The sequence below is a fragment of the Methylophaga sp. genome (assembly GCF_048266885.1).
Classification (GTDB): Bacteria; Pseudomonadota; Gammaproteobacteria; order Nitrosococcales; family Methylophagaceae; genus Methylophaga.
The window spans coordinates 1-57671 of sequence record NZ_JBLWYR010000005.1 but is presented as its reverse complement, the minus strand read 5'-3'; the positions used below and the strand labels follow the sequence as shown (position 1 = coordinate 57671).

Genomic DNA, 57671 nt, shown 5'->3' with positions numbered 1-57671 from the left:
TGCGAAACCATTGCCGCCATTCAACGTGACTTTGGTGACCGCAGTATCAGGGCGCATGCACGATTTAAATACACCATCGATAATCATGGTATTGACTGGTTTAACGAAAAATTCACCGAATATCATGGTGAAGCAATGACCGCTGCCAGACCCTTTGAGTTATTACGTAATGGTGATCGATTTGGCTGGATCCAAGGTGAAGACGGGCAATGGCATCTGACCCTATATATCTACAGTGGTCGAGTTGCGGATACTGAAGTACTGCAATTGCGAACGGCATTGCGTGAAATCGCTAAAGTCCATACCGGTGAATTTCGCATGACCTGTAATCAGAATCTGATTATTGCCAATATCAGTCCTGAGCAAAAACCGGTAATTGAACAACTGGTCGACCAATATCAACTTGATATCGGTGAGCGCCGTCCGGCATTACGTTTAAATGCGATGGCCTGTGTTGCCTTACCTACTTGTGCTTTGGCGATGGCCGAGTCAGAACGTTATTTACCAACGTTTCTCAGTAAGCTAGAGCAGATCATGAGTGATGTTGGTTTGCCGGAAAAACTGATTAATATCCGTATTACTGGTTGTCCCAATGGTTGTGCCAGACCATATCTGGGTGAAATTGCCTTAACCGGTAAAGCCGTGGGGCGTTATAACCTGAACCTGGGAGCGGATTTCAGTGGTCAGCGATTAAATCGTTTGTATCTGGAAAATGTGGATGAAACCACCATTCTGAATACGCTGAAACCCATGCTTGAACAATTTGCTGCTGAACGTGAGCAAGATGAGCATTTTGGAGATTTTCTGATCCGTGTGGGTATTCTCGGCGCCGAACGGTCCCCGGAAATGATGCATAAGGCATTGGTAGATTGAAATCTAACCGTAGAGGACACAGAGGTTTTATACGGATTTTGTCGGGTTACGCTGCGCTAACCCGACCTACCCATTAAAAACAAATTTCTCTGTGTTCTCGGTGGTTAATAATTCAAAACCTAACGATTAATTCATCCGACGGTATTTGATACGTTCCGGCTGATGATCCTTGCCGAAGCGTTTACGGTAATCTTCGGCATAATCGCTGTAATTACCTTCAAAAAATACCACGCTGGAATCGCCTTCATAGGCAATCATATGGGTACATACCCGATCTAAAAACCAGCGATCATGCGAAATGACTACGGCTGAACCCGGGAAGGCTAATATGGCTTCTTCCAACGCCCGCAAGGTTTCAACGTCCAGATCATTGGTCGGTTCATCGAGCAATAAAACGTTGCCACCTTCTTTAAGCAGTTTGGCCATATGCAGACGGTTTCGCTCACCACCGGATAAATCTTTCACAAACTTCTGCTGATCTGAACCTTTAAAGTTAAACCTTCCACAGTAGGCACGAGAAGGGGTCTGATAATTTCCGACAGTAATCATATCCGCACCATCAGCAATTTCTTCAAATACGGTTTTCTTGCCATCCAATTCACGTGATTGGTTCACATAAGCCAGATGTACGGTACTACCGATTTCGATTTCACCTGAATCAGGCTTTTCCTCACCAGTAATCATACGGAACAAGGTAGATTTACCTGCACCATTCGGCCCGATAATGCCGACAATTGCACCGGGGGGAATCGTCAGACTGAGATCTTCAAACAACAGTTTGTCGCCATAGGATTTAGTGACGTTATGTAATTCAATTACTTTGTCACCTAAACGTGGACCAGGTGGAATATAGATTTCCTGCGTTTCATTACGTTTTTGGAACTCTTTTGAATTCATTTCTTCAAACTGTTTCAAACGCGCTTTGGATTTTGCCTGACGCCCTTTGGCACCTTGCCGAACCCACTCAAGTTCAGCCTGAATGGCTTTGTTATGTGAAGCTTCCTGTTTGGATTCCTGAGCCAGACGTTGATCTTTCTGTTCCAGCCATGAAGAGTAATTGCCTTCATAAGGAATACCACGACCACGATCCAGTTCCAGAATCCAGCCAGCCGCGTTATCAAGGAAATAACGATCATGGGTAATGGCAACAACCGTACCTGGGTATTCCTGTAAGAAGCGTTCGATCCAGGCAATGGATTCGGCATCCAAATGGTTCGTCGGTTCATCGAGAAGTAGCATATCCGGGTTATCAAGTAACAAACGACATAAGGCAACCCGACGACGTTCACCACCTGATAACACTGCTACATTGGCATCCCAAGGTGGCAGTCGTAATGCATCAGCTGCACGTTCCAAAGCATTTTCCAGATTATGACCATCTTTGGCGGTGATCAGATTTTCCAGTTCTGCTTGTTTTTTGGCTAAAGCATCAAAGTCTGCATCGGGTTCAGCATAAGCTGCATAAATTGCATCCAGTTCATCTAAAGCAGCTTTAACATCCGAAACCGATTCTTCAATGATTTCACGAACGGTTTTGCTATCATCCAGCTCAGGTTCCTGAGGCAAATATCCCACCTTCATATTAGGCATCGGTCTGGCTTCGCCAATATAGTCTTTATCCTCACCGGCCATGATGCGGAGCAGTGTGGATTTACCAGAGCCATTTAAACCCAATACACCGATTTTGGCGCCGGGGAAAAATGACAGGGAAATATCTTTTAAGATTTCGCGTTTTGGCGGCACGATTTTACCAACGCGGTTCATGCTGTATACGTATTGAGCCATTATAAAATCCAATAAAACAGGAGTTCAGTAGAAGCGGTGATTCTACCTGAAATTACTTTTGGATTCGCGGGCTGAACGAAAATCTTTTACCTAGATCCTGAAATATCAACAGACCCTAAAATCAATCGTCAATTAAAATCAGCTTTCCAGTTTGTGGATCTCGATATACCTGGCCAACGGCTTCATAGCCACTGCCGTCCTGCATCTGTTGCTGCATATTGTCGGGCATTTTTGGCAGTTCTTTACCGAGAGTGATTTCCTGCGGCTGAACTTCAAAGTGATCCTGTAAATCAGTGCTGAACGCGACCAGTGCAGCGATTAGACCACATGCAAATACCAGTACAATATCAATCAGATTGGCCAGTGGACCTAACGGATCTTCATCAGTATCGAGAAATGAACTGCGACGCCATTTATCCATTTTGCTGTTCCAGCTGGGTAAGTGCTGCATCGTACCAACGCCTACGCATCCGGCCAATGACAAAACCAATCATGCCAGCCAATAAGCCAATAACTGTCGTATCAAACGCCACTGTCATCGCCGTTGTCAGAATGCTTAGCTGTCCTTCGCCTAATGCGGCAAGACCCGGTCCCAATGGAATTAAGGTACCCATCAAGCCGAGCATTGGTGCCAGTCTGGTAATAAAATCAGCCCGTTCAATCCGACGTTTGCCCAAAGCCATCAAGGACTGAGTGTCTGCCTGACGCGATAAGCGGGCAATTCCCCAAAAACGCTCGCCAATGGCAATACCTGTTTCATATACAGCTAACCCGACAAAAAATAATAACGCCCAAACCACCGGAGTTAATAACAATCCGGTCAGCTGGTGCATCAATTCCAATGAAAAATGGGGATACATTACAAAGCTCCTTTACGACCGCGCCATAATCCTGCAGCAACGATTACTGATAATGCCAGCAACGTCCACAGCCAAAGCATTTTGCTATCGGTAGCGCTGGTTTCTGTGGTGTCTTCTGCAGCTTGATTGCTATTCTCCATTTGCTGGCTATCATGCTGATTCAGCTGCAATTCCTGTATATGACTTGGAGAGGAGGCCGTTTCTGGAGTTTGCATTCGACTCCGCGCCAGAACAGCTTCTAATGCTTCAGCTGTATCCGCATCAAGTTGTGATTTTACAAAATCATACATCGGATGATTGGCATGGGTATGACCACTGCCGGGGATGCCTTTTTTAATGATATTGGCGGCAAACTGTTCGGCTAATTGTTTTTGTGTCGCCGCATCGGCATCCCAAAAGCCTTTATCAATAGCGACCAACATGACTGCCAGAATATTGGTTTGAACATGCTGTTGATGACTTTCACTGAGAAACTCATCCAATCCCAATTGCAGGCTGTCATCCACATACACCTCTTTGACTTCTTCCCAGACCTGATCAGTAATAATCTCAGGACTGGTCACCTGCCATCCCCACAGATATTCAATAAACTCACTGCCCATGGTGCGGGCACCGGCATAACCTTCATTCATTAAAGGCTTAATCCATTGTGGATTCAAATAGCGAGCGCGCAGTTCACCCAGCAAGGCTTGTGGAAGATTATCGATCCGCAGATTCTCATCGTTACTGTGATTAATCACGGCGCTGCCCGGTTGCTGACCAGTGATGGTTTCCACCGCCAGATTAAAACCGCCGAGATAATCAAACGCATCATTATTATCTATCAGGCCATATAGATTACTGGCCCGGCCCAGAAAGGTTTGTGACACGCCGGCAAGTTGCTGTTTAAACAAATCCGTTTGTGATTCTCCCTGCAAACCACTGCCATAAGCATGTGCCATACGTTTGATAAATACATCGGCCAGTTCACTGCGGTCATCCCAGGCAGACGAACGTTCAACCAGACGATTAATACCTGCACCGTATGAACCTGGTGCAATACCAAATACGCGAAGACTGGTTTCACGACCTAATTGTGCCGGATCGATATCTGATTGTTGGGCAAGTCGATGTCTGGCTTCATTCACCCAATTCGATGCCACCAGATTTTTATCCAAAGCTTCTTCGCCACCTTGCTGCCATTCGCCTAACGGTTGCAAAGCTGCTTTAAGTGCGACTGCCAGAGCGGGGTAGTCCCGGATGATCAGATCGCGGCTGGCATCAAGGGCTAATAAGCTGGCTTTATCCAATAACACCAAATGCTCACCATATAAATCCCTGAATAAACCCGAAGTGGTAAACAGCACATCAAGCCGCTGCGGTTGATCCTCGTTTAATGGAAGACGCTCGAGACCTTTGATGATGCCTCGGCTATTCCAGATAGGGCGTACACCCAACAATTTCATGCCAAAGGCAATCATTGCACCTTCATCACGAACCGAATCAGAGGCCCATAAAATCAACCCTTGTTTATTACGATCGCCAACTTCATGACCTTCAATATTGCCTTTTTCGCCGGACAATACAGGTGCAGCTAGTTGCTGACCAATATCAAAACCCACACGGGTAGGCAGCAAACTGCCATCCAACGCATAAAAATTACGTCCAGTAGGCAGGGCATCCGGTGTGCGGATTGGATCATTGCCTTTCCCTGGAGAAATAAAACGACCATCCAAACCATTCAAAAGCGCTTCCATTTCAGCCGCTGGAGAAACTTGCAATTTTTGATAGATATCTTTGCGTTGATCCTCGCTGTAATCTGTGCTGTCCAGAATTGAATTCATCATAGTATCAAGTCCATCCGCGGACCAATCGCGGCCAAATACATGCAGTCCAAGCGGCATAAAGGTTTCCTGAAAGTTGGTTAGATAATGGCCGACTTCATGCAGCAGAAAATCATCATCAATTTCGTCAAAACCGGCGCCACGAACTTGCAGCTCTTCATCCATGCTGGCAATTAATTCATCACGTAGTCCCATGGTTTCGATTTGTTCACGCAGGCTGCGAATAGCCCGATCCCGTGTGGCTTTATCTGAAGCCGCTTCGGCGCTTTCAATCAACTGACGTAGTTGCAGCAAATCGTCATACAGTTCTGTGACGGCGAGCGGGGGAGTCAAATGATCGATAATTACCGCCTGACCACGACGTTTAGCCTGGATGCCTTCACCAACACCATCGACTATATATGGATAAAGGCCAGGCACATCACCGGCGATAATAGTGGGGTAATCATCCTCGCCCAGACCGACACTGCGTTTAGGTAAAAACTCATAGGTTGAATGTCGACCAACATGCACCATGGCATCAGCCTTAAATTGCGACTGAATATAGTGATAAAACGCCAGGTATTGATGCGGTGGCGGAAAGGACATATTGGCATGCAACAGTTCTTCATGGATCTCCCAACCACGCGGTGGTTGCGGGCCGATAAACACATTGCCAAATTGCACGCCGGGAATCAGTAATTGATTATCCCAGACCATTACTTTGCCGGGGATTTTGCCCCAGCCGCGAATTCCCTCAATTTGCATTTCCAACAGGGCATCATTCAATGAATCGCTATGTTGCCAGTCTGGCTGATGACCTTGAGAAGCTGCATCGATTATCTGCTGATAATCCTGTTCCAGCTGGGTTAATAAATCCAATGCCCGACTTCGGCCAGGATGACGCAAACCATCCAGCGCGTGATGAATATCCGTAGAGGTCTGCTGCATAAATGCGGACAGTAGCTTCAGTTGAGATTGCCGAACGGTTAAATTTTCCGATGCCAGCGCCTGCTCAATGGCATCACGCATTCGCTGCTGTAATGCTGCTAAAGGACCATCAATCATTTCAGCCTGAACAGTTGCCGGTAACTGTTTGAACCAGCGTTGATAATCATCCGCTGTCATGGTGTTGGCGACCTTGGACATCGCAGATAAAGCTTCTGCGTCTTCAGGTAAATTCACCCCTTGAAGTTGCAGCATATCCAATAAGGATTCCGCATCTTTTGGCAGCTCACCGGTCTGATAACCTGCGTTTTTCAGACCATTCAATATTTCCAGCAGACTCTCAGGTACATTCAGATTATCAGCACCGATATTATGTCTACCGGGGGGATGGTTGTAATACACAATGGCAACACGCTTATCGGCGTTGTCTTTTTGTTGCAGCTCCAGCCAGCGTTGCATGCGCTGCGCATGACGGGTTATTTGTTTAGTAATAGGCAGGCTTTGAGTAAGCTGAGCCCCGGTTTGTTGATCAATCTTTGCAGGCTCAGTTAACGCTAGGATCAGTGGCTGACTGACACCTTGCAACTCCGGCATGGCAATCCGGTAATGAATTGAATCGCGCGGAATGCCTTGTGCAGAAAGGGCATAGTCAGCTTCATTCAACTCATTCAGCCGAACGCCTTTTAATACTGGAACATTCAGTTTAGTAAATAATTGTTCAACCTGCTCACGACCATCACCGCCACCAATCACAAAATCCTGTAAAGAAACGATTCCCCATGGTGTGTTTGGCGAAGACTCACTCATTACCTTTTTGATGGTCTCAATCGCCTCAACACTGGGTTCACCCCAGGCTGCCAATACTGATACACATTGGCTATTCAACGCCTGACAATATTGTTGGTGCAATTGCCATTCACCTGTTAGATCGCCGGTATCATGATCGATCAACCAGACCACAGGCTGTGAGGCATCGAGTTGTTTCGCTATTTCATCAGGACTTAACCATTGAGTTTTATCGTCGTTATGCAAAGCAAATCTCAAAGTGCCGACAGGTTGCAGTTCGGCTTTTTCTTGTCCATCAGTTAATAACATCTCCAGCAGACTGCGTGAGTTTTCTGTAGAGCGATTTACCCAATAGGCGCGTGCTTGCAACCAGTTAGCATACTCTGGGTAGTTAGCTTGTTTGGTCTTTAAGTCATCTATTGAACTTAATGATATTTTATCGCTAAGTAATTGTTCAGGAATGGATTGTGTAACTGGGTCGCTATTTAACGGCGTGAGTCGCTGGTCGCTATGCAACACATAACGTTTTTGATCGTTGTTATATTGTCGAGCCAGTAAACGCTCAACGGGATCACCAAATACACCAACGATTAATAAGCTGCCACTGTCGTTAATGAGTTGCTGCAATTCGTCGTCTTTTAACAGGTTAAGCTGACTGACAGTGCGTATTTGAATATCCACATCAGGCTTATCTTGTATTAATTGATGTGCTCCAGATACCAACGTTGGGGCCGAGCGGTCAGACACAATAATCGTCACATTATTATCACTGGCAAAAACACTAATCGCCGGAGCCGAAAACAACAAAGCAAACAAAACGGGCCTGAATAGACACAAGAGAGAATTAAAAATATAAGACATTAGACATCCTGCCGCAGCAAAAGCAGCTACCAGTGAGGTAAATATCGGGCAGGGGATAGTGAATGATGTAATCACGGAAACGTTCAGGCACCCCGCCACGACTCCTTAGTAAGCTTCGGGCCGGTCTCCGGACTTACAGCTTAGCCATGGCTGGCTTCATGTCTCGTCTTCCCATACTGTTAAAGTACAGTGACTGTCGATCTATCAGGCAGATAGCGACCAGAGTAATGAAATAACTGTTTACCGTTGCGGGGGCAGTACAGGAATAGCCAAATCATTGGGGCACCTGTTTCCCGTTTAACCTTAATCACATGTAGCAATAAAGGCACCTGAAACTGCCAGCGATAATACAGACAAATGGTATTCAGTCAAACCAGACGATCCGTGTCAGCTTGCAAGTTTTGGTTGATTTGGGTCAAAAGAAGTCCGGAAATGATATTGAATTACCATTTCGAGAACATTAATGGCCCTTAGCTTTCATAGTCAGTAAGTTGTTTAATACAGTGGGTACTAATCCTACAATCAATCAAAACATTCGATTCAACATAAGGAGAGCAAATATGGAATGGGTTTTACTAGGGATTGTCGGCTTACTGATTTTATATGTGATTATTGAATACAATAAATTGGTGCGGCATCGCAATATTTTTCAGAATGCATTCAAACAGATTGACGTTACCCTAAAACAGCGTCATGACATGATTCCACAACTTGTCAGCACCGTTAAAGGCTATGCCAAACATGAGCAGGAAACGCTTAATGGGGTAATTGAAGCTCGCAATCAAGCTGAAAAAATGCGTGATCAAACTGACTCGGGCGATGCAAAGTCAATGTTAGCTCTTGGACAGGCTGAAGGTGTGTTAGGTAAAGCAATGGGCGGTATCTTTGCGTTATCAGAAGCCTATCCGGATCTGAAAGCAGATGGTGCTTTCCGTGATCTAATGGAGCAGCTGACGAGCATTGAAAACAAAGTGGCCGCCTCGCGCCGTGGTTACAACAATACGGTGCTTGAATATAACAATGTTCTGGAAACCTTTCCAACTAATATTCTAGGAAACATGTTCAGCTTCAGCCGCGCCTCAGAGCTTGAGTTTGATGATCGTGAGGCCATTCAAGACGCGCCTAAGGTTGAGTTTTAACGATGGCTGCAATGAGCAGCTATCAACTTGGTGCAAATGCCCGAAAACAAAGTCGGCTGATGATGACTTTGTTTATTTTTTCTGTGGCGTTGATTGCAGCTGTGATTGCCGCGCTGGCTTCTGTCAGAATAACCGGCGATAGCATTAATCAGACTGAACAGATAATGGTTAACTGGCCATTATTTTGGCTGGTTGCTGCTGGCGTTGCGACGGTGATTGTTCTGACCTCTGTCTGGAAAATAGTCACCATGGGCGATGACGGTGCAAAGGTTGCGCAGGCTTTGGGTGCGACTGATGTTAACGAGATAACCGGTGATCCCTTGGTTACCCGTTATCAAAATATCGTTGAGGAAGTAGCACTGGGGGCCAGCATCCAGACACCACATATTTTCATCATTGAAAACGAACCGGGAATTAACGCCTTCGCAGCGGGCAGCGCACCTGATAATGCCGCAATTGCCGTGACTCGTGGCGCGTTAACGTTATTGAATCGCGATGAACTGACTGCGGTAGTCGCTCATGAATTTGCGCATATCCGTAACCTCGATATGCGGCTCAACCTACGGGTAATTGGCTTGATTCACGGCTTGATGGCACTTTATGTTGTCGGACGGATTCTGATGCATTCAGGTGGAGGCAGCAGAAAAAGCGGTGCTCAGGTATTGCTAATCGGTATTGCTCTGATTCTGCTGGGATTACTGGGGGCTTTTATGGGCAAAATTATGCAGGCAGCTATATCTCGTCAACGTGAATATCTTGCTGATGCCGATGCCACACGCTATACCGGTGATCCTATTGCGTTAGCGGGCGCGTTAAAAAAAATAGGTGCCCTAAGTCAACAAGGTGCCAATAAAGTCAGACATGATGAACTTGAAGAGGCGAGGCATATGTTGTTTGCTGAGCTTTCCAACAAAATGTCTGGAATGTTGTCAACCCATCCACCTTTGGTAAAACGAATTCAGGCATTGGAACCCGGTTTTGACCCAGAGATAAATGGCTGGCCTGAATTAGAGAAAAACTAGGTTTCTCTCACAACAAACATCCTGCGTTTGAAGTGAGAGATTACTAATTACCATCATGCCAAACCGTCATTTAGCGTTACTTATAGCGTCTACGCAATATATCGTTTACCAGGCAAAGTAATACATAAAAGCCTACCAACGGTGCCAAACCAAAAACCAACACGTTCTGTAGTTGTGTCAGATACGGTAATGACAGGGCCATTGCGATAGTAAACCAGACGTATGCAACATAAAGAACCAGGAATAAAAAGCCTTCAAACCGATTTAAGGTGCCCCCTAAAAAGAATAATGGCAAGCATAAAACCGCCACACCTAACATCACCGGCACGTCTATTTGCATCAGCTGTTCGCTAGCCAGTAACGGGGTGGGGGAGAACAATCCCGACAAACCCAAAACAGCCAGAATATTAAAAATATTACTGCCCACCACATTCCCTATGGCGATATCGCGTTCACCTTTTATGGTGGCAACAATGGAAGTCATGACCTCCGGTAAAGAAGTCCCCGCCGCGATAATGGTTAAGCCAATTACGGCTTCACTCACACCAAATGAGGAAGCAATGGTGACCGCACTTTGCACCAACCAACGAGCTCCCACGATAAGTAATGCTAGTCCTATGATAATGAGCAACACATTTTGCCAAGTAGGGGATGGCTTTTCAGTTTCCACACTGGCATCAATTCCGGTTTTTTTACCTTGATAAAATAGAAAAACCGTATATAAAACGACTCCTGCGAACAGAATAGCTGCCTCAAGTTTGCCAATCATGCCATCCTGAATCATCCACAATGCCAGCACACTAATACCAATCATGATGGGTACATCCTGACGAATGAGTTGCTGAGAAACTATCAATGGCATGATTAAGGCGGCCAGTCCGAGAATAAACAGAATGTTAAAAATATTACTGCCCACCACATTGGCGATGGCCAGTTCAGCTTGGCCTGAAAAAGCGGCTTTGACACTGACCGCCATCTCTGGGGCACTGGTGCCAAATGCCACAACGGTTAATCCCACAACCAACGCTGGAATACCAAAACTGGTTGCTAACCGAGATGCGCCTTTGACTAATAACTCAGCACCGACAATTAGCAAAATTAATCCTGCAACCAACATCAACCACGTCATCATTTTTCCTTTAAATGCTTTATGGTGAGTTGCCTCACCATAAAGTCATAATTATTAATTCGTTACAAACTGATTCTCGATTTTTCTACATAATGGCATCCAGTTTCTTTTGCATTTCTTCAGCAGATGGACGTAGCTGTGACAGGCCTTTACGCATGCGATGTTGCCCCATCCAGAACACAATGGGGGCCGCGATAAATACCGATGAACTGGTGCCAATCACGATGCCAAACAACATTGGCAAAGCAAAGCTGGCGACAGCACTTCCCCCGGCAACAGCCATCGGGATCAATGCCAGAAAAGTGGTCACTGAGGTAAATACCGTACGGGTTAATGTGGACGTGATACTTTCATTCAATAACTCCAACATTGGTTTATCAGGTGTCAGCCGTAGATTTTCCCGGACCCTGTCAAACACCACTACTTTGTCATTGACTGAGTATCCGATCAACGCTAATAACGCAGCGACCGCTGTGAGATTAAACTCCACGCCGGCTAATACAAAAAAACCGATGGTTTTGGTCAAGTCCAAACCAATCGTTAATGTAGCTGCCAGGGCAAAATGGTACTCAAAGCGGATCCACAAATAAGCCAGCATGCCAAAACCGGCAAAGACAATCGCCAGAATAGTTGCATCGCGAAAATCACCACTGACCTTTGGTCCAACCAGTTCAACCCGTGGGAAACTGGCATCAGCAGAAATTTCTGTCACTGCAGATTTGATTTCTTCTACCGTTTTTCCACTGGCTACCTGCTCAGCCCCTTCCATTGGCAGACGTACTAAATAGTAATCGTCATCACCAAACTCCTGAATTGAGGCTTGCGAAAAGCCCTTGTCTTGCAAGGCCTGACGAACCTGCTCTACATCAGTATTTGGCGCCGCTACCTCCATTACCGTACCACCGCTAAAGTCGATGCCATAATGCAATCCCGGCTGGAAGAATAAGCCGATGGAGGCTAGTGACAAAATAGCAGAAGCGGTAATCCCAACAAATCGACCTCGCATAAAATCGATCTTGCTGATGCTGAGTCGATCCAGACTTTTAATACCGGAAATTTCCAATAAAGCCTGTTTCGGCATTTTGCTGACTCGCCATTCCATCAGTAAACGAGTAAATGAAATGGAGGTAAACATAGACGTAATCAGACCAATGGCCATTGCCACCGCAAAGCCTCTAACCGGACCACTGCCAAACATAAACAGCAAACTGATTGCGATCAATGAGGTGATATTGGAATCCAGAATCGTGCTGTAAGCACGTCTGAAACCAGCATCAAGTGCCATAAACGCTCGTTTTCCACGACGGGTTTCTTCACGGATCCGTTCATTTATCAGAATATTGGCATCCACGGCCATACCGATACTCAGAATAATCCCGGCAATCCCAGGTAGCGTCAACGTAGCACCTAATAAGCTCAGCACACCAAATATCAAACCAATATTGAGTGTCAGACTTAGACTGGCGATCAAGCCCCAGCTGCCATAGATTGCTAGCATAAACAACAGCACTAGCATGGCACCGATTATCCCAGTGGTAATGCCCATCGAGATCGAATCACTGCCTAAATCAGGCCCCACGGTACGTTCTTCAATCACATTAAGTGGTGCTGGTAAGGCACCAGCACGCAGCAGCAAGGCAAGTTCATTGGCTTCGGCTACAGTGAATGCGCCACTGATCTCGCCACGTCCCCCGGCAATTACACTGCGGATAACAGGCGCAGTGATAACCTCATCATCCAATACAATTGCCAGAGAGCGGCCAATATTGTTTTTGGTCATTTCCGTAAACAGCCGGGCACCTTCTTTATCCAAAACAAAACTGACGACCGGCTGACCGGACTCCTGACTAAAGACCAGATTGGCATCCTGAATATGTTTTCCCTCAAGTACAACGCGTGCCTCTAAGTCATATACTTCATCTTTATCAATGCCTTTTGCTTGAATGACTTCCTTGGAATCGCCATTGGCGGCCCAGTGAAAGGTCATTTTTGCTGTCGTGCCCAGCAAGGAACGGATATAACTTGGATCATCTACACCGGGTAATTGCACCAGGATGCCATCACTACCTTGTTTGGTAATGGTAGGGTCTACCAACCCGCTTTCATTCAGACGTTGGCGAACCACTTTTAAACTATGCTCAACGGCATCTTTAGTGAGTTTTTCACTATGTAGCTTGGTTGGAGTGATAGTAAGTTTATTCGCCTCATCATCAAGCGAAAACAAAGCCAAACCACCTTTGGGATCTTTAATAAAGGTCCGGACAAGTTGTTTGATATCCGCCATCCGAGCAGGATCTTTCGGCGCGATGACCAGGTGGTTTTTCGATACAGAAATAGGCTGAATAAAAATCCGTTTTTCTCGTAATGCATCGGTGATCTGTTCGGCTAACTGCTGATGATCGTTGAGTTGCAAATCATTGGTATCCACTTGCATGAGCAAATGAGAACCACCACTTAAATCAAGACCTAATTTAAAGGTATTGTCAGTAAACCATGAAGGTAAATGTTGTGTCGTCGACGTTGGCAACACATTAGGCAATGCACTAAACAGGCCCATAATGATAATCAGGCTGAATAAAACAGCCCTTGAATAGAAGGAACGCATACATAATCCTCGAAGATAGCTTCGTTTTTAAACAAAAAAGGTTTAGCAGTGGGATTAGTAGGAGTTCGGTGGTGCGCGATTGAGTGGTAAATAATATTTGGCATTGCTGGGGATCAGCAATGTTAGATAACCTAAGGCATCCTTCTGCAGCAGTATCGCGACAGGAAGAGACAATAAGCTGGAAAACACTAACCAATGGTGTTCGTTATCACCATCAAACGTGTTTGGTGCTGGCAGATTTTTGAGATCCAGCAGTGAACGGAAATGATCTCGATGATTTGCTAAGGTAAGCTGATTAAAATCAGCAACAAAACCCGAATCACCTGAAAGGTTTGCCTGACGAAAATCAATCCAGCTGGTAAACGCCAGACTATTCAGCAACAACAGCAATACACACAACTGCCAGAAATTGGCAGGGCGCTGGTCAAAGTGCTGTGTGTGGGGATGTTTCATGAACTTATTCGCAATGAAGTGCACAAATTGTGAGCTTCGCCAATAAAACAGTCAATATTATTTAAGGAAAGTTATCTATGGGTTTATTAATGGAAGGCCAGTGGGTCGATCGCTGGTATGACACTGATTCCAATCAAGGAAAATTTATTCGCAGCAAATCACAGTTCCGCAACTGGGTGACCGCTGATGGCAGTCCTGGCCCGTCAGGGAAAGATGGTTTTAAAGCGGAAGCAGGGCGTTATCATTTATATGTTTCTCTGGCTTGTCCATGGGCACACAGAACCTTAATCTTTCGTAAGCTTAAAGGACTGGAAGATATGATTTCGTTGTCGGTAGTCAATCCATTGATGCTAGAACATGGCTGGACATTTGATCATGCTGAAGGTGTGATTCAGGATCCGCTGCATCAGGCGAAATTTTTACACCAGATTTATACTCATGCTGATCAGCAATATAGCGGTCGCGTAACGGTTCCAGTGTTATGGGACAAACAACAGAACACGATGGTTAGTAATGAATCGGCCGAAATCATTCGTATGTTTAACAGTGCGTTTGATGAGATTGGTGCCAAAGCGGGTGACTACTATCCTGCTGAATTGAGAAACGATATTGATGCCATCAATGATGAAGTCTATGACAACATTAATAATGGTGTGTACAAAGCAGGTTTTGCCACCACACAACAGGCTTATGAAGATGCCGTTTTTCCATTATTTGATGCATTGGATAACGTTGAAGAGCGTCTGAGTAAAAATCGCTATTTAGTTGGTAATGATCTTACCGAAGCAGACTGGCGTTTGTTTACCACACTGATTCGCTTCGATGCCGTGTATCACGGCCATTTCAAATGCAACCTGAAACGGATTGACGATTATCCGAATCTTTCTGAATATGTTCGTGAGTTATACCAGTGGCCTGGTGTTGCAGAAACGGTAAACATGCAGCACATCAAAGAGCATTATTACCGGAGTCATAAAACCATTAATCCCACTGGTGTGGTACCAGCCGGGCCAATTCTAAATCTTAATCGGCCACATACCCGACGCTGATATCAATGCATGGTGGCAAGATAAAACATGACGCCCGCGTCAATAAAACCAAATGCAATAATGCCCATCACCAGATAGTGCCAGAAGGTTAGTTTGGATTTCATAAAAACTCCTTATTATGGATGCCGTTTACATCTAGACAAGCTTAAAAACAAAAAGACTGACCAATCAAGCAAAATTCAATCCCGTAAGGTTTAGTTAAGTATTGGCGTCGTAGCATTAGCCTCATTTTGAGTAATGGGGCAATTTTGTGGAAAAACACACTGGATGCAAACGGCTGCTTTATGCTTTTGGTTATTCGATGCAGGGGCTTTTCGACGCACTGCGTTATGAAACCGCTTTTCGACAGGCCTTTCTGCTTCTATTAACTGCAGGCATTGGCAGTTTCTTTCTCGATGTATCACCAGTTGAACGACTGACCATGATCACAGTTTTATTGCTTGTGGTGATGGTTGAAGCACTGAACTCAGCGATTGAATGCGTTGTTGATCGTATTAGCACCGAACCTCATCTGCTATCGGGACGAGCCAAAGACTATGGTTCCCTGGCGGTGCTTATTGCCATCATTATCGCTCTGTCCACCTGGCTGACCATCTTGTGGCCTTTAACAGGGCGGGGCTGATAATGACCAAATTACAGTCATTTTTTGGCCCTTACCTGATATTAATCAAGCTGCTTCTCACTGGCTTGGTCATTCTGAGTTTATCGCGTCTTGGCTTAGTAGTGTGGCAGTGGGATAGGGTGATTGCTGCCACATCACTCCCCACCATTTTCTGGCAAGGACTTCGTGCAGATTTGATTATGATGGGTATGCTGCTTGTGCCATTAGCGCTGGCCATGCCATTACTGGCCAATCGCTTTGGATGGAAGATTTGGCAAAATCTAGTGCTGATTTGGGGTGTGCTGGTTATTGTCCTTATCAGTTTTATGGAAGCCTCAACGCCCGCTTTTATCAGTCAGTACGACCTGCGTCCTAACCGCTTATTTGTTGAATATCTGCGTTATCCGAAAGAGGTCTTTGCCACACTTTGGCAGGGATTTCGCTGGCCGTTATTGATAGGCCTGACACTCACTGTTATCTCCGGCGGAATGGCCGTAAAACTTTTGCGGCGCTGGTTGAACAATCATCAGAAACCCTGGCCAGTATGGAAGATTTGGCTTACCTTGCCATTGTTGCTGCTAATACTTGCTTTAATGATTCGATCGTCTATTGGTCATCGACCTGCCAATCCGTCCAGCTTTGCGCTGACATCGGATGCCATGGTTAATAGTCTTATGCTGGACTCTGCTTGGTCAGTGTATTTTGCGATTTACAATATGCAACATGAATCAAATGCTGCTGACGTCTATGGCACGATGACGAGTGAAGCAATTTTGGCGCAACTACATGAAAATTATCCGTGGATTGGTTTAGATACTCAGCAAAAATTTCCTACCTTGAATATCCGTCAAGCAACTGTTAAGCGAGATAAACCACTTAATTTAGTGATTATCCTGCAAGAAAGTATGGGCGCCACCTTTGTTGAATCCCTTGGCGGAGAATATTCGGTCACTCCTGAGCTTGAACGCCTTAAGAAACAAGGTTGGTGGTTTGAACAGCTCTATGCCACCGGCACTCGCTCGGTTAGGGGCATAGAGGCGATAGTCAGTGGTTATTTGCCTACACCGGCACGCAGTGTGGTGAAGCTTTCTTTGTCACAACAAAACTTTTTCACCATTGCCGATTTACTTAAACAGCGCGGCTACTTCACTGAATTTATCTATGGCGGTGAATCACATTTTGACAATATGGCAAGTTTCTTTATTGGCAATGGCTTTGAATCGGTTATTGATCAGCACGATTATGACAATCCGGTTTTTACCGGCAGCTGGGGCGTATCTGACGAAGATCTATTAAATAAAGCGCATCAGCAGCTGCAACAAAAGCATGCTGAAGGAAAACCCTATTTCAGTCTGGTATTCAGCTCAAGTAATCATTCTCCCTATGAGTTCCCGGATGGTCGTATTGAATTGGATAACCCTATTAAACAAAGTAATACCAACACAGTGAAATACGCTGATTATGCGTTAGGCCAGTTTTTTGATAGGGCTATGCAAAGTGATTATTGGGAAGATACCTTATTCCTGGTGATTGCGGATCATGACTTGAATGTGTTTGGTGATGCATTAGTGCCGATTGAGCGCTTTCAGATCCCAGGGTTAATTTTAGGAGCAGATATCAAACCACGCAGCATACCCACTGTTGCCAGTCAGGTTGATATGGCGCCGACCTTGTTATCCTTAATGGGAATAAGTGCGGAAACGCCGATGATTGGACGTGATTTAAGCCTTGAAAGCGAACAACAGTCCAAAGGACGAGCCATGATGCAATTCGCTGACAATTATGCCTTGATGCAGGGAGATAAAGTTACCGTTCTTAGGCCTCATAATACGGCACTTGAAGGGCAATATTCACTGAGCACTCGACAATTAAAAATTGTTGGATCAGCATCGATTGAAGATGAGCATAAAGCACTGGCCCATGTGTTATTACCCTCATGGCTGTATCGGGAGCAACGCTATGATATGCCGCTGGGCCGAGCAGATTTAAAACCTTAAAAAACGTGAGGCAATAACAGGCCTGAAAACCATCTGCAAAGTGGTTTCCGGGCTTTTTTTTATCACATTAAAAACAGCTTAAGTTTTTCTTAAGTATCCAACTCTATTCTGGGCAACCATAAACATCAGGAGATGATTTATGGAAGCAACGACCCTACAAAATTTGATCCAACCAAATGTCCAACATTGGCAGCAACGTTTGTTGTTTCCACATAAATCACTGTCATTAATTGATAGCCAATCCGGTGAAAAACCCGCGGTTCAAGACTTTATCAGTAAGCGGTTTAATGACGCTTTTGGCGCTGAAATTCAGCATTTCCTGCCATATTTTCTTGCCAGTGAGATGGATGGCTTGATTGATTCGGCCATTGGATTTCAACCGGTTCAGCCGCAACCACTGTTTCTTGAACAATACCTTTCACATCCTATTGAACACTCCTTGAAAGCACATGGGATCCACATTAGCCGTTCCGAATTAGTAGAAATAGGGAATCTGGCTGCCAGTTTTAATAGTGGTAGCCCTTTACTGTTTATCTTGCTGGCAGCGGTATTGCATCAAGCCAATTATCAATGGGTGGTTTTTACGGCCACCCGGCAAGTCAGACATCTCATTGGCAAATTACAGCTTTCTACCATCAGCTTAGGAATTGCTGATCCACAACGGCTTTTAGATAAAAGCCAGGAGTGGGGAAGTTATTATCAGCATCAACCCATAGTTTTGGCTGGTCACTTAGCCACTGCCATCGCACATCTGCGTCAGCATCAAGTCATACAATCTTTATTTGATATTTATCAGGACTTTATCGACCAAACAGCCAGGATGATTAAGCGATGAATCAGACCCTTTTATTATCTCTGGAGAAACTGGCTGCTGAACAGCCCGATAAAATAAGCGTTAGCGATGACGTACAGCAACTGACACGCCAGCAGTTGATACAACACGTTGAAACTGTTGCTCATGAATTGATGGAGTATCAACACCAAGTCATTGGTTTATTCGCTGATAATAGTGTGCAATGGTTAATCATGGATCTGGCTGCTCAGCGTGCGGAGGTCGTTCTATTACCATTGCCATTATTTTTCACCCCTGAACAGCTCCAACATGCTTTAAAAAGCTCCGGCGCTGTCGGTCTTATTCATGATCGACCTCTGACTTTAGAAGCCAACTTTTTAGCTGAAAGTTACTTGCTGAGCAGTTTGTCGATGCACTTTACTGTTTGTCGACAGTTAACAGATATCACTCTTCCTGCAGGCACAGCTAAGATCACCTTTACCTCGGGATCGACTGCTGATCCAAAAGGGGTATGTCTTAGTAACCACAACCAGTATCAGGTCAGCCAAAGTATATTAACCGTTTTGCAAATGCAAAATGTACGGCATCTGGCCTTATTGCCATTAAGCACATTGCTGGAAAACATTGCCGGGCTTTACACACCCCTATTAAGTGGTGGTGAGGTGATATTACTGAGCATGCAGCAAACCGGCTTTACCGGCAGCCTTGCAGGCAATTTACAGCCATTACTGAACACACTTTCACATTATCAACCTGAAAGTTTGATCCTGGTACCGGAATTATTATCAGCTTTAGTTATGGCTGCAGAAAAAGGCTGGCAACCTCCGCAGTCTTTACGATTTATTGCTGTCGGTGGCAGCCGGGTAGCCAGCGAACTGATTGAACGGGCTCGCCGCTATGGACTGCCTGTTTATGAAGGATATGGTTTATCGGAATGCAGTTCCGTGGTCAGCCTGAATACGCCAAATCATGACAAACCGGGAACCGCAGGCAAGCTATTGCCACATGTCGACATCCAGATGGAAGCGGGTGAAATCAACGTAACTGGTAATAGTTTTCTAGGGTATATCGGCAAAGAAACTCCCCCCGAGAATACTGTTGCAACAGGAGATATGGGCTATCTGGATCCAGATGGTTTTTTAGTCATTCAGGGACGTAAAAAGCAGCTACTGATTTCAAGTTATGGCCGGAATATCAACCCCGAATGGGTTGAAAGTGAGGTGCTGGCGAACCCTGAAATTTTCCAATGCATTCTGTTTGGTGATGCAAAACCGTTTTGCAGTGCCTTTATCTACAGTGGGTTAAGTGATGCCTTGGTGGAAAACTGGCTCTCACAAGTCAATCAAAAGCTGCCGAGTTATGCCCAAATCATCAAATGGCGACGTCTGGAATCTCCATTAACGGTGAAAGAAGGGTTATTAACCACTAATGGTCGTCCCAGACGCGATCGTATTTTTACGTTATTTCAAAATGAATTAGAAGCCATCTATCAGGAGTCACAGTATGGGATTTTTTGACACACTCAGTCATGACACAGAAATTGACAGACAACATTTATTGTCTGCCCCGATAATCAACCAGACAATGCGGGGAGAGGTGACGCTAGATCTCTATATCGCTTTTCTGTCACAGGCCTATCACCATGTAAAACATACTGTCCCCTTAATGATGGCGGTTGGATCGCAATTGCCAGAGCAATACGAGTGGTTAAGGGAGGCGGTTGCGGAATATATCGAGGAAGAGTTGGGGCATCAGGAGTGGATTCTGAATGATATCGCCGCCTGCGGTCACGATAAAGAGTCGGTACGAAACAGTCGTCCAAACCCTGCCACTGAACTGATGGTGGCCTATGCATACGATACGGTTTTTCGCGTCAATCCACTGGGATTTTTTGGCATGGTTCATGTTCTGGAGGGTACCAGTATTGCGACTGCGGATAACGCCGCGACAGCGATTCAAAATGCGTTGTTTTTACCTGACAAAGCATTTAGTTATCTGCGCTCACATGGTGCGTTGGATCAGGACCATGTGAAATTTTTTGAGGGTTTAATGAACCGCATAGATGATCCTTTGGCACAGCAACAGATAATCCACAGTAGCAAAATGTTTTATCGCTTGTATGGCGATATTTTTCGGAGTCTCACAGTATGACTACTCTGATGAACTCACCGCCCATTACTGTAGTGCTAACGGGTGCAACTGGTGGTCTTGGATCCGCATTGGCAAAAGTGTTGTCTGCACAAGGATTCTTATTAGTATTGTGTGGACGAAATCATAACCAACTGGAACAGCTAAATCGCACATTAGGTGGACAACACCATTATGTCGTCAGTGATTTAACCACCAGTGAGGGGCGTCAGGCAGTGCTTTCGTATTGCCAACAGTTCCCGAGAGGTATTGATGCATTAATTAATAATGCCGCCAGTAATTATTTCGGTCCGCTCAAACAGATGAATGAAACCAGTGTTGAGAAGATGATCCTTACCAACTTAATGGTACCGATCGAATTAACGCGATTATTACTACCGATACTGGCAAAAGCCGATAAAGCACAGATCATCAATATCGGCTCGGCATTCAGCCGCCTTGGATTTCCTGGGTTTAGTGTTTATAGCGCCTGCAAGTTTGGTCTACGTGGCTTTACCGAAGCGATGCGACGTGAATTGGCGGATACCAGAATTTCGGTGCGTTTGTTTGCACCTCGCACTATTACTACGGCAATGAACAATGACAACGTAACAGCGATGAATAAAGCACTGAGAAATCATAGTGATAGTGTAGAAACAGTCGCAAATCAATTTATCGATTTTTTTCAACAGTCTCATCGTAGTGAGCAGTTTTTAGGCTGGCCAGAAAGATTTTTTGGTTGGCTTAATTCAATTAATAGTCGATGGATAGACCAAGGTCTCGCCAAAAAACTCCCCGTAATTCAGCGTTATTGGACAGGAGCAACCAAATGAAAAAAATATATGTGACTTTTTACAGCTTAGTATTTGGGATTTTTAGTTTATCGGCCCAGGCAATCTCACCAGAAGCATTGCCGTTACAATCCGCCTGGGAACATGCCAATTATGAGTTAGCTGACAAACAACAGATTGAAGCTTTTGAAGTATTAACATCCAAAGCGGATGAGATAAAAAAAGACTCACCCAAGCAACCGGATGTATTAATCTGGCGGGGAATTATCTATGCCAGTTATGCCGGTATTAAAGGCGGCCTGACTGCTTTATCCATGGCCAAAACAGCCAAAGCTGATTTGGAAAAAGCCATTGAAATTGATGAACAGGCATTGAATGGTTCGGCCTATACTACGTTAGGGACTTTGTACTATAAAGTGCCTGGTTGGCCACTAGGTTTCGGGGATAAGGGGACAGCAGAAAAGTTACTAAAAAATGCATTGAGATTAAATCCGCAAGGCATTGATAGTAATTACTTTTATGCGTTGTTTTTAATGGATAAAAAACAATATAAACAAGCTGAGTCTTATCTGTTATTTGCTAAAAAAGCGGCTCCCAGAGCAGATAGACCACTGGCAGATAAAGGCCGTTTAATGGAAATAGACAAGGCGTTGGCTGAAGTGAACAAACAGATGAATGACCAAACCGATGCAAATACTGCTAATTGAAGACGATCTGTCATTGGCGCAGGGACTTATGCGTTCGCTGCGCCATGATCGATTTACCGTTAATCATTTAAGCTTGGGCCGTCAGGCGATTAACAGTATTAAAACCGCTGCGCCTGATATCGTGATCCTCGATCTGGGCTTACCGGACATGGATGGCACAGCCGTGTTGGCAGAGATCCGTAAGGTGAATGCAAGCTTACCGATATTGGTATTAACGGCTCGAGGCAGCATCAATGATCGTGTCATTGGCTTGGATGCTGGTGCTGATGATTATCTGGCCAAACCATTTGATATCGACGAACTGCTGGCCAGGTTAAGAGTATTCGAACGGCGTCTAAGCAGTCAGCAACATACCGCATTACAGATTGGTCCCGTCAGTCTTGATAACAAAACCATGCAGTTAACAGTCGATGATGTTTTAGTTGAGTTACCACGTCGCGAATTTATGTTGCTGAAAATTCTGATGGAGAATGTTGGACGGGTGCAAACTCGAGACAGCCTTGAATCCAAGCTTTACAGTTGGGGAGAAGAGGTGGCAAGTAATGCTGTAGAGGTACATGTGCATCATTTACGCAAAAAACTTCCGGAAGGGTTTATCAAAACCATTCGCGGTGTGGGCTATCAAATCAGTAATCAATGAAATCTATCCGACTGTATTTATTGCTGATATTGGTCGCCACGTTGATATTGGTGATGTTTGTGTCCCTGCTGAAAGGCTACCAGTCCAGTATTGAAACCGCAAAAGGCTTATTTGATGAGCGGTTGGTTAATACCGCTGAATTAATTGCATCAGCCCATGTTGCTCAAACCACTTCTGATTCAGCTCAAAGACCCACCAGTGATTATCTGTTTTTTCAAATATGGGATGCCCAAGGACAACTGCTAACGCGTTCCGATACAGCACCCCATATCGCACTGAGCCGTTTTGAAAAAGGCTTTTATGATGTCAACTTTAATGGCTTTCGCTGGCATAACTATGTTTATCCCGATCCCCAATTCAAACGTTGGATTGTTGTTGGTGAGCGTAGTGATGTTCGCAGCTCTATGGCGGAGGATATTGTTTTAGCAACAATTCTGCCGGCATTTTTTGGCATCGTCATCGCCGCTATTTTAATCTGGTGGCTTATCGGAACGGGTTTAAAACCGTTAAAAAATCTTTCCATACAACTCGCCAGTAAACAGGCTGATGATTTGAGGCCGATTGAACTGGCTGACTTGCCAAGTGAAATGAACCAATTGGTCAAAATTATCAACCAGCTGTTCTGGCGACTTGATCAGACTTTTCAACGGGAGCAACGATTTGCTGCTGATGCGGCACATGAATTACGAACCCCCATCAGTGCCTTACAGGTTCATTTACATAATCTGCGACAAACCTATGGTGACAACTCTGAGGATTGGCAGATTATGCAAGCAGCGGTTAATCGAATGGGTCACCTGGTTAACCAAATCCTGATGCTGTATCGCACGGCACCTGAGCAAATTGCCGCAAAAGCCGAATCAATCGATCTGTATAAATTAGCCAGTGATGTGATTGCCCGTGATTATCAACAATTTGAAAGTCGCCAGCAACATATTGAATTAATTGGCAAATCCTCAACAATATATGGGCATTTCTTTGCATTGGAAACGCTATTACAAAATTTACTCAACAATGCCAGCAAATATGCACCGACAAAGGGGCACATTGTTATGCATGTTCATCCGACTGAAAAAGGGGTGCGATTAACCGTAGAGGATGATGGGCCGGGTATTCCACCAGATCAATATGAACGTATTTTTGACCGGTTTTATCGTTACCAGAATGAAAACAGTGATCTGCAATTACCGGGATGTGGCCTGGGACTTGCCATTGTTCGACATATTATTGAAATGCATCATGCTGATATCAAACTCAGCAATTCAACTTTTGAAAGTGGCCTGAAAGTTGTGATCGATTTTCCTGCCGCGTTGAGAAAATGATGAAATATTTATTCACATTCACTTCTATATTATTGATTTCTTTTAATAGTTATGCAGCACCACCTACATTTGAAATCATCATTAAGGATCACTTGTTTTATCCTGATGAACTTGTTATTCCAGCCAATACCAAGGTGAAGTTATTAGTCAAAAATCAGGATGTCACACCCGAAGAATTTGAAAGCTATGAACTCAACCGCGAAAAAGTGATTCCTGGAAAGACTCAGGCGATTATTTTTGTCGGGCCTTTAGCGCCTGGTGTTTATCCATTTTTTGGCGAGTTTTTTCCTAAAACAGCTCAAGGCAAAATTATTGTCAAAGATGGTGGGGAATAACCATGCTACTGAATAGCGTTATTCTGGTGTTACGTGAAGTACTCGAAGCCGCGATGGTGGTCAGCCTGTTCATGGCTTTTACCACGGTAAGTCAACAGTCACGCTACTTTCTGCTGAAAGCGATTTTGCTGGGATTAATGGCGGGTGGCGCGTATGCGTATTTTTTACCGGAAATCTCAAATTGGTTGGAAGGTATCGGTCAGGAAATTACCAATACGATCATTCACGTCGGTATATATCTGCTTCTAACCAGCTTTTTATGGCTAATTTCGAGCAATATTGTATTACCCAATCGACTGGTCAAAGCGGTGATGATGGCGGCGATTATTTTGGCAATCAGCCGTGAAAGTGCCGAAATCATGTTATATATTTCCGGGTTTCGTAGCGACCATTTTTTGATGCAGTCTGTGTTATCAGGCAGTCTCATTGGTTTAGGCATTGGGGTCAGCTGCGGTATTTTTTTATACCACTTGATGATTGCCCTGAAGCCAGCGGCTGCGACCAAATTTATCTGTGTTCTGGTGGTGATTGTCGGCGGCAGCATGATGTCTCAGGCCACCCAGTTTCTCATCCAGGCCGACTGGTTAGCTTCAACAAAACCTGTCTGGGACAGTTCTCATATTATCAGTGAACACTCGTTACCCGGTCAGTTGCTATATGCCTTGATGGCGTATGAAGCGACGCCGACATGGAGCCAGATAGTGGTTTATCTGAGTAGTCTGGCATTGATGATAGTGGTCATTGTTTCTGCACGCTTTACACAGGGCCAACCTAAATATGATTAATCTTCGTCGATCTGTTTTATTGCTAGGCTGCCTCTTGCCAATGTTAGGTCATGCAGATGGTAATCCGGTCGATAAAGTCTATGCACCTTATGTGCAGCCATTGGAACGAGAAATTGAATGGCGAATGACAGACGCTGATGGGCGACAGGTTCAACGATTGGGATTGGGCAGAAGTCTCACCGATCGGTTGTTTATCGAAGGTTATTTAATCGGCGAAGATAATCAAAATAATGACTTTCGCTTGCAGGCATTTGAGGTTGAAGCACTTTGGCAACTGACCGAACAAGGTGAATACGGCATTGATTGGGGACTGATAACCGAACTCGAACGACAACGTGATGATGAAAACTGGGAAGCAGCGGCAGGATTGATTGCCCTGAAAGAGTGGGGCAGATGGGTGGCTACCAGCAATTTCTGGCTGAAATACGAGTGGGGTGAAACCCAGGAAAGCGAATTTGAAACGGCTTTATCATTACAAACCCGTTATCGACTTTCTCGCTATTTTGAACCGGCCATTGAGTTTTATGCCGGTGAAGATACCCGGGCACTTGGGCCTGTGTTTCTTGGGGATATCAGTCTTTCAGCCGGCAAAAAACTACATTGGGAAGTAGGCGTACTCACTGGATTATCTTCCAAAACCGCCGATACCAACTGGCGAGCCTTGCTGGAATATGAATTTTAGACATTATTTCACTTGTGAAATACAGTCTTCATAGGTCTGATTCTTAAACGTATCTATGGCTTGTTGTTTACCTTCATTGGTTTCCGCTACCGGTTGCTGATAGGCGCTGAGCAGCAAACCACGTGTCACATTACCCATAGCGTTTTCCATTGCTTCATGGATCGGCGTATTCATTTGACGAAACAACATGTATGAACCGGCCTTACTAGCCCATTCATCACATAATTCATTTTCGACCGGCGTTTCAGCGTAAGTCGTGAATGAAATAAGCGACATTATGCCCATCAGTAGTGCGGGGTTTATTTTTTTCATGGTGCATCCTGTTTTACATTACAGGATGCTTTTACGCCTGTGCAGATGAAGATTGCGTCAAGATTGTTTATTACAACTGGAAAGTGGAGAGCGATAATTCGCTCTCCATGCAATTGTCAGATATCACTATGTGAACCATAAACCTCGTATGGCTGTTACCCAAGCTAATGGAAACTGGAGTGAATCGACCCGATCGCTGAAAACCGATCGGGCCAATTTGGTCAGGATGGCAAAACGCCTGGGCGTTTCAATTAAAAAAGGTTGTAAATCATTAACCAAGTTATGCACTTAATGAAGCCATATCAATGACAAAACGATAACGCACATCAGATTTTTCCATACGGTCAAATGCTTCATTTATCTCGTCCATTTTGATCATTTCGCATTCTGGCAAGATATTCATACGTCCACAGAAATCCAGCATTTCCTGCGTTTCAGCAATCCCGCCAATTAATGAACCAGCAATACGGCGGCGGCCAAAAATCATGGGCGCAGTATTCGGCCCTTCAACCGGACCGATCTGCCCAACCAAAACTAGCGTGGCATCATTATCTAGCAATGGAATGTAGGGATTAAGATCATGATTCACTGGAACGGTATCAATAATTAAATCAAAGCTCGATCCTGCGCCTTCCATTGCCGTCTCGTCTTTAGAGACCAGAAAAGCATGGGCACCAAGGTCTTTGGCATCTTGTTCTTTCTTCGGAGATGTACTGATAACTGTCACATGAGCACCTAAACCCACCGCCAGTTTAATGGCCATATGACCCAAACCGCCCATACCGACAACACCTACACGGCTACCCGGACCGACGTTCCATTCTCTGAGTGGAGAATACGTTGTAATTCCTGCACAAAGGAGTGGGGCGGCAAGTGCCAGATCAAGATTTTCCGGGATACGTAATAAAAACTCTTCACGAACTACCATATGTTTGGAATAACCACCATGGGTTATATCACCGGTAATTCTATCGGGAGAGCCATAGGTCAAGGTAAACCCATTACGGCAGTATTGCTCATGGTCATTGTGGCACTCATCACAGTTCTGACAGCTATCCACCATACAACCGACAGCCACATTTTCACCTGGTTTGAATTTGGTCACCGCAGATCCAACTTCAATTACCCGACCGACAATTTCATGACCCGGTACCACGGGATAGGTCGAGCTTCCCCAATCATTTCTCGCCATATGCAAATCAGAATGGCATACACCGCAATAGAGAATTTCTAACGCTATATCGTTTTCACGAAGTTCACGACGCTCAAAGCTTAAGGGTACTAATGATGATTCAGACGATTTTGCCGCATAGCCGATGGTTTTCATGGAAGACTCCTGATTAATGAGAAGAGGTAGTAATTCAGAATATTACCTAAACGAATTTTTATGATTGTTACAACCGAGAATACAGCCGTGTCGATTAACTGATTATTAAATTCGAAATAATACGTTACTCGATGTCTGGGCAAGACACGCATGTGTTGAGCCTAACAGAATAAAACTCTTGTCTCTATCAGGTAAGTTTTTATTCTCAACATGTAAATTTTATAGAGCTTATCTAATTTTGTTTTATAAACAGAAACTTTTCTGCTTTAAAGCCACATATCTCCTTGGCAATTAACATTTCTTTTTTTGGCACAGCCATTGCTCAGCAAGCAATAACCGGAAATAACTAATGACGAAGCTGATTTCTAAAATTGCCAGGCATGTCAAAGGTAAGTAAGTGTTGTTTTATTCATTCCTAAAGTCATTGATTGAGTCAGTTTTATTTATATTTGAGGAAATAATTTATGACTGAAATTTTTGATGCAGAAGATATTGTAAAAAAACTAAATGAGCTTATAGAACTTGAATACGACGCGGTTGCGGCCTATCAAGCAGCTATAGATAGGCTTGAAGATAAAAACTATCAAAGCCAATTAAACATCTTCATGCAAGATCATGAAAATCATATTGCCGCTCTAAGTCAATTGGTGAGCCAGGAAGGGGGAGCACCTGCGGATAAAGGCGATATGAAAGTTATTCTGACAAAAGGTAAAATCGTCATTGCTGACTTAGCTGGTGATGAAGCGATATTAAAAGCCATGTTAATGAATGAAGAAGTCACTAACAAAAACTATGAAAAGGAAGTTACAAAAGCATATCCCGAACCCATTCAAAGTATTTTGCAAGACCATCTGGCTGATGAACGTCGCCATAAAGAATGGATTGAAGTTGCTTTATTAGAATGATTAAATTGATGCTGGAAATTTAATGTTTTCAGCATTTTTTTTGTAAGAAATGTACCAGCAAACCTTAAACGATTGTCAAATGGAGAAGGTAAATGGTCGATTCTGCTGAAGGTTATAACTATTCCATCGTAAAATATTTTATGGTGATGGCCTGCATTTATCTTGTATTAGGAACGGGCGTCGGGGTTTTTATCGCTTCTCAACTCGCCTGGCCTAATTTAAATTTCGATATTCCTTATATTACCTTTGGCCGTTTGCGATCAGTACATACCAACACGGTGTTGTATGGTTTTGCTGGAACGGTTTTAGTCGCCACGGCTTTTTATGTGGTGCAACGCACCAGTCACGTAAGATTATGGAGTGATAAATTAGCCTGGTTTACTTTCTGGGGCTGGAATATTTATATGCTCGGCATCTTTATTACCTTGCCACTTGGCTTGACCCAAGGTAAGGAATATCACGAAGCTGAATGGCCAATGGACATCTTGCTGGCTGCGGTTTGGATCGCTTTTTTAATTAACTTTACGATGACCTTAGCCATTCGGAAAGTGAGCCATATTTACGTCGCCAACTGGTTCTACCTATCCCTGTTAATCATGTTCACTTATTTACATGTGGTCAATAGCCTGGCGATCCCAGTGGCAATGTGGAAATCGTATTCGATATTCGCCGGAGTTCAGGATGCAATGGTTCAATGGTGGTGGGGGCATAACGCAGTAGGATTTTTCCTCACAGCTGGCTTTTTAGGCATCATGTATTATTTTGTTCCCAAGCAAGCAGATCGCCCCATCTATTCCTATCGACTTTCGATAATTCACTTTTGGGCATTGGTATTTGGCTATGTTTGGCTCGGTGCACATCATCTGCAATACACCGCATTACCTGACTGGACTGGTTCCTTAGGCGCAGCCATTTCACTGGCCATGATCATTCCTTCATGGGGTGGGGCAATAAATGGCATGTTCACTTTAAGTGGGGCCTGGAACAAACTGCGTACGGATTATATTTTGCGTTTTTTGATTGTTTCTCTGGCGTTTTATGCGATGTCGACTTTTGAGGGTCCAGTAATGGCGTCCAAAACCGTGAACGCATTATCACATTACACAGATTGGACCATCGGACACGTACATTCGGGCGCACTAGGCTGGGTAGCGATGATATCCATCGGGGCGATTTATCATATGACTGAACGGATGTGGAACACCAGAATGTTTTCAGTGACATTGGTGAATATACATTTTTGGATGGCCACCATCGGCACGGCCATTTATATCACGGCTATGTGGATTGCCGGCATCATGCAAGGCTTGATGTGGCGTGCTTATGATGATTATGGAAATCTTTCCTACACTTTCGTTGAATCCGTCGCCCAAATGCATCCTTATTATGTCATGCGTGCTTTTGGTGGCTTTGTGTTCTTTTGTGGAGGGGTATTAATGCTGTTTAATGTCATTAGAACTATCCGTCAGGCGACTAAGCAGACCAGCGATTTATCATCACCCATATCGCAACAAACGAGTTAGTAGACGCACTTAACAATAAACCATTTCAAACTTAATTCGCTATCCTTTAGGAGTGAAAAATGGTTCAAATTCTCACCACAATTTTTGCTATCAATAGTGAAATGATGTCACCACTGGACTGGTACGGAACTCTCATCACCGTTATCTCTTTTATGTTGATTTGTGCAGCGTATTACTGGGTATTTCGTCCAGAAAATAAAGCTAGGCTTGAAGCTCACCGACATCATTTGTTAAACCATGACAGAGATGAACCTCTATAGATAATTGTTTAAATCGAGACAGGGCAGTAAGTGGGGGGAAATTGATGCAAAAATCAGATATGTAAAAAAGTTTATTTTTTATGATCATCTTTAGTTACTAAAAACTCCAACCCAGCACCTATATCTTCCTCACCACACGCAGCCATATCGTCCGGGCTGCCAGCCTGGGCTTCTTTATGCGTCAATATCAAATCTCGCCGTTCTTTAAGACTTTCTACTTGAGAAAAATCAAGGTTGTCATACTCTGTAGTCTCAACTTTAGGTGTATCACTCATAGTTTTTTACTTTGTAAGATAATTAAGTTTGTGACCATGGCTAATCAAAAAATACTTGGTCGATAGTTTTCTTGATGAAGGCCCTCCTAGAGTAAAAGCATGTCTTGTGCCAATTTATTATTAGCGAGTTAACCGGCACTCATCATTTAAATATTGAAGTCTTAGTTAACATGAAAACATGCAGATTTATCTATCATATAAAACTCATCGATTTTATGTGGCCCATAAGGAATTTCTACTTGATTCCTTTTAAGTTTAAGTCCGGTACTTGACTTCAAAGACGACTGGTCGTATTTTAACGGCATGGCAAATCTAAAAGAACTTAAAAGAGAACAAATCCTTAATCAGGGTATCCAACTGATGATGATGCACGGCTATCACGGCACAGGGGTAAAGCTACTGCTGGATACGGTGAATGTGCCCAAAGGTTCTTTTTATAGTTATTTTGACAGCAAAGAGAATTTTACGGCAGAAGCGATCGCGCATTATATCGAGCCGTTTATAACTCGCTTACAGTCTTACCTGAATAATTCTGAGCTTGATGGCTTAGCCGCGATCAAAGCTTATTTCGATTCATTAACCCAAGATTTGGAACACTCCGATTTCAAAGGTGGCTGTTTACTGGGCGATTTGATGGGAGAGATCGGAGGGGTTAGTGATGTCTGTCGTCAGGCGTTGAAAACCGCAATTAACCAATATTGCACATTGTTGGAGCAAGGACTGTTATCAGCTCAGCAACAAGGAATAGTACGTACTGATATTTCTGCTACGACCATGGCAATGTTGCTTTTTGATGCCTGGCAGGGAGCATTGCTACATATGAAAGTTGAACAATCCATCATTCCATTGCAGCGGTTTTCAGCAGAACTTTTGGATCACTACATCATTAATTAACAACACAAAGCCAAAAGGCTTTTTTTTAGCCAAAAATTAAAGACGACCGGTCGTTTATTAAAAAAGGAGATCAATAATGAAAAAGTTTGTAATAGAAAGAGAGATTGCTGGAGCAGGTAACTTGACTCAAGCAGAATTTGACCAGATTACTGAGACATCATGTTGCGTGTTAAAAGATATGGGCCCACGTATCGAATGGGTTGAGAGCTATGTAACCGACGATAAAATCTATTGTGTTTATCATGCACCCGATGCCGATACGATTAGAGAACATGCGGAAAAAGGTGGTTTTCCCGCTAATAGTATCTCTGAAGTCAAACAAATCTTGAAGCCAACGTTTTAATACGCTCACATTTATTAAAACGGCTGACAACGAAGGAGGGTGACGATGCCTTACCTAACTAAAAATTCTGTCAAATTCTTAATGAAATACTGCTTATTGATACTAAGTATGATGGCTCAAATATCACATGCTGATAATAGTTATGTGGTGAATGAAGTGTCCGAGGGTATTTTTTTCCATGAAGGCGTACATGAAGATGCCACTGAAGCAAATCAGGGCAAAATTGCCAATGTTGGTTTTATTATAGGTAATGATTGCATTGCAGTAATCGACACGGGTGGCAGTTATCTCGAAGGAAAATCATTACTTGAAGCAATCAGCAAACACAGTGATTTACCGATTTGCTATGTCATCAACACCCATGTTCATCCTGATCATATTCTAGGCAATGCGGCATTTAAATCACCTCAAACTACTTTTATTGGCAGTGCCAAATTACCCGCCGCAATGGCTGCAAGGGGCAGCTTCTATGAAACCAGGTTCAAAGAAATCCTGGGCGAGGCATACGGCGATGCAAAGTTTATTGCACCCACTCAATTAGTCATTGTCGGCGCGCCTCAGATTATTGATTTAGGGGAGCGAAAACTGACACTTATTGCTTTCCCCACAGCCCATACCGACAACGATTTGGTCATTCTCGACAACAATACCAAAACCATGTGGACCGGTGATTTGCTTTTTGTAGAGCGTATTCCAGCATTGGATGGAAGTATTAACGGTTGGCTGGACGCAATAGAAGAATTGAAAGGAATGGATATCGACACTGTCATTCCAGGTCACGGTCCGGTTCTCCAACAAGACTGGAAAGCAGCGTTAGAACACGAAAAGGATTACTTCATCCTGATTCGTCAACAAGTTCGCGAGATTATCAATGAGATGGGCACCATCAACCAGGCAACTGAAAATGTTGGCGTGAGCGAAAAAGATAAATGGCAGATGTTTGAGGAATATCACAAACGCAATGTCACGTCTGCGTTTACTGAGTTGGAATGGGAATAAGGGGAATGCACATGTTTAACAAAATCTTACGTCACTTACTTTTGGCAGCATCTGTTACTTTTCTGCTCTTAAATGCAGCTCATGCTGACACAAAAAAAGAACCGATGTGGCCCGTTCTTAAAGAGATATATTTTGAGAACAAAACCATCTTAACTGATGCCGATGACTGGTTGATTTTGGAGGCACCATCGCGTGCAGAAGATGCTGCGATTGTGCCGTTGACGCTTAAATCACTCAAACCTCAGACAGCAGAAAGTTATATTAAAAACATCCACATCATAATTGATGATAATCCAGAGCCTTATTCCGCCAATTTTCATCTTAATCCAGCTATGGAAAAGGTGGACTTGACGTTTCGCATGCGCTTTCAGCAATACTCTAATGTCCGAGCGATTGTTGAAATGAATGACGGATCATTACACATGGTATCGCGTTTTGTGAAAGCATCAGGTGGCTGTAGTGCACCAGTACAAAAAGATCCAGAAGCGGTTAAATCACGTCTGGGTAAAATGCAAATCAGAATGCGTAAGCCCGAAATAGGTCATGATATTCCAGCCCAGGTTATGATCAGCCATCCAAACTACAATGGCTTACAGTTCGACCAAGAAACCAGACGTTATATTCCTGCTCATTATGTAAAGACCATGGATGTAACTTATGCTGACCAACCATTATTCAGTGTCGATATGGGTATTTCGTTCAGTGAAGATCCCAGTGTGCATTTTACATTCAAACCAACTAAATCAGGTGTTTTGGAAGCGACAGTTATTGATAGTAAAGATACGCATTACACGGCAGATAAAACTATCTGAATCAATATTGATCGTTTTGTTTTCATGGGTTACTGCTAAGGTCTGTTTATTTGAATAACGCTCCGTCATCAATTTAAATGGCAGGCAAAATAAATAACCTGCTCTAAAATCGTTTTAATTACAGGAAATCATAGTGCTGATTGGCAACTCCATATATTTAGATTATCAAGCTACAACTCCTTTGGAACCAGAAGTTCGTGAAGCCATGGCGATTTATAGTGAAGATTTGTTTGCCAATCCTCATTCAGCACATTTTCTTGGACGCCAATCTGCAAAAGCAGCTGAGATGGCCAGAACCAAAGTGGAATCAGCAATCGGAGCCTCAACCGAAGAAGTCATCTTTACTTCAGGTGCAACAGAGGCTAACAACCAGGCGATTGCAACGGTCCTGTTTGCCAATACCACCCAGCGTAAAACCATTTTGATCAGTGCAATTGAGCATAAATGTATTAAAAACGCAGCGTATTTTTTTGCTCATAAACTCGGCTATCAGGTCAGCGAAATTCCGGTGGATTCGACCGGGTTAGTGGATATTGATGCTTATCAATCAATGCTTAACAAACAGGTCTTGTTCGTTTCCATTATGGCGGTCAATAATGAAATTGGTGTGGTTCAGCCAGTGCTGAAACTTGCCGAATTAGCTCACGAAGTTGGTGCAATCTTTCATTGTGACGCTGCACAAGCTCCTGAAGCGATTGATATTGATGTCAAACAATGGAATGTCGATATGTTGAGTTTATCGGCACATAAGGTATACGGACCGAAAGGCATTGGGGCGCTTTATATCAAGAATTCACTGCAAGCGTCGCTGCCACCGTTTATCCATGGTGGCGGCCAGCAATTTGGTCTACGTTCTGGCACCCTGCCAACAGGATTATCAGTGGGTTTTGCCAAAGCTATGGAGTTATGCAGGGAAGGGGCAGTGCACAATAGAACCTGGCTGGCTGCCATGAAGCAACGTTTTCTGAAAGGTCTCAAACAAAAAAATATTGATTTCAATATTAATGGCACAGCGGATAACTCACATCCGGGGTGTCTGAATATCAGGTTTGCAAATGTTAACGCCACAAACTTATTAGCAGCGATGCAACCTGAAATTTGTGCTTCCACAGGATCAGCCTGTAATAGTGAATATCCACAAGCATCTCATGTTTTATCGGCGATAGGTTTGACAGAAGTAGAAGCGATGTCTTCACTCAGATTCAGTTTCGGCCGTTACACCGATGCCGCACAAATTGACCGTGCCGTAGAAATTATTTATCAACAACTTGTAAAAGTGTAAAAAAAGGCTTTGATGAAGCATTCACAAAATCAGACTTAACTTTATAGATAAGTTTGTAGTGAATATATTTAAAGCTAAAATCTGATCGTAGTTATTCCCAGTTAAAGAGTTATCTTCAACCTGATCGACTGCTCATCTTCCAATATGTTCAAGCTTGTCAGCCGGGGTTCAATCGGGGAGAATCAGGCCCCTGAATTTTACAATTATAAAAAGTCATAAAATGGTCACCGGTGAACTGAAAAGCCAAGTCGATAAAATATGGGAAACATTCTGGACAGGGGGCGTCAGTAATCCACTGACCGTTATCGAACAATTCACCTATCTGCTGTTTTTACGCAGGTTGGATGAAACCCAGCAGCTGGAAGAGAAAAAAGCCAATATGATTGGTGGCCAGGTCAAAGCGCCGTTATATCAACCGCAACATCAACTATTTCGCTGGCACAACTTCAAAGATCGTGACCCTCAATCGATGTTTGCGTTGTTTACCCAACCTCAACTGGAAGCCGACAACCTCACGGTGTTTGAGCATATGAAACAAGTGGGCAATCAGGCCGGTGTGTTCGCCCAGTATATGAAAGGCGCGACCTTTATGATCCCGACGCCGAAGTTGCTGGATCAGGTTGTGCAGATGATCGATAAAATCCAGATGGAGGATCGCGATACCAAAGGCGATTTATACGAATATCTGCTTTCCAAAATTGCTTCTGCCGGCACCAACGGTCAATTCCGCACACCGCGTCATATCATCAAAATGATGGTAGAAATGATGCAACCCAATCGCGAAGACACCATTTGCGATCCGGCCTGTGGTACCGCGGGATTTCTGGTGGCTTCGGGTGAATATATTTATCAGCATCATCCCGACTGGCTGCATGATCAAACTTTCCGTGATCACTTCAACAGCGGTATGTTTACCGGCATCGAGTTTGATAGCACCATGCTGCGCATTGCAGCGATGAACCTGCAATTGCACGCCGTTGATAAACCCAATCTGATTGGTCTGGATGCCTTAGGTGAAAGCAACGCCAGTAGTCGTGAACAATTCAGCCTGATTCTGGCCAACCCACCGTTTAAAGGTTCTTTGGATTACGACGGTGTGGAAAGCTCACTGCTGAAAACAGTGAAAACCAAAAAAACCGAATTGCTGTTTATCGCCTTGATTTTACGCATGCTCAAAGTCGGTGGCCGCAGTGCAGTGATTATTCCTGATGGCGTGTTATTTGGTTCATCCAATGCCCATAAACAACTGCGTCAAACCCTGGTGGAAAAACAACGCCTCGAAGCTATTATTTCCATGCCCAGCGGCGTATTTAAACCTTATGCCGGGGTCAGTACTGCCGTGGTGATTTTCACCAAAACCAATAATGGCGGCACTGATAATGTCTGGTTTTACGATATGCAAGCCGATGGCTATTCGCTCGACGATAAACGCAGCCCGATTAAAAACGATGATATCCCCGATATCATCCAACGCTTTAAAAACCTCGACAAAGAAGTTCACCGAAAACGCACCGAAAAAAGCTTTATGGTGCCCTTCGATGAAATCAAACAAAACGACTGGGATTTAAGCATCAACCGCTATAAAGAAGTGGTGTATGAACAGATGGAATATGATTCACCAGCAAAAATCATTGCTGAAATAGAGCAACTGGATAAAGAGCGTAGCCAAGCCTTGCAGATGTTGAAGGAGTTGCTGGGGTGAATAATGTTTATATTGGTGATGTATTTGAATTTGTTCGCAATGGCGCATCAATCAAGCAGAGCGAAAACGCTTCGGGTATACCTGTTACTCGAATAGAGACGATATGGAATTCAACTATTGATTCTGAACGGTTTGGTTATGCAAATATTATTGATGCTTCTGAGTATGAAAACTATCTTCTAAAAGATGGGGACATACTTATGTCTCATATTAACAGCCCTAAACACCTGGGTAAGTGTGCTTGCTATCAAAATAAACCCGATAAATTAATTCATGCTATGAATTTGTTAAACCTCAGGCCTAATAGTGATTTTATATCTTCAAAATTTATTTACTATTTTTTTAACACGCCTAAGTTTAAGGGAATGATTAACAAAATCAGTAACCAGTCTGTAAATCAGGCAAGTTTTTCTGCCGGAAATCTAAAGAAACTTCAAATCCCACTCCCACCATTGGCAGAGCAAAAGCAGGTTGCCACGATTTTGGATGCAGCGGATAGCCTCAGACAAAAAGACCAGCAACTGGTTGAGCATTACACCGCGCTCAGCCAATCCCTGTTTTTGGAAATGTTTGGTGATCCAGTCATTAACCCACTCAACTGGAATACAAAATTACTTGATGAAATAACAGATTTCATTACTAGTGGTTCAAGAGGTTGGGCTAAATACTATTCAGATACTGGTGATTTATTTCTAAGAATACAGAATGTTGGTAAAAATCGACTATCACTTGATGAGATTGCTTATGTTAAGGCTCCAAATACTACTGAGGCTAAACGAACTACTGTGAAGGCTGGAGATATTCTCTTATCAATAACAGCTGATTTAGGTAGAACAGCGGTAATCCCTGTGGGTCTTCCAAAAGCACATATTAACCAACATCTCGCAATTATTAGGCTCAAAAGTGGCTTTGTGCCTTTTTATGTTAGCGAATATATCTCGTCAATTGGCGGTAGAAGGCAGTTAAACCAGTCAAATAAAGGTGGTGTTAAAGCTGGACTCAATTTTAATGATATAAAAGCATTAAAAATACCTATACCTCCTTTAGAACTCCAAAACCAATTTGATGACCGCATTGCATTAATCGAACAACAAAAACAACAAGCCCAAATCAATCTGCAAAAGTCCGAAGCTTTATTTAACAGCTTGTTACAGCGCGCTTTTACTGGCGAATTAACGGCAGATAAGGCAGCATAGCGTCATGGACCAATAGCAGGGAAGCATTGATGAGTAATTTTCAGTTTCTGCAAAACGATTTTCCGGCATTGTATGCCGATGCTGTTGAAGCAGAACAACTGACGTTTCTCTCCCCGAAAGCCTCGGCGATTTTCTGCCGTTCTAGCCTCGAAAATGCGGTGAACTGGTTGTATGACCACGACCGTTCTTTAAGCCGTCCTTGGCGTGCAGACTTAAGCACCTTGCTGCATGAACATAGCTTTAAATCATTATTTAACAACACCTTATTTAACGAACTTAATCTGATACGCAAAACTGGTAATATCGCTGCCCATGGCAAACCAGTTAGCCAGCAGGATGCGCTTGCCTCGCTGAAATACCTGTATCGTTTTATGCGCCATTTGGCGATTTATTACGGCAAACAAACCCCCGAACCGCAGGTATTTGATGAGGCCTTAATCCCACATGGCCAGCCTACCCAGCCCAATGCACAACAACTGGCCGATACCGTGGCCGATGTGGCAGCCAAAAACACCATCGAGCGCGAAGCTGAAATCAGGCAACGTGAACTGGCTGAACAAAACGCCCAGTTAAAACAGCAGATCGAACAACAAAAAACCTTATTGGCTGAGCGCAAACAGGCGCGTGAACAGACGATCAATATTGAAGCCGCTGTGCCTTTGTTGGTATCCGAAGCCGAAACCCGCCGTCGTTATATTGATTTATCCCTTAAAGAAGCCGGTTGGGATGATTTGCAGGAGGGATATCACCTTGAATATCCCGTGACCGGCATGCCAAAAAGCACCAATCCATCAGGCAAAGGCTATATTGATTATGTGTTGTGGGGCGATGATGGTTTGCCACTGGCGGTGATTGAAGCCAAAAAAACCATGGTTGATTCGCGTAAAGGCAAACATCAGGCGGAGCTTTATGCCGATTGCCTGCAACAGTTAAAAGGCCAGCGGCCGATTATTTTTTATAGTAGCGGCTTTGAAACCTATCTCTGGGATGATCAGTTTTATCCGGAGCGTGAAGTTCAGGGCTTTTACAGCAAAGATGAATTGCAGTTACTGATCGAGCGGCGCAGCACCCGAACTGATTGTCGTGATTTTAAAGTGAATGAAGCGATTGCTGGAAGAGCCTATCAATTAGAAGCCGTGGCTCGGGTGGCTGAAAATACCGTTACCCAAAACAGCCGAGGTGAATTACGGGGCAGGGCACGGCAAAGTTTATTAGTGATGGCGACGGGCAGTGGTAAAACCCGCACGGCCGCTGCGATTGTCGATATGCTCACCAAATGTAACTGGGCCAAGCGAGTCTTGTTTCTTGCCGACCGCAATGCCTTGGTATCACAGGCAAAAAACAATTTTAGTGAACTGCTGCCACATTTATCCGCCATTGATTTGACCAAAGAAAAAGAAGATAACGGCACCCGATTGGTGTTTTCAACTTATCCGACCATCATGAACCGCATTGATGGCATGCGAAACACCGATACTCGTTTTTACGGTATCGGGCATTTTGATCTGATTATCATCGATGAAGCGCATCGCTCGGTGTATCAGAAATATAAAGCCATTTTTGATTATTTTGATGCCTTGCTGATTGGGCTGACCGCCACCCCCAAAGCCGAAGTCGATCACAATACCTACGGTTTATTTGGCATCGAAGATAATAATCCAACCTTTGCCTATGAACTCGATAAAGCCGTCGAAGAAGGCTTTTTGGTGCCACCCAAAGCAATCTCTGTACCGCTGAAATTTATGCGTGAAGGGGTACATTACAATCAATTATCTGACCATGAAAAAGCCCAGTATGAAGAAAAGTTTGGTGATCCTACCCAAGGTGAAGCGCCTGATGAGATTGAAAGTGCGGCGCTGAATAAATGGTTATTTAACACCGACACCGTGGATAAAGTACTAGATTATTTAATGACTTACGGCATTAAAGTGCAGGGCGGTGACAAACTCGGTAAAACCATTATTTTTGCTAAAAGCCATGCCCATGCGGTGTTTATAGAAGAACGCTTTAATAAAAATTATCCCGAATATGCCGGGCATTTTTTACGGGTCATCGATAACTACGAATCAAAAGCCCAGGATCTGCTGGAAATGTTCGTTGATCCTTATGAAGAACATAATCCACAAATCGCCGTGTCAGTCGATATGATGGATACCGGTGTCGATGCACCACGCGTGGTCAATCTGGTGTTTTTCAAACCAGTGAAATCCCCAACGAAATTCTGGCAGATGATTGGTCGTGGTACCCGTTTATGTACTGATTTGTTTGGGCCTGGCCAGGATAAAACGCATTTTGTGATTTTTGATTATTGTCAGAATTTTGAGTTTTTTGATGCCAACCCGGATGGCGTGCAAGGAAGACTGGTTAAAAGCCTGATTCAGCAAGTGTTTGAAGCAAAGCTGGAAGTCGCCATGCTGATTCGTGATGATATTGATAGAACGCAAGAGCAGGGGGCATTAGCCGAAAGTTATATTAATGAACTGTATCAGTCGATTTCCGATCTTGATAGAAACCGTTTTGTGGTGAAAGCCAAGCTCAGATATGTGGTTGAGTTTAGTGATAAAAAGCGCTGGCACAATCTATCCAAAAGTGATTTGCTGGATATCAACACCGAACTGGCCAATCTGGTATTAGCCGATAAAAATGATGATGAATTTGCCAGACGTTTCGATATCCTGGTGCTGAACTTTCAGATTGCCTTGTTAACCGGCTCGCATAGCTTAAGCCAGTTTATTAACAAACTTAGCAGCACAGCTAATGCCTTGTTAAAAAAGCAAAATATTCCAGCGGTGGCCCTGCAAAAAACGCTGTTAAATGAATTACAAACAGAACCATTCTGGCAATCTATCAATGTGAATCGTCTGGATGATGTGCGATTATCTTTACGAGATTTGATGAAATATCTCGATAAAGATCAACAACCTGTTGTAGAAACTTCTTTTGAAGACACGTTGGATCATGACGGCATCAGCATCCATGAGCCCATCGGCACGTATATCACGCTGCAAAGTTATAAAGACAGGGTAGAGTCCTATGTGCGAAGTCATAGTGATCATCTGGTGATTCAAAAGCTGAAAAGCAATAAAGCCATTACCGAAACCGAAATCAATTTACTGGAAAGCATTCTGTTTGATGGCAAAACAGTTGGTACCAAACAGGATTATATTGATACTTATGGTGATAAACCCTTAGGCGTGTTTATTCGGAATATTGTCGGTCTGGATATGGCTGCCGCCCAGACGCATTTTGCCGAGTTTATTCAAGCTGGCAATCTGGAAGCCGACCAAATGACTTTTATCAACAACATCATCAGCTATCTGACTAAAAATGGCGTGATTGATAAATCCATGTTGTTTGAACCGCCATTTACGCATATTCATGATCAAGGCTTATTGGGCGTGTTTGACGATGCCGCAGCGACCAAAGTGATTAGTTTGATTGATCATGTGAATGGCAATGCACTGGCGAATGTCAGTTAATCAACGTCTTATTCAGAATTTAAAATCTCGTGGGATTTGGATTTGCTCAAGAAGCCATTGCTTGCGCTGTAATTTCGATAGAACGTTGCCGCTTTCCGGTATCAAAAATGTCAGAAACGATCATTAGCTCGTCAGCTTCTGTTTTCTCGATAAGCTTTTGCAAACCATCTCGTACGGTCTCACGGCTACCAATGACACTGCAATCCAGCATTTGTCCTGCTTGGGCTTTTTCCTGCGGAGACCAGTAGGTTTCTATATCCTCGATAGGTGGCTGCATCAAGCCGCGAGTACCGCGAAAGAGGTCAGTAAATGACATCTGCTGTGATGTTGCAAGGTAGCGAGCTTCCTCGTCAGTATCAGCCGCGATCACATTGACTCCAACCATCGCATATGGCTTATTCAGCTGTGCCGAAGGTTTGAAATTGTTTCGATAGACGTTAAGCGCCTGATAAAGCGCTTGTGGGGCAAAATGAGAGGCGAAACCATAAGGCAGCCCCAGACTCGCCGCCAGTTGTGCACCAAATAGGCTAGATCCTAATATCCAAATTGGCACATTGCTCCCTGAACCAGGTACAGCCTCAATCCGTTGGGAGTCACCCTTGGGGGCAAGAAAAGCCTGTAATTCCTGCACATCCTGCGGGAAATGGTCAGCGTTGGCCGGATCTCGACGCAAAGCACGTAAGGTCATTTGGTCGGTCCCGGGAGCACGGCCCAATCCAAGATCGATACGACCGGGGAAAAGGGCTTCCAATGTACCGAACTGCTCGGCAATCACATATGGCGCATGATTAGGCAGCATGATGCCACCGGCACCCACGCGGATGCTGCTAGTCCCCGCCACGATATGGCCAATGACAATGGAGGTGGCTGCAGTGGTGACACCAGGCATATTATGATGCTCCGCTACCCATATGCGTTTGTATCCCAAACGCTCAGCTTGCTGGGCATATGTTCTGGCATCATTAAGTGCCGTTCGGCGGTCAGAGCCTTGGCGTACACGGCCAAGTTCCAGAATAGATAGGGGGGGCATATGTAATTTCAACTCATTTTGTTGTTGACTCTTACTACGGTAACATTTGGGATCAAGTTTGTATGGCAATCCATAAAACAGATATCTAATTATTGAAGAGCAATGACATGTGAGGCTGCTGTCTGAGATGTGAATCCTTCCAGTGAAACTAAGACAGGGTTCAAGTTATACTCACAAGTCTTGCCCCGCAATCGAGCAAACCTCCATTGCGATCGAACACGCAGCAGGGAAGCCACCTTTATTCCCGCCTCATCTGGAAACCTATGATTAACCGACCGCCCCAGCAAACCAATTCTATGGAAACCATCTCCAATCTCGATAATCTTGCTAAGTTAGCAAGCTACTCGTATATGGACTCGCTCAATGCTGATCCTGACGCGACATCGAATGGAGCCGACCACTATCCCCGTCAAGTCTTCTCAGGCCACTTTGTCCCGGTCAGTCCCACGCCACTCGAAAATCCCGAGTACGTCTCGCACAGTAAAAACCTGTTTCGCGAACTGGGCTTCGCCGATAGCATGGCTCAGTCGACCGACTTTATGCGTGTGTTCTCCGCCGACCTGACAAATGTTCCGGAGCCGATGCGTAAGATTGGATGGGCGACTGGCTATGCACTCTCTATATATGGCACCGAATACAAACAGCAATGTCCGTTTCAGACCGGCAACGGATACGGCGACGGTCGGGCTATTTCGGTGCTAGAGGCCGTCGTTAAAGGTCATCGCTGGGAAATGCAGCTAAAAGGTGGCGGTCGGACACCGTACTGCCGCGGCGCGGATGGACGCGCTGTTTTGCGATCAAGTGTTCGAGAGTTTCTGGCACAGGAGCATATGCACGCGCTTGGGGTTCCAACGTCAAGGTCTTTAAGTCTGTACGTGTCGAAAACCGAAAAAGTAAGGCGACCGTGGTACTCAGAAGGCTCACGTTCGATGGATCCAGATATGGTTATATCAGAGCCAGCAGCAATCTCAACGCGGGTCGCGCCGTCTTTCATCCGGGTTGGTCAAATTGAGCTTTTTGGACGGCGTGCCCGTAGCAATGAGCACCCGCGAGCGATGGAAGAGCTGGAGCAGATAGTTTTACACCTCATCAATCGTGAGTATGGAGACGTCATTGAGCAAAGCCTGAGCACTCCCGAAAAAGTATTGTTGCTTGCCAGCGAGTTCCGAAGCCGACTGACATCGCTTGTTGCCAATTGGATCCGTGTCGGCTATTGCCAGGGTAATTTCAACAGTGACAATTGTGCCGCAGGTGGATTTACACTCGACTATGGTCCATTCGGATTCTGCGATATGTTTGATCCGTACTTCCAGTCATGGACGGGAGGAGGTCAACATTTCGCATTTTTGAATCAACCTGTTGCAGCGGAAAAAAACTTTCAAATGTTTTGTACGGCACTAAGGCCGTTGTTGACTTCGCATCAGGACACTCTGCAAGAACTGGACGAAATTCAAAGCAACTTTGCATCAGTAATGCAGGTGCAAATGGAGAAAATGTGGGCAGCCAAACTTGGGCTTGATATTTTTAACGAGGAGTTATTTAGCGAGCTTGTATCGCTGATGATGCAAACGTCAGTTGATTACACCATTTTCTTTCGCGAACTGTCATCGGTGCCCGACGACATAGGACCACTCCAAAAAAGCTTTTACAAGAACCCGACGTATAACAAAGCCCCTGAAGAGATGAATAATCGCTGGTCAGAATGGCTCACTAAATGGAAAGCGATTATTAAGGCCAACACTACCGATACTGATGTGGCTCAAGCTTTTTCTCATGATGAACTTTCAAGAAAGATGAAACTGGTTAACCCGAAATACAGTTTGCGAGAATGGTTCGTTGTACCGGCTTATCAGCAAGCAGCGGCGGGGGACTACTCGCTACTTCGAGAGCTGCAAGAAATCATGACCAAGCCATACGAAGAGCAATCTAAACAAGTTGAGGACAAATACTACAGGTTGAAAGCTCCCGAGTTGTTTGAAGTCGGCGGCGTAGCTTATTACAGTTGCTCATCCTGATTTTACGAAATACCCAGAATCATTAATGCCAGTAATCATTTGAGAAACATCTGCTGAGATATATAAAAAGATTAAAAGAAAAGCCGTATTAAAAACTCAAATTCATCTATTTTTTAGATTAACCCAATGAGCAGAAATTTCGGATTTTAAAATGTTGTGGGGTTTGTATCGTAAAAACACTCAGATTTTAAATTCTGAACCATCTTAGAAAACCAAACTTTTTGTCATAACACAGATTATCGGAATATCTCTCGAAACTGATTTTCCGTTAATTGTCAAACTCATTAAATCTCGGTTTATTATAAATCAAAAAGTTAATAATATAACCACCAAAAGTATTGAGACAATATGTCATCAAGTTTGAGATTTAAGTGCTTTTTTTCCATTAATCTTCAGATATTTTTCCAACCAATTTTAAATAAATCCAATCAATAACTTTATATCTCTTTTAACAAAACATGTCAAAAATATAAAAATTAATAAATTATGTAAGGGTATATATTTATATAAGGAATAATCAGAATTGATCTGGAGTATATCGCACGAACATTAGTGCATGAAGACTAAAAATGAAAAGTGAACGGAGTTAGGTAAGGAGGGAGTGCTTGATCAAAATCTACTACTTAAGTGCCTGATTATACTGGAATGATTACTCTTCTGTGTACAGATAGTGATTTATCATGATAAGAGAGAATACGAAATTTCTTTTTAGGGATTTCTGATGATTGAAGAGGTTGCAATCTATCTATGGTTTTCTTAAGCTGAGCTCTTTCTTTAATATATTTTAAAAGAATTTCAGCATTATCAAGGGTTAAATATTTTGAATTACCATCATTTTCATAATATTCAATCAGTGAGTTTTCCCGGATTCGATCACGTATAACATTCGAATCAAGAAGAGAAAAGCTAATAAAGTCTTTGAGTGGAACTAATTCTTTATATGATTCGATTGGTGAAACAGGTAGAGGTCGTTCTATTAGCATGTCTAATAAAGAATCTTGCCATGAGAACCTCATCAACTTTATATTTCCATCTAATACATTTTTAATGACTTGAAAAAACCTGAGATCATATTTTGAATCATTTAATAGATCTCTTAATGAAACAAACTTCTTAACATCACTTAACGCTATGTTTGATAGATTCATTAATAAAGCATTAACTGCACTTTTCAAAATACGTTTTTTGGCATTTGGTTTGGCTTGAAAACTTTTTAGGATCTCATGGTTTCTTAACTCTAAAACCTGCTTGTTATCTATACCCAAAGTCGCTGACACTTCTTTTAGATCAAGCATATCGTCATAGTCATAGTTGAAGACCTCAAATCCATTGAGATTAGCAACTTTGTCATTTACTAATTCTGCAACTTTTTTGACTCTAGGGTTACAGGACGCCATGAAGTCTATCAAGGATAATTTTGGATGAAATTGCCGAATACCCTCAGAATCACGAAGTTCATCAAATAGAATTTCGGCTAGTGCCATTTCAGAGCTATATCCAATTGCTGCATAATCTAAACAAACCATATGATGATCTCCACCAAAATAGATCACTAACGCTTGATAGAAATCTAAAAAGGTTTCATATCCTTCACGATTCTGACTTAGAAAAAATTCGCTTAATACGACTGACGATTCATTTTTTTGAGGAACGACATCAGAACCTAGTAAATCAGCACCACAATTGCAAACATGTACACTTTTTCTTTGCCATGTAATTGGCTCATGGCATGCATAACATTTGTTAACCAAGCGAACATTATGTTCTGAACATGAAAGCATAAACTCATGATCCCATTGTCTCTTGAAATAAGGTCTATCTGCCACACACAATGGACAAAAGTGACTGGTTTTACGAATTAGTCTAGTCTGCATATCGATGCCAAAAAAATCTTGACGAGCAAATGTTTGGCTGTTGCCTGTAGGGATAGAGACGTGAGACACGCTTATGTTTATGGTTAGTAAATCACAGGCATTTAGATAAGCTTCTTTCTGACGTAATATTGTCTCAAGTTTTATTGGAAGCTTCTTCACCGGGTTCACAATAGATTCTAAAACTTTCAAAAGCTTCATCGGTGTGGAATAACCATTTTTTGCAGAAGCCCTTAATAAAAGGCTTCCTGGTGCCTCATCTTCATAAGGCACAGGAATGGCGATTAATGAGTAGGGTTTACTCACGATCTTTTCACTTTTTTGTTGTTATTATGAAAAACGGTTAACAATTTATCTTCTTCAACAGTAAATGGGTTTAACGTCTTAATCTGAAGATTTGTACATTTATCATAATTATATACATCACGAAAATGATGAAGTTTCACTTCATTCACACCTTCACGTATAGCTAATTTAGCAGCTGATTTGTATAGCTCACTAATATTGCCGGGATAACCATTTGTAGCAAGATTTAATCTAATTAAGTCGGCCATGTTATCGAATGCAGGGAATGATTTTAGTGACATTATTTGCTTAAATTTTTCAGCTAAACCTGCTGAGAAAGAGTTGAAGGGGCAGTTCGAATCCAATGTTGAAAATTCAAGTTTTTCAAGTTCTATAACTCTAAATCTTCGTTTAACTTCCTCATTTGATTCAATAAGAGATTTTAAAGCAGGGGTTCCCATTATCATGACTGGTGTCAGAGTTGCATTGGTCAATGATTTCAACCAATTCATCACGACAACGGCATTTCCTATAGTTGATATTTCATGAAATTCATCAAGCATAATCAAATTCGTTTCAGCCGACTTTAACTGTTGACTTAGTTTTGCTGTGAGTTCGATGAGCGTAGGTCTTAACTTGATACCAGGGTCATTTAGCTGAGAAAGCATTGCATTAGCTAAACCGTTAAGGGACCGGCCAGTATTACTTGCATATAAGGTAGGGATCTTAGTGATTTTGAAATTATCTCTACTCACTTCTTGAATAGGAAACCTTTTGAGTATTCTACTGCTCAATCTTGTTTTTCCCGCACCAGTTTCGCCTATTAAACAAATATTATTAGTCGCTGATCGTGTAATTCCTTTTATCCTATTTTCCTCAGTGATTAAAATTGTTTCTTCGAGGAAATTAAAAACTTGCTCACTACCATTATGTTTAATACCGATATTGTGAATCTCTTCAGTTTTAGCTAGCCGTTCAATTAAATTACGATCCATGATATTAATCCTCCTCAACTTCAAAGGTAGGTGCACTTATCTTTTGTCGTAAATTAATGGGTGATGCTTTATTTTGTTTCTTTTCCACAATTTTCTCCTTAGGTTCAATATAATCAATATCTTCTGAATCAATATCTTCCGAATCAACTTCAGATAATCGTGCAATTTTTTTACGATCACTTTTTGAATTCGACTGATGTAAACTTCTAATAAACTCCATTCTTTCTATTGTCAGTGCTCGTTGGGTTTTTAAGTCAACCTTGAATTCTGCAGATCTTTTCTCTTGAAATAAATTGTGCTCATAGAGTGACAAACCGTTGTGATAAATCGGCGTAGTACTCTCAGCTACGATAAAATTATCTTCTTCAAACGGGTCTTTTATTAGCAATTTACCCAGATTGAGAACATCGACATATACGTCAACTTTTCTGTCTTTTTTTGAAATTCCCATTCCTTCAAATTTATGTTCAATGGTTCTCAGTGCATGAGAAAACCATTTCGAATTGAATGCTGTAATTCGCCCTTTATTAATAGTTCTAGTTATTACTGTTTTTGCAACGCGATCTATCATTTCCGATGGCAAAGTATGTATTACATGTCTGTTTAGCTCTCTCTGCATTATCTGGGTTTAGCCCCTGATGAAAACTGTTGTGATACATGCCGATAAACTTATCGAGAGCTTCTCGAAGCTCTTTCAGGGTCATTTGAGCTTCTCCAACAGAATCATAGCCACCCCTATGATCTGGATTAGAAAAGGTTGTGCCAGGTAATTTATGAATGAATTGAGAGTTGAGTGTTTTAAAAAAACGCTCAATAAAAGGTTTACTATTAGGAGTTCGTGGTGGAGCATATTCGATCTCTATGCCGCTGTAATTACACAGGTTCTTAATTGAACTTGAGATGTAATCACCACCATTATCAACGATTAATCGCTCAATTTTTCCTCCTGGAAGACCATTATCAGTATTAAATGCCCCTTTTAATGCAATTTGTAAGGTATGCGAAGAAAATGGGATAACACTAATTTCATAAGATAAGATGCTTCGGGAAAAACGATCTATTAAGACTGTCAGGTAAGCACGACCAAGAATTTTCTTTAGTTCGTTTACGATGATAACGTCAATATGATTCCCATCAGCTTCGACAGCCTGAAATATACGTATTAAGTCAATTTGTTTTCCTGCAGCCTTAAGAACCTTACCGGCTTTCTCTTTGCCGTAAATCTGTTTCAGTTTTTTATAAGGATCAATTTCACTTATACGTCTCTGAAGTGTTCTTACAGAGGGTATTTGAATCGTTGAAGGTAACCCCGAAGTGAGAGTGAAATCTTCTAGCTTTGCATGTAATTCATAAGCAATTTCATAAGCATTGAATCGAATTTTATTGTTCAGGTAATAATGATCAACCTCATCGGAAATAAACTGCTCAATCTCACCTCCAAACTTTGAGCTCCTTTTCTGGTTTTTCCATCTAGGTAACAAAGAATGGTGGTTATAGTTACTATTGATGAATTTTTTAATCCATGAACATACAGTGCTAAAGCCAGGGGCAGTCTCATTTCTAATACTGGCTATTTCATTTATAAGCTTGCTTGGTCCAGATATATCTTTTGAACTGTAGTTACTAAAGACATCTGTAACGCCTTTGACGAAAGCCATGCGTCTTTCCAGCTCACCTTTTTCTTTAACTGAAAGAACGTTTGCATAACGTGCACTTTCATCTTTTGATGCTGAAATGACTTTGATTTTCTTATGTTTAGCCCAAGATTTAAACTCACTGATCGATTTAATCACTGCGTCTCCGCCACGTGTTTTCATAAAGCGAATAGTTCTTCTGTCGATATGACCAATCTCATATTCAACACCGCCCCAAGCTAACCGATCGCCCGTATTTAAATTTTCAGTAATCATTACGCAACCTCCAGAATAGTGTCAGCCGTGATAATTGAATGTTTGTCGAAGGTCAGATACCCCACATGAAGCAGATGCTCAAGCAATTGAGGGGGAAGGTTATTTTTTACCAACAACTTGTGAAGCTTTTTGAAATCACCTGAAACACCTTGAGGCAATAAGTGTTTGGCATATTCCATTTGGCTATGCGTAACACTTAGCTTTAAACCGGCATATATAATTTCCCGATTACGATGGTCAGTCATTTTGAGAAAATCTCTTTCGGTCAATGTGTCATGACGAAAACCGTTACAAGAAAAGTAATTTTCAACATCCGCTAAAAGTGATTTCACAGAATCGTTTTCCAACACACTGTGTGGTTTGATCTGTCGGAAGGAGATATGTCCATCTGTGTGAATCAACATGGCATCAGGGGTATACCTTCTGGAACCTGTGTTAATCTCAAATGGTTGAAGTTTGTATTCAGCAATAGAGCTATCAAATTCCATCCATAAAGCATGTGCCGCTTCCAGCTCACCTTCACATGGCATAAGTGTTTTTCCATTCTTAACGCTCGGGAAGAAAATAATTTTTCTGCCATGCCGTCCTTTGTTAAAAACCCTGCTTCCTTGTAAAACTCCTAGCCGAGGTTTCACCTCCATAGCTAACGTAATTTGGTTTTGAATTGTGTACATAATTCACACTCCTTTAACAACAGCAAGACAGATGCTGTAGTGGAGGCGCATTTTGTATTTTTCTGGGAAAGTGTCAATGGAAAATAGCAGCAAGGTGAATGCTGCAATGCTATAATGGGTCTAAAAATAGATTATTTAATCATCATTTGTTAAGGATAAGATACTGATGCAATTAGAGATATTGCTCACAGATGTGTTGGATATATCAACAGGTTATCCATTTCGTAAGAAAATTGAACCAGTTCACAAAGGTGTTCCCGTCATTCAGCTAAAAGATGTAGATATGCGCGAAGGATTGAATGCTAAAGATTTGATAGTCACAGAATTGCCCTACAGAGCACCCAGCGAATGGGTTAAGAATGAAGACATTTTATTTATAGCAAAAGGCAGTCAGCATTTCGCTGTATTGGTTAAGGGACTTGAAGAACAAGCCGTCTGCACCCCACATTTTTTTCATTTAAGGGTTAAATCAAACCAAATTTTACCTGCTTATATCGTATGGCTGATTAACCAAACGCCAATGCAGCAATACTTAATTCAAGTTTCTGAAGGCAATTATTCAAAGTTGATTAAAAAAAGTTCACTAGAGAATATAAGTCTTAAGTTACCAGACCTAGCTATTCAGGAAGAAATTGTTGGCTTACACGAGCTTTACCAAGCACAAGCTAAAACACTTAAAGATATACATATCAAGCATATTATTAGAGAAACAGATCTAGCCAACCACTCTATGGGTGAAAAATGACTGTTATAACATCCCACCATATCGAACAATCTGCCCAAGCCTTAAAACAGGTCGCGCTTAAACATCTTGATCTAGATGACGCTGTTCTAATGTCGTTAGGTATCTTTACACCGTTAGTAATTCATAAAGCGACACTTTTTAAAAAGGAATACATTAAAGAGCTATATGACAATGGAGCAATATTTCAACAGTGGACGCTATTGCAGCCGATATATGATGATTACGCTGAAGAATTGCCTGAACTAAAAGTAATTTATCCCCGATTAGATGAATTATCTAAATCCTTTGGCTCAGAAGAGTTGGATTTGTCAGATATTTTTTATGCTGTTTATGATCTTTTCGTTTGTATGGAGAAGAGGGGACTCTCAAAGCTGCAGATTCTTGATGTCATTTTTGAATCCTTCTACCAGAAAGATACAGATAACTTTTTTGAGTATTCAGCAAATGAATTTATGTTTCATATCACTGGTATCGAATTAAATGAAAGTATCGTCAAAGCACCTTTTGATAACGCTGGGCAAATATTTTATGGATTGATTAAAAACATGGATAAGCTTCAACCAGCCAATCTTTCTTCTGTTGTTGAATCACATCATGTTAAAAACTACCATACTCTTTTACTCATCATGTTCATACTTCAGGAGGGAAGTTCTAAACTCTCGTCTGAGAATACTTCTGTAGTAAGTAAATCTACTTCCAAAGTTGATATTGCTTTACTGTCGTTAAACAGTAAATTAACACCCGAAAAAGATATTTCCACACTAGATATTGAGCACTTTGAATATGGTCTTCCACAAAAAAACCGGCCAGAATTTTTGTACATACAAGGTGCAATATCTTCATTAAAAGCGGAGGGGGCCGCTTACATAATTACGCCAGTATCCGTTCTTTATCGCACTGGGTCTGATAAAGACATTAGACAAAAGCTTGTTGAAGCTAACCTGATTGATACTCTGATTTTTCTTCCTAAGAAATATCCAACTAAAACATCCAGTCCTATGGCGATTCTTATCGTGAGGAAAAATCGTGTTAATTCAGATACGCTTTTTCTGGATGCTGAGACGTTCATCAAAGAGAACAAACTTATTGACTATGATGCGGTACGAGCAATATTAAAAACACGTGAAACTATCTCACACAAGACCTACTCAGCCAGTTTTGAAGAGATAGTTAATAATGATTTTAATTTAAACTTGAAACATTATATTCAACCCGAAAATAAGGATGTTATCGAGCCTGAGGATAATCGTGATATTGCCGAACTAATTGCTGAATTTATTGAGAGAGAACGACTCATTGAAGAAAAATATCAATCTATATTAAACGCACTCAAGGGATAGTGACCTTATCTTAAATTAAATATTCATTTATGGACTCGTCATACATATGGGAGTGAATATGCATAACCGTAAATCAATGAGCAGGCAAAAATTATATGACCTGGTGTGGTTCACTCCCATATCGACACTCGCCAAGCAATTTGGGTTAAGTGACAAAGGTCTGGCTAAGAAATGCATTAAGCATAAAATTCCGACTCCGCCCCTGGGTCACTGGGCAAAAGTGAATAATGGCAAAAAAACTCAAAAAGTGCTTTTGCCAAAATTAAAAGATACTGAAAAACAACTTGATACTGTGGTTTTCAATATGTCGAGTTGGACAGATCCTCTTGTCGAACAAGTTAAAGTGAAATTCAACATAAAGGGCAATGAGGGTAAGACTAAGATCACAAGTGATAAGCCATCTAAGTTGCCTGTAATTCGATCTTACCATCCTATTATTGCCAAGCTTCGCAATAATGTTGGTAAAGCCCAAAGCTTTGATAAATATTCCCGGGTAACATTTTCATCCTGTCCAAATATGGGCATTAAAGTATCAAAGCAATCTTTCGACAGAACCTGTCAGTTACTTGAAGTGCTCATCCGTACGTGTAAACCAATGGACATTGACTTAGTCATATTGACTGAGCAGTATGACTCATCACAAAAGGCTGTCTTAAAACATGACGAGATAACAATAGCTTTTGAAATAAGAGAAAAGCTTAAACGTATTGAAAACCAGCCAACTGATAATAAACCTTGGTACGATAAATACACTTATCAACCAACAGGCATGCTTGAATTTGAGCTCATGGAATATGGAAGAGGTCTTCGCACTAAATGGTCTGATGGGAAGATTTCAACTTTGGATAATCAGATCCAAGCCATCGCATTGGGTATTCAACAAGTTTTTGAATTAAAGCAACTTCGAAAAATCAAAGCCATTGCTGATGCAGAACAAAATAGAGTCGAGCGAAATGAACAACTTGAGCAGGAGCGTCTTGAGCTGATTGATAAACAAAGACAGCTTCATCTGGACAAGCTTGCTAAGGACTATAAACGCTCGCAGGAAGTAATGAATCTGGTGCAGGCGATCGAGATGAAACCTATACAGGCAGCAGGTCAAGAAGATTGGTTAGTATGGGCTAAAGAATATGCTACAAAGCTCAATCCAATAACAAATATAGAGTCAATTATTGCAACGTTCAACAAGATTCCGGATCTTGATAGCTATAATCTACAAAACTTAAAGTGGTGATGTTTGAGTTTTAAAGTTTTAAAGTTTTAAAGTTTTAAAGTTTTAAGGTAGAAAATTGTAAAGCAGTGAGATTGCAAATCGTTATAAACGGCTTCATATCTTATGGTTAAACCTTCTTGAGAAAGTTTTAAGAGTTATTAGACCATTTTTCGCTTTTTCTGATAATGAGAATCGGTTTATATCAGTTAGAATTACTTGGATTTTTTCAATAGCCATTTCTTCACGCTCATCAACTCGTCCATCAGATTCCATCACATCAGTTAGAAATTTAATGATCTCTTTGGACATCGCATTATAATTACAATCTTTATTAACTTTTTTGAACTCACCTAAGGTTTGAGCTAACTCTTTTATTGAGAGGCTATCCAGCCTTGATTCGGAAAATGATAAAGCCTCATCAACAAATCCAGGATTGTATCCCCACTCCTTGACGAAGTAATTTCGTATAGCTTTTCTCTCTACTTCATCAATATGACCATCTATTTGAGCTACTTTCAAAGCAAGTGGGGGTATTAGATCAAAAAGAGCGATAGCAAGGACATCTATTGGGGTATTAATGAAATTTGGGATGATAGTGACTTTCGAATTAGTTTGCCCCTTAATGTAACGAGCTAAACCTAACCACGTACCACCCGCCACAGCGCCGGCAGCGATGATCCAGCCAATAGGAGTTACAGCAGTGCCAATACCAATAGCACCGAGTATTCCGCTTGGAACAAAGAATGTAGATGCGACCGTGGAAGTTTTGGCTAATGCCGCCGCTGAAAAAGCTACACCGGCGCTATCCCAAACTTCAAATACGGAGTTTTTGAGCTTAAGACTACTGTAGGCATCTTCACCAATAGCCAGTTTTGCTTTGAACTTTAGTGGCTCATCAATTATAGATTCGGTGTTTGCAAACCATTGTTTATTGGTTTCAGTAACCATTATTATTTAACCAGCCGTTCTTAAAGCATAAAACGAACTGTTTACTTCGGTTATTCGTCTTAGTAAGGCCTTGTCCTGAATATCGTTATATACCCCAACAATCATTCCTAAAGCGATAATAATTGGAGTGACTATTGGTCCCAAAACAACACCTATAAAAGGTATAGAAGAAATCAAAAAGCCTACAATTGCTCCGAAGATCATTCCGAAAGAAGCATTAGGAAATTCTTTAAAGATGGTTGCAATGTAATCAATAATCTTACGACCTATCTTTAAGACTGATTGACCAATTCGAATTGTTGTTCTTGAAAAGGTAAACAGCGCTGACTTTATATCTGCAGATACATCCAATTTGTCTATCAAATGTTTAATATCTTCCTCAGAAAGACTGAAATTCATCATTGCTTCAACAAAATCTTTATTCGCATCCGCAGATTCAATAGTAACTTGTTTGCCAGTTGATGCATCAATTCCAGTAATTCTCATTTTTTATTCCCTTAATGTTGTGAGAACTTTTAAAACAATTTGTTATTAAAATCAAGTTATTTACTATCAGCCATCTTGAAACGCTGTTGCTCATAAAGTCTTGCTTCCGATTGTATCGGGGCCTTCGTGTACAGGCTGTCTTAACACCCTGACATTATTACTCAATTTATGTTGGCGATACCAATATTAGAACCTTGGCAAATAATAAAAATAATTGTCATGTTGATATGTAATAAAGTTGCATCCAATAATACATTCAATAAGATCGGTAGAGTGTTTGTGGTTATTATGTTCAAAAATTAGGGATTAGCTTGTTGTATAAATTTGGATAACTTGTTAATTTAAGAAAGTGTTTCGTTTTCACGAGCATGTTTTGCCAGTCGGATAATCCACTGGTTCCTTAGTTTCTGCTGAGCAGGACGAGGTAACCTTTATCAGTGGAGAACTTCATGGCAAAAAACCGACCTTCCCTTCGAGCTCCTCGCACAAAAGCTTTCAACAAACAAAATGGACGTTGCTATTACTGCGATCTACCTATGTGGATTAATGATGTATCGAGCTTTTGTCAACGTTATGAATTAACTCTCAAACAAGCAAAACTATTTAAATGTACGGGTGAGCACCTTATAGCTTTTAATGATGGAGGTGCCTCTAACCAATCGAATATTGTGGCGGCTTGTTATTACTGTAATTCGAGAAGGCATAAACCTAAAGAGGCGCTTTCACCCGAGAGATACAAACAGAAAGTGCAAAGCCGGATGAGATCGGGGAAATGGCATACCGGATTCATATCTATGGCATGTTAACTTTTTGAAAGCTTTTCCTGAATCCTTAAATAGATTTCTTCTCGATGGACCGTTATCTCTTTGGGGGCTGTAATACCTATTCGAACCTGACGTTTTCTCCCAAAACCCGTTATATCCAGAACCTCAATCGTGACATCTCGCCCGATGTGAAGTACCTGTCCAATCTGTCTTTTTAATATCAACATCCTTGTCTCCAGATTTTTCCGCTGATTTTACATTAAGGTTAAATGGAAACTATCCCATCATAGCCTGAGAGCGTCTTTCAAAATATTCTTCTTGATTACATTATTTCGGTTCTCTATATTTTCTCTTCTCAATGTGTTCTCGTTAATGTGATGGTTTAACCAAAGGTAATTATGCCTCCTGAAAGCGCTAAATTCTGGGATAGAGTTATTATATTAGTCGATATGAATTGCTTCTTTGCTCAGGTAGAGCAACAGGACAATCCATTTTGGCGTAATCGGCCAGTGGCTATTACCAATGGCAAGTTAGGTAGCACGATCATTACTTGTTCTTATGAAGCCCGTGCTTATGGTGTGAAAACCGGCATGCGACTCAAAGAAGCAAGACAGTTATGTCCTGAACTCATTCAAGCACCCAGTCGGCCACATCGTTACGTAGAGAAATCCACTCAGATTATGCAGGCGTTGGAAAAGATCACGCCGGATCTCGAAATCTATTCGGTTGATGAAGCGTTTCTAGATGTGACGAAATGTCAGAGTTTATTAGGCACACCGGAAGCTATTGGTAAGTTGGTTAAAAAGACGGTAAGTGATGCCTCTGGATTAACCTGCAGCGTAGGGGTGAGTGGGGACAGAACTACAGCTAAATTTGCAGCCAAGTTAGTTAAGCCAGATGGATTAACGATTATCGCGCCTTGGGAAGCTGAGGCAAGACTCGCCGATGAACCTGTCACTGAACTTAGTGGCATCGCCAGAGGCATTGGCAGCTTTCTGAACAAGTACGGTGTTTACAAATGCGGTGATATGAAAAAGCTGCCGATTGGCATACTGGCCAAACGCTTTGGCAACCCTGGCAGGCGTATTTGGTTAATGGCACAGGGAAAAGATCCTGAGCCGATAACAACCTTGGTGAAAGCACCCAAAACAATTGGTCATGGCAAAGTTATGCCGCCTGGTACCCGTGATTTACGAACCGTTTTAATTTATCTGCAGCACATGGCTGAAAAAGTGGGTACCCGATTACGCCGGCATAACTTTCAGTCGAATCATTTTTTTATCGGCATTAAAACCGAAGAAGGCTGGTTAGGTACCAAATTCAAAATTGATAACACGACCGATGATGGCCAGGTAATTTATGAGCTTGGTCGGCAGTTTATGCAAAAGCACTGGGCAGATCAGGAAGCCCGGCAGGTGCAAATAATTGCTTTAAGCCCAACAGAGTGCCGGCAGCAGGATTTATTTTTGGATAATACTCATCAGATCAAACGAGAAAAAATTAATCAGGCAATCGATAAGATTAATGAACGCTATGGCGAATTCACTGTGGCGCCCATGCCTGTGATAGGCCGTAGTGAGATGCCAAATGTAATAGCCCCCGCATGGAAGCCCACAGGTCATAGGAAAACAATTTGATGTGTGGAGGAGCTCACTTTCAATATGGCGAGGAGTACATGCGAATGTATTTTCCTAATCCCAAAGCCATGCTGCCAGTACTTAAAAAAGATGGCTCAATCGAGTTGTTGCCTTGGGGAAGGAGACAAAAGCAGCCAGGTTTTTTACCTATCGGCGGCTGGGCAAGAATTGAATCTATTTATGGGGGGGTGTGGGAACGTTATTTTCCTAAGCCCGTAAAAATACCCGTATTGAGTTTTATGGAAAAAGACTTCGAGGGACACAGTCACTGGTATGACCTACAGAAAGGACAATACATTCAAGGTTTGGTAGCGAAAGAGGGCAACGAGCGTCGTGTATATGTGGTGACGCTGGAGC

At 42.6% G+C, this 57671-nt stretch carries 53 protein-coding genes and 1 riboswitch (1 of these 54 running past the window's edge); of the genes, 34 read left to right on the top strand and 19 right to left on the bottom strand.

Translation table 11 applies throughout. From position 1 onward, the window contains the following. On the top strand, nucleotides 1-873 hold the 3' portion of the coding sequence (locus tag ACN0V2_RS03685; protein WP_417549439.1) for an NADPH-dependent assimilatory sulfite reductase hemoprotein subunit. It extends 828 nt beyond the left edge of the window; 873 of the gene's 1701 nt are visible here — the last part of the coding sequence; its start codon lies beyond the left edge, outside the window; the stop codon is at nucleotides 871-873. 126 nt (nucleotides 874-999) lie between these two features. On the opposite strand, the gene ettA is transcribed toward ACN0V2_RS03685, so the two are convergent. From ettA to ACN0V2_RS03665, 4 genes are all read right to left on the bottom strand, one after another. Continuing rightward, nucleotides 1000-2658 carry an energy-dependent translational throttle protein EttA gene (gene ettA / locus ACN0V2_RS03680; RefSeq protein WP_417549438.1) on the bottom strand — a complete coding sequence of 553 codons (1659 nt, stop codon included), beginning with the start codon at nucleotides 2656-2658 and terminating at the stop codon, nucleotides 1000-1002. Nucleotides 2659-2779: 121 nt separating this feature from the next. Beyond that, nucleotides 2780-3079, bottom strand: a complete 300-nt coding sequence (locus ACN0V2_RS03675) for a DUF2149 domain-containing protein (RefSeq protein WP_417549437.1) — start codon at nucleotides 3077-3079, stop codon at nucleotides 2780-2782. After that, nucleotides 3072-3518: a MotA/TolQ/ExbB proton channel family protein gene (locus tag ACN0V2_RS03670; protein ID WP_417549436.1), complete on the bottom strand. Its 447-nt coding sequence runs from the start codon at nucleotides 3516-3518 to the stop codon at nucleotides 3072-3074. Before ACN0V2_RS03670 ends, ACN0V2_RS03675 begins: the two co-directional genes overlap by 8 nt. Next, entirely contained in the window at nucleotides 3518-7915 is a 4398-nt protein-coding gene (locus ACN0V2_RS03665) for a cobaltochelatase subunit CobN (protein ID WP_417549435.1), read from the bottom strand. The genes ACN0V2_RS03670 and ACN0V2_RS03665 overlap by 1 nt, the downstream gene beginning before the upstream one ends. 100 nt (nucleotides 7916-8015) lie before the next feature. Further along, nucleotides 8016-8263: riboswitch (cobalamin riboswitch) on the bottom strand. A 212-nt stretch (nucleotides 8264-8475) separates the two neighbouring features. Between ACN0V2_RS03665 and ACN0V2_RS03660 the strand changes: the two genes are divergently transcribed. Further along, the gene (locus ACN0V2_RS03660; RefSeq protein ID WP_417549434.1) at nucleotides 8476-9054 is read left to right on the top strand and encodes a LemA family protein; all 579 of its coding nucleotides are present in this window, start codon (nucleotides 8476-8478) and stop codon (nucleotides 9052-9054) included. 2 nt (nucleotides 9055-9056) lie between these two features. After that, complete coding sequence (locus ACN0V2_RS03655) at nucleotides 9057-10076, top strand: M48 family metalloprotease (protein WP_417549433.1); 1020 nt, start codon at nucleotides 9057-9059, stop codon at nucleotides 10074-10076. 76 nt (nucleotides 10077-10152) lie between these two features. On the opposite strand, the gene ACN0V2_RS03650 is transcribed toward ACN0V2_RS03655, so the two are convergent. From ACN0V2_RS03650 to ACN0V2_RS03640, 3 genes are all read right to left on the bottom strand, one after another. After that, complete coding sequence (locus tag ACN0V2_RS03650; RefSeq protein WP_417549432.1) at nucleotides 10153-11205, bottom strand: calcium/sodium antiporter; 1053 nt, start codon at nucleotides 11203-11205, stop codon at nucleotides 10153-10155. Between the two features lie 85 nt (nucleotides 11206-11290). Continuing rightward, nucleotides 11291-13810 carry a protein translocase subunit SecD gene (gene secD, locus ACN0V2_RS03645; protein WP_417549431.1) on the bottom strand — a complete coding sequence of 840 codons (2520 nt, stop codon included), beginning with the start codon at nucleotides 13808-13810 and terminating at the stop codon, nucleotides 11291-11293. A gap of 54 nt (nucleotides 13811-13864) precedes the next feature. After that, nucleotides 13865-14263: a hypothetical protein gene (locus ACN0V2_RS03640; RefSeq protein ID WP_417549430.1), complete on the bottom strand. Its 399-nt coding sequence runs from the start codon at nucleotides 14261-14263 to the stop codon at nucleotides 13865-13867. Between the two features lie 77 nt (nucleotides 14264-14340). Here ACN0V2_RS03640 and ACN0V2_RS03635 point away from each other — a divergent pair, with 77 nt between their 5' ends. From ACN0V2_RS03635 to ACN0V2_RS03575, 13 genes are all read left to right on the top strand, one after another. Continuing rightward, nucleotides 14341-15312 carry a glutathione S-transferase family protein gene (locus ACN0V2_RS03635; protein ID WP_417549429.1) on the top strand — a complete coding sequence of 324 codons (972 nt, stop codon included), beginning with the start codon at nucleotides 14341-14343 and terminating at the stop codon, nucleotides 15310-15312. Between the two features lie 301 nt (nucleotides 15313-15613). Next, on the top strand, nucleotides 15614-15934 hold the full coding sequence (locus ACN0V2_RS03630; RefSeq protein ID WP_417549500.1) for a diacylglycerol kinase: 321 nt from the start codon (nucleotides 15614-15616) through the stop codon (nucleotides 15932-15934). 2 nt (nucleotides 15935-15936) lie between these two features. Next, entirely contained in the window at nucleotides 15937-17910 is a 1974-nt protein-coding gene (locus ACN0V2_RS03625; RefSeq protein WP_417549428.1) for an LTA synthase family protein, read from the top strand. A 139-nt stretch (nucleotides 17911-18049) separates the two neighbouring features. Then, nucleotides 18050-18745 (top strand): thermostable hemolysin, encoded by a 696-nt coding sequence (locus ACN0V2_RS03620; protein ID WP_417549427.1) that lies wholly within the window; start codon nucleotides 18050-18052, stop codon nucleotides 18743-18745. Beyond that, nucleotides 18742-20220, top strand: coding sequence for an AMP-binding protein (locus tag ACN0V2_RS03615; protein WP_417549426.1), 1479 nt, complete (start codon nucleotides 18742-18744; stop codon nucleotides 20218-20220). The genes ACN0V2_RS03620 and ACN0V2_RS03615 overlap by 4 nt, the downstream gene beginning before the upstream one ends. Then, nucleotides 20207-20854, top strand: a complete 648-nt coding sequence (locus tag ACN0V2_RS03610; RefSeq protein ID WP_417549425.1) for a TenA family transcriptional regulator — start codon at nucleotides 20207-20209, stop codon at nucleotides 20852-20854. Before ACN0V2_RS03615 ends, ACN0V2_RS03610 begins: the two co-directional genes overlap by 14 nt. Then, complete coding sequence (locus tag ACN0V2_RS03605) at nucleotides 20851-21663, top strand: SDR family oxidoreductase (RefSeq protein ID WP_417549424.1); 813 nt, start codon at nucleotides 20851-20853, stop codon at nucleotides 21661-21663. Before ACN0V2_RS03610 ends, ACN0V2_RS03605 begins: the two co-directional genes overlap by 4 nt. Then, nucleotides 21660-22328, top strand: a complete 669-nt coding sequence (locus tag ACN0V2_RS03600) for a hypothetical protein (RefSeq protein WP_417549423.1) — start codon at nucleotides 21660-21662, stop codon at nucleotides 22326-22328. The genes ACN0V2_RS03605 and ACN0V2_RS03600 overlap by 4 nt, the downstream gene beginning before the upstream one ends. Then, a complete protein-coding gene (locus ACN0V2_RS03595) occupies nucleotides 22309-22968 on the top strand; it encodes a response regulator (protein WP_417549422.1) in 660 nt (219 codons plus the stop codon). The genes ACN0V2_RS03600 and ACN0V2_RS03595 overlap by 20 nt, the downstream gene beginning before the upstream one ends. Beyond that, entirely contained in the window at nucleotides 22965-24290 is a 1326-nt protein-coding gene (locus tag ACN0V2_RS03590) for an ATP-binding protein (protein ID WP_417549421.1), read from the top strand. The genes ACN0V2_RS03595 and ACN0V2_RS03590 overlap by 4 nt, the downstream gene beginning before the upstream one ends. Continuing rightward, nucleotides 24287-24625 carry a cupredoxin domain-containing protein gene (locus ACN0V2_RS03585; RefSeq protein ID WP_417549420.1) on the top strand — a complete coding sequence of 113 codons (339 nt, stop codon included), beginning with the start codon at nucleotides 24287-24289 and terminating at the stop codon, nucleotides 24623-24625. The genes ACN0V2_RS03590 and ACN0V2_RS03585 overlap by 4 nt, the downstream gene beginning before the upstream one ends. Nucleotides 24626-24627: 2 nt before the next feature. Further along, a complete protein-coding gene (locus ACN0V2_RS03580; protein WP_417549419.1) occupies nucleotides 24628-25410 on the top strand; it encodes an FTR1 family protein in 783 nt (260 codons plus the stop codon). Nucleotides 25411-25450: 40 nt separating this feature from the next. Beyond that, on the top strand, nucleotides 25451-26092 hold the full coding sequence (locus ACN0V2_RS03575) for a hypothetical protein (RefSeq protein ID WP_417549418.1): 642 nt from the start codon (nucleotides 25451-25453) through the stop codon (nucleotides 26090-26092). A 3-nt stretch (nucleotides 26093-26095) separates the two neighbouring features. On the opposite strand, the gene ACN0V2_RS03570 is transcribed toward ACN0V2_RS03575, so the two are convergent. Further along, on the bottom strand, nucleotides 26096-26404 hold the full coding sequence (locus tag ACN0V2_RS03570; RefSeq protein WP_417549417.1) for a hypothetical protein: 309 nt from the start codon (nucleotides 26402-26404) through the stop codon (nucleotides 26096-26098). Nucleotides 26405-26684: 280 nt separating this feature from the next. Continuing rightward, entirely contained in the window at nucleotides 26685-27731 is a 1047-nt protein-coding gene (locus tag ACN0V2_RS03565) for an NAD(P)-dependent alcohol dehydrogenase (protein ID WP_417549416.1), read from the bottom strand. Nucleotides 27732-28195: 464 nt separating this feature from the next. Between ACN0V2_RS03565 and ACN0V2_RS03560 the strand changes: the two genes are divergently transcribed. The 3 genes from ACN0V2_RS03560 to ACN0V2_RS03550 all read left to right on the top strand — a co-directional run bounded on the left by ACN0V2_RS03560 (nucleotide 28196) and on the right by ACN0V2_RS03550 (nucleotide 30419). After that, entirely contained in the window at nucleotides 28196-28636 is a 441-nt protein-coding gene (locus ACN0V2_RS03560) for a DUF2383 domain-containing protein (protein WP_417549415.1), read from the top strand. Between the two features lie 92 nt (nucleotides 28637-28728). Further along, nucleotides 28729-30159: a cytochrome-c oxidase, cbb3-type subunit I gene (gene ccoN / locus ACN0V2_RS03555; RefSeq protein WP_417549414.1), complete on the top strand. Its 1431-nt coding sequence runs from the start codon at nucleotides 28729-28731 to the stop codon at nucleotides 30157-30159. Between the two features lie 59 nt (nucleotides 30160-30218). After that, a complete protein-coding gene (locus tag ACN0V2_RS03550) occupies nucleotides 30219-30419 on the top strand; it encodes a cbb3-type cytochrome c oxidase subunit 3 (RefSeq protein ID WP_417549413.1) in 201 nt (66 codons plus the stop codon). 71 nt (nucleotides 30420-30490) lie between these two features. Here ACN0V2_RS03550 and ACN0V2_RS03545 read toward each other — a convergent pair whose 3' ends face one another. Next, entirely contained in the window at nucleotides 30491-30694 is a 204-nt protein-coding gene (locus ACN0V2_RS03545; protein ID WP_417549412.1) for a hypothetical protein, read from the bottom strand. A 303-nt stretch (nucleotides 30695-30997) separates the two neighbouring features. Here ACN0V2_RS03545 and ACN0V2_RS03540 point away from each other — a divergent pair, with 303 nt between their 5' ends. From ACN0V2_RS03540 to ACN0V2_RS03505, 8 genes are all read left to right on the top strand, one after another. Next, a complete protein-coding gene (locus tag ACN0V2_RS03540; RefSeq protein WP_417549411.1) occupies nucleotides 30998-31588 on the top strand; it encodes a TetR family transcriptional regulator C-terminal domain-containing protein in 591 nt (196 codons plus the stop codon). Between the two features lie 76 nt (nucleotides 31589-31664). Next, nucleotides 31665-31931: a DUF4242 domain-containing protein gene (locus ACN0V2_RS03535; RefSeq protein WP_417549410.1), complete on the top strand. Its 267-nt coding sequence runs from the start codon at nucleotides 31665-31667 to the stop codon at nucleotides 31929-31931. 108 nt (nucleotides 31932-32039) lie between these two features. Next, nucleotides 32040-32930, top strand: a complete 891-nt coding sequence (locus ACN0V2_RS03530; RefSeq protein WP_417549409.1) for a quinoprotein relay system zinc metallohydrolase 2 — start codon at nucleotides 32040-32042, stop codon at nucleotides 32928-32930. Nucleotides 32931-32941: 11 nt separating this feature from the next. Then, entirely contained in the window at nucleotides 32942-33742 is an 801-nt protein-coding gene (locus tag ACN0V2_RS03525; protein WP_417549408.1) for a quinoprotein dehydrogenase-associated SoxYZ-like carrier, read from the top strand. Between the two features lie 133 nt (nucleotides 33743-33875). Continuing rightward, the gene (locus ACN0V2_RS03520) at nucleotides 33876-35024 is read left to right on the top strand and encodes a cysteine desulfurase family protein (RefSeq protein WP_417549407.1); all 1149 of its coding nucleotides are present in this window, start codon (nucleotides 33876-33878) and stop codon (nucleotides 35022-35024) included. Nucleotides 35025-35244: 220 nt separating this feature from the next. Continuing rightward, the gene (locus tag ACN0V2_RS03515; RefSeq protein WP_417549405.1) at nucleotides 35245-36726 is read left to right on the top strand and encodes a type I restriction-modification system subunit M; all 1482 of its coding nucleotides are present in this window, start codon (nucleotides 35245-35247) and stop codon (nucleotides 36724-36726) included. Then, nucleotides 36723-37922 carry a restriction endonuclease subunit S gene (locus ACN0V2_RS03510; RefSeq protein ID WP_417549403.1) on the top strand — a complete coding sequence of 400 codons (1200 nt, stop codon included), beginning with the start codon at nucleotides 36723-36725 and terminating at the stop codon, nucleotides 37920-37922. The genes ACN0V2_RS03515 and ACN0V2_RS03510 overlap by 4 nt, the downstream gene beginning before the upstream one ends. Nucleotides 37923-37951: 29 nt before the next feature. After that, nucleotides 37952-41401 (top strand): DEAD/DEAH box helicase family protein, encoded by a 3450-nt coding sequence (locus ACN0V2_RS03505; protein WP_417549401.1) that lies wholly within the window; start codon nucleotides 37952-37954, stop codon nucleotides 41399-41401. Between the two features lie 46 nt (nucleotides 41402-41447). Here the strand turns inward: ACN0V2_RS03505 and ACN0V2_RS03500 are convergent, their stop codons facing one another. Continuing rightward, the gene (locus ACN0V2_RS03500; RefSeq protein WP_417549400.1) at nucleotides 41448-42431 is read right to left on the bottom strand and encodes an LLM class flavin-dependent oxidoreductase; all 984 of its coding nucleotides are present in this window, start codon (nucleotides 42429-42431) and stop codon (nucleotides 41448-41450) included. A gap of 263 nt (nucleotides 42432-42694) precedes the next feature. On the opposite strand from ACN0V2_RS03500, the gene ACN0V2_RS03495 reads away from it, so the two are divergent. Then, a complete protein-coding gene (locus ACN0V2_RS03495) occupies nucleotides 42695-44446 on the top strand; it encodes a protein adenylyltransferase SelO (RefSeq protein WP_417549399.1) in 1752 nt (583 codons plus the stop codon). A gap of 635 nt (nucleotides 44447-45081) precedes the next feature. Here ACN0V2_RS03495 and ACN0V2_RS03490 read toward each other — a convergent pair. Genes ACN0V2_RS03490 through ACN0V2_RS03470 form a run of 5 tightly spaced genes read right to left on the bottom strand, consistent with a single transcriptional unit; the run spans nucleotide 45082 to nucleotide 50181 of the window. After that, entirely contained in the window at nucleotides 45082-46623 is a 1542-nt protein-coding gene (locus ACN0V2_RS03490) for a TniQ family protein (protein WP_417549398.1), read from the bottom strand. Continuing rightward, nucleotides 46620-47597: a TniB family NTP-binding protein gene (locus ACN0V2_RS03485; protein WP_417549397.1), complete on the bottom strand. Its 978-nt coding sequence runs from the start codon at nucleotides 47595-47597 to the stop codon at nucleotides 46620-46622. Before ACN0V2_RS03485 ends, ACN0V2_RS03490 begins: the two co-directional genes overlap by 4 nt. A 4-nt stretch (nucleotides 47598-47601) precedes the next feature. Beyond that, nucleotides 47602-48168 carry a hypothetical protein gene (locus ACN0V2_RS03480; protein ID WP_417549396.1) on the bottom strand — a complete coding sequence of 189 codons (567 nt, stop codon included), beginning with the start codon at nucleotides 48166-48168 and terminating at the stop codon, nucleotides 47602-47604. Next, nucleotides 48134-49507: a DDE-type integrase/transposase/recombinase gene (locus ACN0V2_RS03475; RefSeq protein ID WP_417549395.1), complete on the bottom strand. Its 1374-nt coding sequence runs from the start codon at nucleotides 49505-49507 to the stop codon at nucleotides 48134-48136. The genes ACN0V2_RS03480 and ACN0V2_RS03475 overlap by 35 nt, the downstream gene beginning before the upstream one ends. Then, nucleotides 49507-50181, bottom strand: a complete 675-nt coding sequence (locus tag ACN0V2_RS03470) for a hypothetical protein (protein ID WP_417549394.1) — start codon at nucleotides 50179-50181, stop codon at nucleotides 49507-49509. Before ACN0V2_RS03470 ends, ACN0V2_RS03475 begins: the two co-directional genes overlap by 1 nt. Before the next feature lie 166 nt (nucleotides 50182-50347). Here ACN0V2_RS03470 and ACN0V2_RS03465 point away from each other — a divergent pair, with 166 nt between their 5' ends. The 3 genes from ACN0V2_RS03465 to ACN0V2_RS03455 are packed head-to-tail and all read left to right on the top strand — an operon-like array spanning nucleotide 50348 to nucleotide 53500. Beyond that, nucleotides 50348-50926 carry a restriction endonuclease subunit S gene (locus ACN0V2_RS03465; protein WP_417549393.1) on the top strand — a complete coding sequence of 193 codons (579 nt, stop codon included), beginning with the start codon at nucleotides 50348-50350 and terminating at the stop codon, nucleotides 50924-50926. Further along, on the top strand, nucleotides 50923-52266 hold the full coding sequence (locus ACN0V2_RS03460) for an N-6 DNA methylase (RefSeq protein ID WP_417549392.1): 1344 nt from the start codon (nucleotides 50923-50925) through the stop codon (nucleotides 52264-52266). The genes ACN0V2_RS03465 and ACN0V2_RS03460 overlap by 4 nt, the downstream gene beginning before the upstream one ends. A gap of 58 nt (nucleotides 52267-52324) precedes the next feature. Further along, nucleotides 52325-53500, top strand: coding sequence for a hypothetical protein (locus ACN0V2_RS03455; RefSeq protein WP_417549391.1), 1176 nt, complete (start codon nucleotides 52325-52327; stop codon nucleotides 53498-53500). Between the two features lie 93 nt (nucleotides 53501-53593). Here ACN0V2_RS03455 and ACN0V2_RS03450 read toward each other — a convergent pair whose 3' ends face one another. Further along, nucleotides 53594-54427 (bottom strand): TerB family tellurite resistance protein, encoded by an 834-nt coding sequence (locus ACN0V2_RS03450; RefSeq protein ID WP_417549390.1) that lies wholly within the window; start codon nucleotides 54425-54427, stop codon nucleotides 53594-53596. A 6-nt stretch (nucleotides 54428-54433) separates the two neighbouring features. Next, nucleotides 54434-54913: a hypothetical protein gene (locus tag ACN0V2_RS03445; RefSeq protein WP_417549389.1), complete on the bottom strand. Its 480-nt coding sequence runs from the start codon at nucleotides 54911-54913 to the stop codon at nucleotides 54434-54436. Between the two features lie 449 nt (nucleotides 54914-55362). On the opposite strand from ACN0V2_RS03445, the gene ACN0V2_RS03440 reads away from it, so the two are divergent. Continuing rightward, nucleotides 55363-55719 (top strand): HNH endonuclease, encoded by a 357-nt coding sequence (locus tag ACN0V2_RS03440; protein WP_417549388.1) that lies wholly within the window; start codon nucleotides 55363-55365, stop codon nucleotides 55717-55719. On the opposite strand, the gene csrA is transcribed toward ACN0V2_RS03440, so the two are convergent. Beyond that, nucleotides 55716-55904: a carbon storage regulator CsrA gene (gene csrA / locus ACN0V2_RS03435; protein ID WP_417549387.1), complete on the bottom strand. Its 189-nt coding sequence runs from the start codon at nucleotides 55902-55904 to the stop codon at nucleotides 55716-55718. The genes ACN0V2_RS03440 and csrA overlap by 4 nt on opposite strands. Before the next feature lie 171 nt (nucleotides 55905-56075). On the opposite strand from csrA, the gene ACN0V2_RS03430 reads away from it, so the two are divergent. Both ACN0V2_RS03430 and ACN0V2_RS03425 read left to right on the top strand, forming a co-directional pair. Next, on the top strand, nucleotides 56076-57314 hold the full coding sequence (locus ACN0V2_RS03430; RefSeq protein ID WP_417549386.1) for a DNA polymerase Y family protein: 1239 nt from the start codon (nucleotides 56076-56078) through the stop codon (nucleotides 57312-57314). 38 nt (nucleotides 57315-57352) lie between these two features. Then, on the top strand, nucleotides 57353-57671 hold a 319-nt coding region (locus tag ACN0V2_RS03425), incomplete at its 3' end, for a hypothetical protein (RefSeq protein WP_417549385.1).

Excerpts from the sequence above, each read along its gene's own strand:
- ettA (WP_417549438.1), bottom strand. The coding sequence starts at position 2,658 with ATGGCTCAATACGTATACAGCATGAACCGCGTTGGTAAAATCGTGCCG.
- ACN0V2_RS03675 (WP_417549437.1), bottom strand. The coding sequence starts at position 3,079 with ATGGATAAATGGCGTCGCAGTTCATTTCTCGATACTGATGAAGATCCG.
- ACN0V2_RS03670 (WP_417549436.1), bottom strand. The coding sequence starts at position 3,518 with ATGTATCCCCATTTTTCATTGGAATTGATGCACCAGCTGACCGGATTG.
- ACN0V2_RS03665 (WP_417549435.1), bottom strand. The coding sequence starts at position 7,915 with ATGTCTTATATTTTTAATTCTCTCTTGTGTCTATTCAGGCCCGTTTTG.
- ACN0V2_RS03660 (WP_417549434.1), top strand. The coding sequence starts at position 8,476 with ATGGAATGGGTTTTACTAGGGATTGTCGGCTTACTGATTTTATATGTG.
- ACN0V2_RS03655 (WP_417549433.1), top strand. The coding sequence starts at position 9,057 with ATGGCTGCAATGAGCAGCTATCAACTTGGTGCAAATGCCCGAAAACAA.
- ACN0V2_RS03650 (WP_417549432.1), bottom strand. The coding sequence starts at position 11,205 with ATGACGTGGTTGATGTTGGTTGCAGGATTAATTTTGCTAATTGTCGGT.
- secD (WP_417549431.1), bottom strand. The coding sequence starts at position 13,810 with ATGCGTTCCTTCTATTCAAGGGCTGTTTTATTCAGCCTGATTATCATT.
- ACN0V2_RS03640 (WP_417549430.1), bottom strand. The coding sequence starts at position 14,263 with ATGAAACATCCCCACACACAGCACTTTGACCAGCGCCCTGCCAATTTC.
- ACN0V2_RS03635 (WP_417549429.1), top strand. The coding sequence starts at position 14,341 with ATGGGTTTATTAATGGAAGGCCAGTGGGTCGATCGCTGGTATGACACT.
- ACN0V2_RS03630 (WP_417549500.1), top strand. The coding sequence starts at position 15,614 with ATGCAGGGGCTTTTCGACGCACTGCGTTATGAAACCGCTTTTCGACAG.
- ACN0V2_RS03625 (WP_417549428.1), top strand. The coding sequence starts at position 15,937 with ATGACCAAATTACAGTCATTTTTTGGCCCTTACCTGATATTAATCAAG.
- ACN0V2_RS03620 (WP_417549427.1), top strand. The coding sequence starts at position 18,050 with ATGGAAGCAACGACCCTACAAAATTTGATCCAACCAAATGTCCAACAT.
- ACN0V2_RS03615 (WP_417549426.1), top strand. The coding sequence starts at position 18,742 with ATGAATCAGACCCTTTTATTATCTCTGGAGAAACTGGCTGCTGAACAG.
- ACN0V2_RS03610 (WP_417549425.1), top strand. The coding sequence starts at position 20,207 with ATGGGATTTTTTGACACACTCAGTCATGACACAGAAATTGACAGACAA.
- ACN0V2_RS03605 (WP_417549424.1), top strand. The coding sequence starts at position 20,851 with ATGACTACTCTGATGAACTCACCGCCCATTACTGTAGTGCTAACGGGT.
- ACN0V2_RS03600 (WP_417549423.1), top strand. The coding sequence starts at position 21,660 with ATGAAAAAAATATATGTGACTTTTTACAGCTTAGTATTTGGGATTTTT.
- ACN0V2_RS03595 (WP_417549422.1), top strand. The coding sequence starts at position 22,309 with ATGCAAATACTGCTAATTGAAGACGATCTGTCATTGGCGCAGGGACTT.
- ACN0V2_RS03590 (WP_417549421.1), top strand. The coding sequence starts at position 22,965 with ATGAAATCTATCCGACTGTATTTATTGCTGATATTGGTCGCCACGTTG.
- ACN0V2_RS03585 (WP_417549420.1), top strand. The coding sequence starts at position 24,287 with ATGATGAAATATTTATTCACATTCACTTCTATATTATTGATTTCTTTT.
- ACN0V2_RS03580 (WP_417549419.1), top strand. The coding sequence starts at position 24,628 with ATGCTACTGAATAGCGTTATTCTGGTGTTACGTGAAGTACTCGAAGCC.
- ACN0V2_RS03575 (WP_417549418.1), top strand. The coding sequence starts at position 25,451 with ATGTTAGGTCATGCAGATGGTAATCCGGTCGATAAAGTCTATGCACCT.
- ACN0V2_RS03570 (WP_417549417.1), bottom strand. The coding sequence starts at position 26,404 with ATGAAAAAAATAAACCCCGCACTACTGATGGGCATAATGTCGCTTATT.
- ACN0V2_RS03565 (WP_417549416.1), bottom strand. The coding sequence starts at position 27,731 with ATGAAAACCATCGGCTATGCGGCAAAATCGTCTGAATCATCATTAGTA.
- ACN0V2_RS03560 (WP_417549415.1), top strand. The coding sequence starts at position 28,196 with ATGACTGAAATTTTTGATGCAGAAGATATTGTAAAAAAACTAAATGAG.
- ccoN (WP_417549414.1), top strand. The coding sequence starts at position 28,729 with ATGGTCGATTCTGCTGAAGGTTATAACTATTCCATCGTAAAATATTTT.
- ACN0V2_RS03550 (WP_417549413.1), top strand. The coding sequence starts at position 30,219 with ATGGTTCAAATTCTCACCACAATTTTTGCTATCAATAGTGAAATGATG.
- ACN0V2_RS03545 (WP_417549412.1), bottom strand. The coding sequence starts at position 30,694 with ATGAGTGATACACCTAAAGTTGAGACTACAGAGTATGACAACCTTGAT.
- ACN0V2_RS03540 (WP_417549411.1), top strand. The coding sequence starts at position 30,998 with ATGGCAAATCTAAAAGAACTTAAAAGAGAACAAATCCTTAATCAGGGT.
- ACN0V2_RS03535 (WP_417549410.1), top strand. The coding sequence starts at position 31,665 with ATGAAAAAGTTTGTAATAGAAAGAGAGATTGCTGGAGCAGGTAACTTG.
- ACN0V2_RS03530 (WP_417549409.1), top strand. The coding sequence starts at position 32,040 with ATGATGGCTCAAATATCACATGCTGATAATAGTTATGTGGTGAATGAA.
- ACN0V2_RS03525 (WP_417549408.1), top strand. The coding sequence starts at position 32,942 with ATGTTTAACAAAATCTTACGTCACTTACTTTTGGCAGCATCTGTTACT.
- ACN0V2_RS03515 (WP_417549405.1), top strand. The coding sequence starts at position 35,245 with ATGGTCACCGGTGAACTGAAAAGCCAAGTCGATAAAATATGGGAAACA.
- ACN0V2_RS03505 (WP_417549401.1), top strand. The coding sequence starts at position 37,952 with ATGAGTAATTTTCAGTTTCTGCAAAACGATTTTCCGGCATTGTATGCC.
- ACN0V2_RS03500 (WP_417549400.1), bottom strand. The coding sequence starts at position 42,431 with ATGCCCCCCCTATCTATTCTGGAACTTGGCCGTGTACGCCAAGGCTCT.
- ACN0V2_RS03495 (WP_417549399.1), top strand. The coding sequence starts at position 42,695 with ATGATTAACCGACCGCCCCAGCAAACCAATTCTATGGAAACCATCTCC.
- ACN0V2_RS03485 (WP_417549397.1), bottom strand. The coding sequence starts at position 47,597 with ATGGATCGTAATTTAATTGAACGGCTAGCTAAAACTGAAGAGATTCAC.
- ACN0V2_RS03480 (WP_417549396.1), bottom strand. The coding sequence starts at position 48,168 with ATGATAGATCGCGTTGCAAAAACAGTAATAACTAGAACTATTAATAAA.
- ACN0V2_RS03475 (WP_417549395.1), bottom strand. The coding sequence starts at position 49,507 with ATGATTACTGAAAATTTAAATACGGGCGATCGGTTAGCTTGGGGCGGT.
- ACN0V2_RS03470 (WP_417549394.1), bottom strand. The coding sequence starts at position 50,181 with ATGTACACAATTCAAAACCAAATTACGTTAGCTATGGAGGTGAAACCT.
- ACN0V2_RS03465 (WP_417549393.1), top strand. The coding sequence starts at position 50,348 with ATGCAATTAGAGATATTGCTCACAGATGTGTTGGATATATCAACAGGT.
- ACN0V2_RS03460 (WP_417549392.1), top strand. The coding sequence starts at position 50,923 with ATGACTGTTATAACATCCCACCATATCGAACAATCTGCCCAAGCCTTA.
- ACN0V2_RS03455 (WP_417549391.1), top strand. The coding sequence starts at position 52,325 with ATGCATAACCGTAAATCAATGAGCAGGCAAAAATTATATGACCTGGTG.
- ACN0V2_RS03450 (WP_417549390.1), bottom strand. The coding sequence starts at position 54,427 with ATGGTTACTGAAACCAATAAACAATGGTTTGCAAACACCGAATCTATA.
- ACN0V2_RS03445 (WP_417549389.1), bottom strand. The coding sequence starts at position 54,913 with ATGAGAATTACTGGAATTGATGCATCAACTGGCAAACAAGTTACTATT.
- ACN0V2_RS03440 (WP_417549388.1), top strand. The coding sequence starts at position 55,363 with ATGGCAAAAAACCGACCTTCCCTTCGAGCTCCTCGCACAAAAGCTTTC.
- csrA (WP_417549387.1), bottom strand. The coding sequence starts at position 55,904 with ATGTTGATATTAAAAAGACAGATTGGACAGGTACTTCACATCGGGCGA.
- ACN0V2_RS03430 (WP_417549386.1), top strand. The coding sequence starts at position 56,076 with ATGCCTCCTGAAAGCGCTAAATTCTGGGATAGAGTTATTATATTAGTC.